The 57,671-nt window shown below is 43.3% G+C and carries 50 protein-coding genes, 1 tRNA gene and 1 pseudogene (2 of these 52 only partly in view); 22 read left to right on the forward strand and 30 right to left on the reverse strand.

The annotated features are described in order from the left end of the window. On the reverse strand, nucleotides 1-207 hold the beginning of the coding sequence (locus A587_RS0103800) for a mechanosensitive ion channel family protein (RefSeq protein WP_017216484.1). It extends 903 nt beyond the left edge of the window; the window shows 207 of its 1,110 coding nt (coding positions 1-207); it begins with the start codon at nucleotides 205-207; the stop codon falls past the left edge of the window. Between the two features lie 134 nt (nucleotides 208-341). On the opposite strand from A587_RS0103800, the gene A587_RS0103805 reads away from it, so the two are divergent. Beyond that, nucleotides 342-1,307 (forward strand): YihY/virulence factor BrkB family protein, encoded by a 966-nt coding sequence (locus tag A587_RS0103805; protein ID WP_017216485.1) that lies wholly within the window; start codon nucleotides 342-344, stop codon nucleotides 1,305-1,307. 68 nt (nucleotides 1,308-1,375) lie between these two features. On the opposite strand, the gene A587_RS0103810 is transcribed toward A587_RS0103805, so the two are convergent. The 3 genes from A587_RS0103810 to dinB all read right to left on the reverse strand — a co-directional run bounded on the left by A587_RS0103810 (nucleotide 1,376) and on the right by dinB (nucleotide 5,844). Further along, nucleotides 1,376-2,908 carry a M17 family metallopeptidase gene (locus A587_RS0103810; protein WP_017216486.1) on the reverse strand — a complete coding sequence of 511 codons (1,533 nt, stop codon included), beginning with the start codon at nucleotides 2,906-2,908 and terminating at the stop codon, nucleotides 1,376-1,378. Between the two features lie 69 nt (nucleotides 2,909-2,977). Next, a complete protein-coding gene (locus A587_RS0103815; RefSeq protein ID WP_010374688.1) occupies nucleotides 2,978-4,663 on the reverse strand; it encodes a carbon starvation CstA family protein in 1,686 nt (561 codons plus the stop codon). Between the two features lie 125 nt (nucleotides 4,664-4,788). After that, nucleotides 4,789-5,844 (reverse strand): DNA polymerase IV, encoded by a 1,056-nt coding sequence (dinB, locus tag A587_RS0103820; RefSeq protein ID WP_442852596.1) that lies wholly within the window; start codon nucleotides 5,842-5,844, stop codon nucleotides 4,789-4,791. Between the two features lie 221 nt (nucleotides 5,845-6,065). Between dinB and A587_RS0103825 the strand changes: the two genes are divergently transcribed. From A587_RS0103825 to A587_RS0103840, 4 genes are all read left to right on the forward strand, one after another. After that, nucleotides 6,066-7,118, forward strand: a complete 1,053-nt coding sequence (locus tag A587_RS0103825; RefSeq protein ID WP_017216489.1) for an aldo/keto reductase — start codon at nucleotides 6,066-6,068, stop codon at nucleotides 7,116-7,118. A gap of 86 nt (nucleotides 7,119-7,204) precedes the next feature. Further along, the gene (locus A587_RS0103830) at nucleotides 7,205-7,717 is read left to right on the forward strand and encodes an NUDIX hydrolase (RefSeq protein WP_017216490.1); all 513 of its coding nucleotides are present in this window, start codon (nucleotides 7,205-7,207) and stop codon (nucleotides 7,715-7,717) included. A 73-nt stretch (nucleotides 7,718-7,790) separates the two neighbouring features. Then, nucleotides 7,791-8,480, forward strand: coding sequence for a hypothetical protein (locus A587_RS0103835; protein WP_017216491.1), 690 nt, complete (start codon nucleotides 7,791-7,793; stop codon nucleotides 8,478-8,480). A 40-nt stretch (nucleotides 8,481-8,520) separates the two neighbouring features. Continuing rightward, on the forward strand, nucleotides 8,521-9,003 hold the full coding sequence (locus A587_RS0103840; RefSeq protein WP_010374680.1) for a LabA-like NYN domain-containing protein: 483 nt from the start codon (nucleotides 8,521-8,523) through the stop codon (nucleotides 9,001-9,003). An 84-nt stretch (nucleotides 9,004-9,087) separates the two neighbouring features. Here A587_RS0103840 and A587_RS0103845 read toward each other — a convergent pair whose 3' ends face one another. Continuing rightward, nucleotides 9,088-9,798, reverse strand: a complete 711-nt coding sequence (locus A587_RS0103845) for an SIMPL domain-containing protein (RefSeq protein WP_010374677.1) — start codon at nucleotides 9,796-9,798, stop codon at nucleotides 9,088-9,090. A 145-nt stretch (nucleotides 9,799-9,943) separates the two neighbouring features. Here A587_RS0103845 and A587_RS0103850 point away from each other — a divergent pair, with 145 nt between their 5' ends. Beyond that, on the forward strand, nucleotides 9,944-12,613 hold the full coding sequence (locus A587_RS0103850; protein WP_017216492.1) for a bifunctional acetate--CoA ligase family protein/GNAT family N-acetyltransferase: 2,670 nt from the start codon (nucleotides 9,944-9,946) through the stop codon (nucleotides 12,611-12,613). Nucleotides 12,614-12,645: 32 nt separating this feature from the next. Then, nucleotides 12,646-13,593, forward strand: coding sequence for an ion transporter (locus tag A587_RS0103855; protein WP_017216493.1), 948 nt, complete (start codon nucleotides 12,646-12,648; stop codon nucleotides 13,591-13,593). Between the two features lie 9 nt (nucleotides 13,594-13,602). On the opposite strand, the gene A587_RS0103860 is transcribed toward A587_RS0103855, so the two are convergent. From A587_RS0103860 to A587_RS0103870, 3 genes are read right to left on the reverse strand one after another with little or no spacing between them, the layout of a single operon-like run. Continuing rightward, on the reverse strand, nucleotides 13,603-18,069 hold the full coding sequence (locus A587_RS0103860; RefSeq protein ID WP_026000872.1) for an EAL domain-containing protein: 4,467 nt from the start codon (nucleotides 18,067-18,069) through the stop codon (nucleotides 13,603-13,605). Between the two features lie 19 nt (nucleotides 18,070-18,088). Next, nucleotides 18,089-18,514, reverse strand: coding sequence for a GNAT family N-acetyltransferase (locus tag A587_RS0103865; protein WP_017216495.1), 426 nt, complete (start codon nucleotides 18,512-18,514; stop codon nucleotides 18,089-18,091). Then, nucleotides 18,514-18,717: a DUF3283 family protein gene (locus A587_RS0103870; protein ID WP_010374667.1), complete on the reverse strand. Its 204-nt coding sequence runs from the start codon at nucleotides 18,715-18,717 to the stop codon at nucleotides 18,514-18,516. The genes A587_RS0103865 and A587_RS0103870 overlap by 1 nt, the downstream gene beginning before the upstream one ends. A gap of 170 nt (nucleotides 18,718-18,887) precedes the next feature. Here A587_RS0103870 and A587_RS0103875 point away from each other — a divergent pair, with 170 nt between their 5' ends. Beyond that, nucleotides 18,888-19,577 carry a hypothetical protein gene (locus A587_RS0103875; RefSeq protein WP_232288010.1) on the forward strand — a complete coding sequence of 230 codons (690 nt, stop codon included), beginning with the start codon at nucleotides 18,888-18,890 and terminating at the stop codon, nucleotides 19,575-19,577. Here the strand turns inward: A587_RS0103875 and A587_RS0103880 are convergent. After that, nucleotides 19,561-19,812: a DUF1289 domain-containing protein gene (locus A587_RS0103880; protein WP_017216497.1), complete on the reverse strand. Its 252-nt coding sequence runs from the start codon at nucleotides 19,810-19,812 to the stop codon at nucleotides 19,561-19,563. The two genes, A587_RS0103875 and A587_RS0103880, sit on opposite strands and share 17 nt — an antisense overlap. Before the next feature lie 307 nt (nucleotides 19,813-20,119). After that, nucleotides 20,120-21,319: a tyrosine--tRNA ligase gene (gene tyrS, locus A587_RS0103885; RefSeq protein WP_017216498.1), complete on the reverse strand. Its 1,200-nt coding sequence runs from the start codon at nucleotides 21,317-21,319 to the stop codon at nucleotides 20,120-20,122. 151 nt (nucleotides 21,320-21,470) lie between these two features. Here tyrS and A587_RS0103890 point away from each other — a divergent pair, with 151 nt between their 5' ends. Continuing rightward, nucleotides 21,471-22,811 (forward strand): peptidoglycan DD-metalloendopeptidase family protein, encoded by a 1,341-nt coding sequence (locus A587_RS0103890; RefSeq protein ID WP_017216499.1) that lies wholly within the window; start codon nucleotides 21,471-21,473, stop codon nucleotides 22,809-22,811. Nucleotides 22,812-22,872: 61 nt separating this feature from the next. Here A587_RS0103890 and A587_RS0103895 read toward each other — a convergent pair whose 3' ends face one another. After that, nucleotides 22,873-24,186: a M20 metallopeptidase family protein gene (locus A587_RS0103895; RefSeq protein WP_017216500.1), complete on the reverse strand. Its 1,314-nt coding sequence runs from the start codon at nucleotides 24,184-24,186 to the stop codon at nucleotides 22,873-22,875. A 128-nt stretch (nucleotides 24,187-24,314) separates the two neighbouring features. Here A587_RS0103895 and A587_RS0103900 point away from each other — a divergent pair, with 128 nt between their 5' ends. Then, on the forward strand, nucleotides 24,315-25,526 hold the full coding sequence (locus A587_RS0103900) for an HD-GYP domain-containing protein (protein ID WP_017216501.1): 1,212 nt from the start codon (nucleotides 24,315-24,317) through the stop codon (nucleotides 25,524-25,526). Here the strand turns inward: A587_RS0103900 and A587_RS0103905 are convergent. Further along, nucleotides 25,523-26,506 (reverse strand): general secretion pathway protein GspB, encoded by a 984-nt coding sequence (locus A587_RS0103905; protein WP_017216502.1) that lies wholly within the window; start codon nucleotides 26,504-26,506, stop codon nucleotides 25,523-25,525. The genes A587_RS0103900 and A587_RS0103905 overlap by 4 nt on opposite strands. Nucleotides 26,507-26,514: 8 nt before the next feature. Then, on the reverse strand, nucleotides 26,515-27,429 hold the full coding sequence (locus A587_RS0103910; RefSeq protein WP_017216503.1) for an ExeA family protein: 915 nt from the start codon (nucleotides 27,427-27,429) through the stop codon (nucleotides 26,515-26,517). 90 nt (nucleotides 27,430-27,519) lie between these two features. Here A587_RS0103910 and A587_RS0103915 point away from each other — a divergent pair, with 90 nt between their 5' ends. From A587_RS0103915 to A587_RS0103925, 3 genes are all read left to right on the forward strand, one after another. Continuing rightward, on the forward strand, nucleotides 27,520-28,620 hold the full coding sequence (locus A587_RS0103915) for a CCA tRNA nucleotidyltransferase (protein WP_017216504.1): 1,101 nt from the start codon (nucleotides 27,520-27,522) through the stop codon (nucleotides 28,618-28,620). A gap of 464 nt (nucleotides 28,621-29,084) precedes the next feature. Continuing rightward, nucleotides 29,085-32,009 (forward strand): TonB-dependent receptor domain-containing protein, encoded by a 2,925-nt coding sequence (locus A587_RS0103920; RefSeq protein ID WP_017216505.1) that lies wholly within the window; start codon nucleotides 29,085-29,087, stop codon nucleotides 32,007-32,009. A 185-nt stretch (nucleotides 32,010-32,194) separates the two neighbouring features. Further along, nucleotides 32,195-34,876: an ATP-binding protein gene (locus A587_RS0103925; RefSeq protein ID WP_017216506.1), complete on the forward strand. Its 2,682-nt coding sequence runs from the start codon at nucleotides 32,195-32,197 to the stop codon at nucleotides 34,874-34,876. On the opposite strand, the gene rimI is transcribed toward A587_RS0103925, so the two are convergent. From rimI to A587_RS0103945, 4 genes and pseudogenes are all read right to left on the reverse strand, one after another. Further along, nucleotides 34,868-35,314, reverse strand: coding sequence for a ribosomal protein S18-alanine N-acetyltransferase (gene rimI / locus A587_RS0103930; RefSeq protein WP_017216507.1), 447 nt, complete (start codon nucleotides 35,312-35,314; stop codon nucleotides 34,868-34,870). The two genes, A587_RS0103925 and rimI, sit on opposite strands and share 9 nt — an antisense overlap. Then, complete coding sequence (locus A587_RS0103935; RefSeq protein ID WP_017216508.1) at nucleotides 35,304-35,600, reverse strand: hypothetical protein; 297 nt, start codon at nucleotides 35,598-35,600, stop codon at nucleotides 35,304-35,306. The genes rimI and A587_RS0103935 overlap by 11 nt, the downstream gene beginning before the upstream one ends. Before the next feature lie 64 nt (nucleotides 35,601-35,664). Continuing rightward, a tRNA-Trp gene (locus A587_RS0103940) sits at nucleotides 35,665-35,741 on the reverse strand. 157 nt (nucleotides 35,742-35,898) lie between these two features. Beyond that, nucleotides 35,899-36,229 (reverse strand): annotated as a pseudogene (locus A587_RS0103945) (transposase); the annotation flags it as partial. 198 nt (nucleotides 36,230-36,427) lie between these two features. Between A587_RS0103945 and A587_RS0103950 the strand changes: the two are divergent. Beyond that, entirely contained in the window at nucleotides 36,428-37,294 is an 867-nt protein-coding gene (locus A587_RS0103950) for a hypothetical protein (RefSeq protein WP_026000873.1), read from the forward strand. Between the two features lie 349 nt (nucleotides 37,295-37,643). Here A587_RS0103950 and guaA read toward each other — a convergent pair whose 3' ends face one another. Both guaA and guaB read right to left on the reverse strand, forming a co-directional pair. Next, nucleotides 37,644-39,218 carry a glutamine-hydrolyzing GMP synthase gene (gene guaA, locus A587_RS0103955; RefSeq protein WP_017216511.1) on the reverse strand — a complete coding sequence of 525 codons (1,575 nt, stop codon included), beginning with the start codon at nucleotides 39,216-39,218 and terminating at the stop codon, nucleotides 37,644-37,646. Nucleotides 39,219-39,323: 105 nt separating this feature from the next. Then, nucleotides 39,324-40,793 (reverse strand): IMP dehydrogenase, encoded by a 1,470-nt coding sequence (guaB, locus tag A587_RS0103960; protein WP_017216512.1) that lies wholly within the window; start codon nucleotides 40,791-40,793, stop codon nucleotides 39,324-39,326. A gap of 131 nt (nucleotides 40,794-40,924) precedes the next feature. Between guaB and xseA the strand changes: the two genes are divergently transcribed. Continuing rightward, complete coding sequence (gene xseA / locus A587_RS0103965) at nucleotides 40,925-42,262, forward strand: exodeoxyribonuclease VII large subunit (protein ID WP_017216513.1); 1,338 nt, start codon at nucleotides 40,925-40,927, stop codon at nucleotides 42,260-42,262. A 49-nt stretch (nucleotides 42,263-42,311) separates the two neighbouring features. Here xseA and cysE read toward each other — a convergent pair whose 3' ends face one another. Next, on the reverse strand, nucleotides 42,312-43,133 hold the full coding sequence (gene cysE, locus A587_RS0103970; RefSeq protein WP_010607638.1) for a serine O-acetyltransferase: 822 nt from the start codon (nucleotides 43,131-43,133) through the stop codon (nucleotides 42,312-42,314). Between the two features lie 243 nt (nucleotides 43,134-43,376). Between cysE and A587_RS0103975 the strand changes: the two genes are divergently transcribed. Beyond that, nucleotides 43,377-43,784, forward strand: coding sequence for a diacylglycerol kinase (locus A587_RS0103975; RefSeq protein WP_010374636.1), 408 nt, complete (start codon nucleotides 43,377-43,379; stop codon nucleotides 43,782-43,784). A 73-nt stretch (nucleotides 43,785-43,857) separates the two neighbouring features. Here A587_RS0103975 and A587_RS0103980 read toward each other — a convergent pair whose 3' ends face one another. Continuing rightward, complete coding sequence (locus A587_RS0103980; protein WP_017216514.1) at nucleotides 43,858-46,734, reverse strand: M16 family metallopeptidase; 2,877 nt, start codon at nucleotides 46,732-46,734, stop codon at nucleotides 43,858-43,860. 270 nt (nucleotides 46,735-47,004) lie between these two features. On the opposite strand from A587_RS0103980, the gene A587_RS0103985 reads away from it, so the two are divergent. Then, nucleotides 47,005-47,961 (forward strand): methylenetetrahydrofolate reductase, encoded by a 957-nt coding sequence (locus A587_RS0103985; RefSeq protein ID WP_017216515.1) that lies wholly within the window; start codon nucleotides 47,005-47,007, stop codon nucleotides 47,959-47,961. A 79-nt stretch (nucleotides 47,962-48,040) separates the two neighbouring features. On the opposite strand, the gene A587_RS0103990 is transcribed toward A587_RS0103985, so the two are convergent. From A587_RS0103990 to folB, 3 genes are read right to left on the reverse strand one after another with little or no spacing between them, the layout of a single operon-like run. Then, complete coding sequence (locus A587_RS0103990) at nucleotides 48,041-48,841, reverse strand: undecaprenyl-diphosphate phosphatase (RefSeq protein WP_017216516.1); 801 nt, start codon at nucleotides 48,839-48,841, stop codon at nucleotides 48,041-48,043. Continuing rightward, nucleotides 48,838-49,326, reverse strand: a complete 489-nt coding sequence (gene folK / locus A587_RS0103995) for a 2-amino-4-hydroxy-6-hydroxymethyldihydropteridine diphosphokinase (protein ID WP_017216517.1) — start codon at nucleotides 49,324-49,326, stop codon at nucleotides 48,838-48,840. The genes A587_RS0103990 and folK overlap by 4 nt, the downstream gene beginning before the upstream one ends. 7 nt (nucleotides 49,327-49,333) lie before the next feature. After that, a complete protein-coding gene (gene folB / locus A587_RS0104000) occupies nucleotides 49,334-49,684 on the reverse strand; it encodes a dihydroneopterin aldolase (RefSeq protein WP_017216518.1) in 351 nt (116 codons plus the stop codon). 124 nt (nucleotides 49,685-49,808) lie between these two features. On the opposite strand from folB, the gene plsY reads away from it, so the two are divergent. Continuing rightward, nucleotides 49,809-50,399, forward strand: coding sequence for a glycerol-3-phosphate 1-O-acyltransferase PlsY (gene plsY / locus A587_RS0104005; RefSeq protein ID WP_026000874.1), 591 nt, complete (start codon nucleotides 49,809-49,811; stop codon nucleotides 50,397-50,399). Here plsY and tsaD read toward each other — a convergent pair. Genes tsaD through A587_RS0104020 form a run of 3 tightly spaced genes read right to left on the reverse strand, consistent with a single transcriptional unit; the run spans nucleotide 50,396 to nucleotide 52,383 of the window. Then, nucleotides 50,396-51,409, reverse strand: a complete 1,014-nt coding sequence (tsaD, locus tag A587_RS0104010; RefSeq protein ID WP_017216520.1) for a tRNA (adenosine(37)-N6)-threonylcarbamoyltransferase complex transferase subunit TsaD — start codon at nucleotides 51,407-51,409, stop codon at nucleotides 50,396-50,398. The two genes, plsY and tsaD, sit on opposite strands and share 4 nt — an antisense overlap. A gap of 49 nt (nucleotides 51,410-51,458) precedes the next feature. Further along, nucleotides 51,459-52,052 carry a YjaG family protein gene (locus A587_RS0104015; protein WP_010374628.1) on the reverse strand — a complete coding sequence of 198 codons (594 nt, stop codon included), beginning with the start codon at nucleotides 52,050-52,052 and terminating at the stop codon, nucleotides 51,459-51,461. After that, complete coding sequence (locus A587_RS0104020) at nucleotides 52,036-52,383, reverse strand: putative signal transducing protein (protein ID WP_017216521.1); 348 nt, start codon at nucleotides 52,381-52,383, stop codon at nucleotides 52,036-52,038. Before A587_RS0104020 ends, A587_RS0104015 begins: the two co-directional genes overlap by 17 nt. Nucleotides 52,384-52,492: 109 nt before the next feature. Here A587_RS0104020 and A587_RS0104025 point away from each other — a divergent pair, with 109 nt between their 5' ends. The 3 genes from A587_RS0104025 to A587_RS0104035 all read left to right on the forward strand — a co-directional run bounded on the left by A587_RS0104025 (nucleotide 52,493) and on the right by A587_RS0104035 (nucleotide 55,484). Further along, complete coding sequence (locus A587_RS0104025; RefSeq protein ID WP_010374626.1) at nucleotides 52,493-52,891, forward strand: DUF2721 domain-containing protein; 399 nt, start codon at nucleotides 52,493-52,495, stop codon at nucleotides 52,889-52,891. Nucleotides 52,892-52,949: 58 nt separating this feature from the next. Continuing rightward, the gene (locus A587_RS0104030; RefSeq protein ID WP_017216522.1) at nucleotides 52,950-54,473 is read left to right on the forward strand and encodes a DUF3369 domain-containing protein; all 1,524 of its coding nucleotides are present in this window, start codon (nucleotides 52,950-52,952) and stop codon (nucleotides 54,471-54,473) included. A gap of 108 nt (nucleotides 54,474-54,581) precedes the next feature. Continuing rightward, the gene (locus A587_RS0104035) at nucleotides 54,582-55,484 is read left to right on the forward strand and encodes a LysR family transcriptional regulator (RefSeq protein ID WP_017216523.1); all 903 of its coding nucleotides are present in this window, start codon (nucleotides 54,582-54,584) and stop codon (nucleotides 55,482-55,484) included. Between the two features lie 56 nt (nucleotides 55,485-55,540). Here the strand turns inward: A587_RS0104035 and ubiA are convergent, their stop codons facing one another. Next, the gene (ubiA, locus tag A587_RS0104040) at nucleotides 55,541-56,404 is read right to left on the reverse strand and encodes a 4-hydroxybenzoate octaprenyltransferase (protein WP_017216524.1); all 864 of its coding nucleotides are present in this window, start codon (nucleotides 56,402-56,404) and stop codon (nucleotides 55,541-55,543) included. Beyond that, the gene (locus tag A587_RS0104045; protein ID WP_232288011.1) at nucleotides 56,397-56,924 is read right to left on the reverse strand and encodes a chorismate--pyruvate lyase family protein; all 528 of its coding nucleotides are present in this window, start codon (nucleotides 56,922-56,924) and stop codon (nucleotides 56,397-56,399) included. Before A587_RS0104045 ends, ubiA begins: the two co-directional genes overlap by 8 nt. A gap of 157 nt (nucleotides 56,925-57,081) precedes the next feature. Here A587_RS0104045 and A587_RS0104050 point away from each other — a divergent pair, with 157 nt between their 5' ends. Next, nucleotides 57,082-57,477, forward strand: coding sequence for a flagellar basal body-associated protein FliL (locus A587_RS0104050; RefSeq protein WP_010374621.1), 396 nt, complete (start codon nucleotides 57,082-57,084; stop codon nucleotides 57,475-57,477). A gap of 53 nt (nucleotides 57,478-57,530) precedes the next feature. On the opposite strand, the gene glpG is transcribed toward A587_RS0104050, so the two are convergent. After that, on the reverse strand, nucleotides 57,531-57,671 hold the final stretch of the coding sequence (glpG, locus tag A587_RS0104055; protein ID WP_017216526.1) for a rhomboid family intramembrane serine protease GlpG. The gene runs 687 nt beyond the window's last position; only the last 141 of its 828 coding nucleotides appear in the window; its start codon lies beyond the right edge, outside the window — the gene reads right to left on this strand; the stop codon is at nucleotides 57,531-57,533.

Here is a 57,671-nt window from a genome sequence, read left to right on the forward strand (position 1 = left end):
TGGCCGTGCTAAATAATAACAAAGCACAATAACCACAACTCCTAACGCCAGAGCAGGTAATAATTGCCATGCGGTTTGTAAAAAGTGCACAACCTGTGCGCTTAAGGTTAGCGTATCTGATGTGCTAACGGCTTCAGTCGCTTCGCGAGAAGCTGCCGCCTGAATCATATTAGTCATTTGATTTTTAATAAGATTATTGATTTCCATATTGCACTCTTCAGTTTTTTATTGACAAGATCACGAGTTGATTAGTTGCAAATATAACGCCAAGCGAGATTGGCAGACCTTTTGCTGTATATCACTTTAGATCAACAGGCTCAGAATTGATTTAGGAAAAACCAATGGCAGCTCATAAACATGGCTTTAATGCAGACAGACCAAGTGATATTCCAGCACTCGGTTGGTGGGATGTCAGTAAACGGCTATACCATAGCTTATCCCAAGATAATTTATCGCTAGTGGCCGCTGGAGTGGCATTTTATGCCCTGTTGGCAATATTTCCCGCATTAGCGGCCGTTGTTGCTATCTATGCCTATTTTTCTTCTCCTGCAGAAATGGTTGATCAGCTACTGCCGCTTATTGAACTCTTACCACCATCCAGTCAAGAAATTATGTTGCAACAACTCAAAGCGCTCACTCAAAAATCGCAGGCAAGCCTAAGTCTAGGTGCTATTTTTACCCTCTTTTTAACAATCTGGAGCAGCAGTAAAGGCTGCCAAGCACTTATTACAGCCTGCAACATTACGTATCATGAGCACAATAAAAGGCAGTTTTTGCAAGCGCTAGTGGTACGCTTTTTGTTTTCTATGGGGGCGATTTTCGTCGCGATTGTGGCGTTGTCTATTATCGGAATTTTACCGATTGTACTTAACCTCGTAGGATTTACCACAGCACTCGATTCGATAATCCAGCTAATCACTTGGTCTATTTTAGCAGCGCTATTTCACTTTTCTTTGGCGTTTGTTTATCGTTATGCGCCTCACCGCAGAGCCGCAAAATGGCGCTGGATAACACTCGGTTCGTTTACCGCAACCAGCTTATGGATCTTGGCGTCATTGGGATTTTCATATTATGTCGCGCAATTCGCTTCTTACAATGAAACTTATGGCTCATTAGGTGGCGTTGTCATTATGATGATGTGGTTATACTTAAGCGCATACATCATTATTTTTGGTGCCGCATTAAACGCCAGTACTGAGCTACAAACTTTAAAAGATAGTACCGTTGGCCCTGAGAAAGAGAGAGGACAACGAGGCGCATTTGTGGCTGATAATTTAACGACAAGACAACGTCAAGAAAAGCAATAACGATACGTGGAATGGATTATAGGCATAAAAAAGGAAGCAAATTCGCTCCCTTTTAAACGATTATCTGCTTAGATGCAGTACCGAGCAAATAAGCTTGCAACGGTTGCAGCGGTTGGTTTGCCATGCTGCCAGTCGCCACCTTCAACGCCGCTACCTGCAATATCCATGTGTACATACGGAATTGGCAATTCAGCATTACAACCATGCTTGTCTAAGCCACCAACAATTGCCAAAAATGCCATTGGGAATTGGTGACCACGAGCGGTAACCGCCGATGGAGCGTTGTTACTCGATAGCACATCATCCGCAAGGGTGCGTGGTTTTACAAAGTCATAGTCTTCGCGTCGGCTACGCGATACTTCCGCGCAGTCAGCCCATAAGTCGCCCATATCTGCAATCTTGCGAGATACTTGTGCAGCTCGTGCAGGACCATTCTCAACATAGGCACTGTAAGGGCCCATGGCGCGCGCTGCGTGACCTGTTAGTGTTGCAACCGTAAAGATTTCAGGGTTTTTCTCACCAAGGGCTAAGTCTTTCGCTTCACTGAGTAAGTCACCCATCGCCAAGCGACCTTCCGCATCAGTGTTACCAATACGAACGCAAACGCCTTCTCTGCTCTCAATGATTTCATCCGGCACGAAACAGTCAGAACCAATCGAATTACGAACCACGGCAAGGTAAGCAATTACCTTAATACCTTTTGGTTGGTACTTAGCAACTGCTTCCATAAAACCAACCACTGACGCCGCACCGCCTTTATCACGGCTCATGCCCGCCATAAAACCGCCCACTTTCAAGTCTGCACCGCCAGTATCGTACACAAGACCTTTGCCAACAAAGATAAGAGTACGTTCGACGTCACCTTCAGGCTCGTATGCCATTTTTACAACACGAGGATGGTGACGCTCAACGGCGTAAGAGGCACGCGCTACCGTGCTTAGGAGTGGATATTGCTCATCCATAATTTTACGATCAGCGATAACTTCAACGTTTACCGCTGAACCTTGAAATAGCTCGACACAGTAGTCAGCAAAACGAGGTGGTGCCATGCGCTCAGGTTCTGTACCACACAGATCGCGCGCAGCATATTGGCCTGCAGCGATTGCACTCAGTTGATCACAGCATTGTGCTGACGCTTCAAAAACATAAATCGCTTCGATTGGTTCAATCACTTCGCCACGGTACTCACGTGCTTCTAATGGCTGCCATAAGCCTTGGCAAGCACCTAAAAAGCTTACAGCACGCGCATTTTCGTAACGATCATCAGCAGGCACATTTACAACAGCAAGCACAGGTTTTACCGCACCAGCCGCTTTCGCTTCTAAAATACCAGCCTTTGCCGCTTCAAAATAACGACGAACGTCATCGTAATCTCTGTCGAGTGGTCCGGTTGGCGCAATCACCAAACGCTTGCCAGGTACTTTGTCTGAAACAAGCAGGCTTGCCTTTTGCGCAATGCGCGCATCCACAGCTAAAAATGGTGCAGCAACTTCGTCAAGCTCTGCACAGCCAAGGTTTTGAATATCATGAGTAACAACAACGATAGCATCTGCATCGCTTTCAAATAGGGTGTTACAAGGTAATGCGATTGGAAAAGACATAAAAACGGCCCTTTTCTATATTAGAATTAGGGCCGACTATAGGTGATTTGTGGTCAAGTTCCAAGGGAACTACGACATATCACGGGCTTCATCAGGTTTCGCTTTGGTTTTGCTGATCACAGACCAAGCTTCTAACATGACTAAAATACTGACCACCAGCACGATGACATCAAGCACAACCAACAGCCAATTGCCTTTTTGGTAGTATTCACCTAGCTTGATCACTCCGGCAAAAAATGCCATCACCAGCACAAATACCATTGGGATCAAGGTGTACTTAGCGGGACGCCCTAGTTTAATAAGATATACTGAGATAACCAATAAGGTTAAGCTTGCCAAGATTTGGTTGGTTGAACCAAACAGCGGCCAAATCACCATACCACCACTACCCGATGCGCCACCAGCGCCAAAGGCGAGTAGCAAACAACATGCAACGGCCAACAAAGTCGCGATGATACCGTTGTTCAGGAACTTGATGTTATAGATCTCGCCCCACTCTTGAATAATATAACGCTGAAGTCTAACGCCAGAATCCATGGTAGTGCCTGCAAAAAGTACAACCATAACGGCAAGTAGGGTTGATGCGATCTCGACTGGTAGTCCCCAACCTGTACTGATAAGATTTGAACCACCGTTAATAAAGGCTGATACACTGCCGGCACCAAGATGACTATAAATTTCGTGCCACTCTTCTGGCGATACTGCGAGCATCACACCACTCACGGCGACCAAAGTGATCAGTGCTAATGAGCCTTCACCAACTGCACCTAAGTAACCAACAAAACGGCCGTCTTTTTCTTTGTCTAGTTGTTTAGAACTCGTTCCCGACGAAACAATACCGTGGAAACCAGATACCGCACCACAGGCAATCGTTACGAATAATAGCGGGATAATACTTGGCGTATTCTCCACTGTTTGGGTATTAAACGCAGGCGCGGTGATATCTGGCATCACCACAAATACTGCACCATAAAGCAGGATCAATCCCACTAACAGCTGCATGCCATTAATAAAGTCACGAGGTTGTAATAGCATCCAAACCGGTAACAATGACGCTACGGCAGCATAGATAAACAAAATGATGATCCAATTGGCTTTGTCGCTTAGACCAAACATTTCGGTTGGTAAGGTGATCGGCATACTACTGCCCATATAAATGGTCGCGTAGAGCACAATAACCCCGATAATACAGAGTGGTACTAGCGGCACTTTTCGTTTCAGCAATTGCCCGATAATAAGCGCCACGACGATAGCAGACCAAGCGGGGAATACCGCATTTGGGTTACCCACGAAGGAGTTTGCGATCACCACGCCGAACACGGCATTTACCATGAGCAGTACAAGGAAGACCACTATCATAAACAATGAACGCGTGCGCTTGCCAATCACGCTTTCAGACAACGCGCCCATCGACTTGCCTTTATGGCGAGCACTTGCCCACAACGCGCCCATATCATGGACACCCGCAAAGAATATGGTACCGAATACAACCCAAAGTACTGCTGGCACCCAGCCCCAATACACAGCGATAGCTGGACCTACAATTGGTGCAGCGCCCGCGACTGAAGTAAAGTGATGCCCCCACAATACCACTTTGTTGGTAGGAACATAATCTACGCCGTCCTCAAGCTCATGCGCCGGCGTGACAAAGTTGTCATCCATTTTAAATATTTTTTCAGCAATAAATTTGGAATAGACAAACCATCCAAATAACATCCCTATGATGCCGAAGAGTACGATCATTATGGATTGCATAATGCTTACCTCTTGTTGTTGTTTTAATTACACGCAGTTGGCGTGATTAGTTTGTTGCACGACAACTTCGAAGCTAGCACAAATTAAACTAATTGCAGTTATCTTTTAGTCTAGGTAGGTCAGAATTAGCCATCAAAAAGTCCCAATTGAGCTTGCGTGTTAGACTTTTCATTTAGTCCTAAGTGCAAGCCCACGAGGCGCACAGGTTTAAACTTTTGCCGTGACATCGCCTCAATCAATAATTCCTCGAAAACGGGCAAATCAATATGCTGGTATTGGCATTCTTTGGTGGTTTGGGTGAAATCGTAAAACTTCACTTTAACGCCAAGCTTATTAAAGCCGCGCTGTAAATAAGGCTGTGCTCGGCGAGTCAGTTCAGGTAACAGTTTTTCTTTTATGACTTGCTTTAAAGTATCAAGGTCAAGCGTGTCTTCTGCAAATGTGGTTTCAACGCCTATCGATTTGCGCACTCTATCGGTCTCAACTCGGCGCTCATCAATACCTTGACAACGCCGCCATAATACAGCGCCAAACTTGCCAAATGATTGGCGTAACTGAATTTCAGACAGTGCCTTAATATCTCGGCCATACTCAAGTCCCATGGCTAGCAAACGTTGTTGAGTCACTTTACCTACACCTGGAATTTTTTTAAGGGGTAACGCATCAATAAAAGCGCTCACTTGGTGAGGCGGGATAACACACTGACCATTAGGCTTGTTTTCATCGCTGGCAATTTTGGCTAAAAACTTGATTGGCGCAATTCCCGCTGAAGCTGTAAGGCCCGTTTCTGCAAATATATCCGCTCGTATCTGCTCGGCAATAAGCGTTGCACTGCCATTACATTGCTGACACTCAGTGACATCTAGATAGGCTTCATCTAAAGACAGTGGCTCAATGAGCTCAGTATAACGGGCAAAAATAGCGCGAATTTGTTGCGATATTGCCTTATAGACCTCCATTCTCCCCGGTACAATCACCAGCTGAGGGCAGAGTTTTTTCGCTTGATAATTCGACATGGCTGAGCGCACGCCATATTGCCGAGCAATATAGTTAGCCGTGGATAGCACCCCACGATGACTCCGCCCACCAATCGCCATCGGCACTGTTGCAAGCTCGGGGTTATCGCGCATTTCTACCGATGCATAGAACGCGTCCATATCAATATGAATAAATTTACGCACGTTAAAACACTGTCTAAATAAACAGTGTTTATTATGTGCTAATTTTCCAACTGTTGCAATCTTGAACATAAGCCTTAGTGTTCTGGGCTATACTTGTGTGGATGTCTGTTGCAAGTTGCACTGCAAAACAGAGATAATGCTAACAATATCAATACAGTTCAAAGTACTAAATCCGTTACTTTGGCTATATTTAATCATTCAGCAATCAATCAGGAGCCTGCATGAAGTACTCACGACTTGGTAGTAGCCCATTAGAAGTTTCGCGCATTTGTTTAGGAAGCATGACTTGGGGCGTACAAAACAACCAGCATGATGCCGACGAGCAAATCAATTATGCACTAAGCCGTGGTATTAACTTCATTGATACCGCTGAAATGTACGCGGTCCCTCCCTCACCTGAAACCTATGGTAAAACCGAAGCCATCATTGGCAATTGGCTAAAGCGCCACCAAGAAAAGCGCGAAAAGCTCGTGCTTGCAACCAAGATTGCGGGAAGCGGTTTGCCTTGGATCCGTGAAGGCGGCCCTATTACGGGACAAGCAGTGATCCAAGCGGTGGACGATTCTTTAGCGCGCCTGAATACCGACTATATCGACCTCTACCAACTACATTGGCCAAACCGTACTTCACCGCACTTTGGTAAACAATGGCCAGGTATGGTGCCTTTGAGTGCACTTGACCACGACGAAGAACGCGCTGGCATGCTAGATATTTTAGAGGGCCTAGCGAGCTGTATTAAAGCAGGTAAAATTCGCCATTGGGGTCTTTCTGATGATACGCCTTGGGGTATTCACACTTACCTTAATTTGGCGATGCAGCACAATCTACCTAAGCCGGTTTCAATTCAAAATGAGTTTAGCTTGCTACATGCCAAAGATTGGCCTTACTTAATTGAGAGCTGTGTAAACGAAGATATTGCCTATTTACCTTGGTCGCCGCTGGCTGGTGGGATGCTGAGCGGTAAATATTTAGGGGGCGCAAGACCTGAAGGCAGCCGCTTTACCTTAGTGCAAAGACAAGGCCTATTTAGGGATACACAACTAGCGCAAGAAGCCGTTGCAAAGTATCTAGAAATCGCCAAAGAATTTAATATGACTGCAGCGCAACTGGCGCTAGCTTGGTGCAATCAAGTCGATGGCGTGACTTCAACTATTATTGGCGCGACAACCATGGCACAGCTTAAAGAAAATATTCAAGCGTTTGAACAGCCGCTATGTGCAGAATCTTTAGCCGAGATTGATACGGTATTTAAAGCGTACCCTGCTCCGTTTTAATATCTTCATTCGCGATACGCCGCTTTTACGCTGGCGTATCGCTTTGTAAACCCATTTTTGTTACCTAAATTGAAGTTAACCCCCCCATGCAAAGCTTAAACAACAATCCAGTCACTCCACTTCAAGGTAGCTGCTTTACCAGAAAAACTACTCGCGCCATTGTCCTTAGAGGCAACGACATCCTTATGCTTTACACCAAACGTTATGACGATTACACCTTGCCAGGTGGCGGCGTCGACGAGGGTGAAAGCTTAGAAGCAGCATTGGAGCGCGAGCTAAAAGAAGAAACGGGTGCCGTATCCATCACAGGTTTGACTCCTTTTGGTCGCTACGAAGAGTACCGCCCTTGGTATAAACCCGATCATGACAATGTGCATATTATTTCTTATTGCTACGTTTGTGAGATTTGTGGCGAATTTGATGCGCCAGCGATGGAGGATTATGAACACGCCAATGGTATGAAGCCGGTGTGGATCAACATAAACCAAGCCATCGCGCATAACGAAGCAAAACTCAATGATGCTAATAACAAAGGGATGTCCGTTTTACGTGAACTCACTTTGCTAAAACACATTTCCGCGCAATTAGTCACAGATTAATTTGCCTATTGAGGGAACAATTAAGTCTTTATTAAGCTCTAACTCCGCATGACTCAAGGATTTAATAAGAATAATGCGGCTGCTCCAACACAACCTGATTAGTTTCACCATTATCGCCTCTATTGTGCTGCATCTACTGCTCGGCTGGTATCTGCAGCAAAGTATTTATATCCCCTCAAAGCCTGTAGAAATTAAGGCAATGAAAACCTATTTGGTTATTGAGCCTGCCAAGCCCAAGATGGAGCGCATTGAGACACCGACGATAACTGAAAATAAGCCAGTAGAGGAGTTAAAACCGACGCTGCCGGACGATACAGTTGAAGTACTAAAAACTGCGCAAGCAGAACCAAAAAAGCCTGCGGTTGAAAATACAACCCAGCACATAACCAAAGCAGCGGTCGTCACGCAACCTAAAAAATTAGACCATCGCAAAGCAATCTCTCAATTTCGTCAGCAACTTTTAGAGCGCGCTCCGAGTGACGTTGTACTCAGCCAAAGCCAAGAAAAGCCGCAGCGGATCACCGTGCCTAAAACGCATCAAACCACTGCTGCGAGCATGCAAAGAGAGCAACTCGAGTCTACGTCTCAATACACAGTCTACCGGGAAAATGGCCTGTGTTACGCTGAAGTTAGGCCCGACCCAAGCATTCCTACACCGGAAGGATTAAATAAGAATTGGCGTACTGCGCCTCGCCCTTGCGATGGCGGTGCCATTAAAAAAGCCTATGACGCCGCAATGAGTAAATGGCTAAACAAACGCTAATCTTGCTATCATAAAGCAAATCTATTGCGAAGAGTCCATTATGGAAAAAGTCACCATTTTAGTTGACGCCCAAAATGTTTATTACACCACCAAGCAAGCCTACCAAACAGGCTTCGACTATAATGCGTTTTGGCGCAAAGCGACGGCTAATCGCGAGGTATATCAAGCCATTGCCTATTCCAGCGAACGGGGTGACGACAAGCAAAGACAGTTCCAAAATATCTTGCGAGCGATTGGCTTTGAGGTGAAGTTAAAGCCTTATATTCAACGTGCCGATGGCTCCGCAAAATGTGATTGGGATGTTGGCATTACCATTGATGCCATGGAATGCGCGTCAGGATCCGATGTGATAATTCTAGTTACTGGCGATGGTGATTTTGATTTACTCGCGAATAAGCTCAGAGATAAATACCATACCCGAGTCGAAGTTTACGGCGTGCCGCAGCTTACTGCCGCTTCACTGATCCGTGCCGCCAGTGAGTTTATACCAATCGAAAACGAATTGTTGATTGGCAAGAAATAAAAAAGCAAAGCTCCTTGATAGCAGCGGCTTTGCTTGTTGACGAATTCGTCACTTTTGATTGCTTGGTTGTGCAATACACGCGTTTTAATCCGATAAGTAATATTCCACGCTCGTCACAACACGCACGATTTTTATCTGTGGCGTATTACTGTCTCTGTCGCGAATACTAAATTGTCCTTGCCTTGCCGATTTTATTTTGCCAAGCACAGAATCGGAATCTTTAGCAAATTTGACCGCCACTTCTCGAGCTTTTTGTGTGGCTTCTTGCACCATTTCAGGTTTAATATCATTAAGACCAGTAAACAAATATTCAACCCGATTTTGATAGTCGTCTTTGGTGATAGCAATACCTTGTTTGGCCAGCTCACTTAACTGCCCTAGTGCTTGCGAGACTTTATCTGGATTATTGGAGTACACAGTCACACCGGCTTTTGCCACATAGCGAAATCCTTGATTGTTTTGACCGTACTCTTGGGCGTATTTATCCGTAATGGAAGGCGCTGATATCGAAAGCTCTGAAGCATCAAAGCCATGCAAGGTTAAGAACGCGCGGATCGCCGCATTTTTCTTTTCCGTGCGCTCCACCAAGGCTTCCAGATCGTTATCTGCATCACGATAAAATACGGGCCAAATCACCGTGTCTGCTGTTACTTCCTTTTCCGATAAGCCTTTTACACTTACCGTTCGCTCCATTCCTTTTACTTCTAGAATGGTCGATTTTACCATCCAACCGCTCACTACCACCGCTAGTGATAGCAAAGCTGCAGGAGCCAAATATTTACTCATAGTAGACATATCTCTGTCCTCAACGTTACGCCTCAGTCATAGTTTTCAAACAATTATTATGGGGATAGATCAAAGTCTACCTTAATTGCACTCGAAAACCGCGAGCAAAATGGTAGAGTGGTGCTTATGAGCTGCGGCTGAACTAGGAAACAGTATGAGCGTAAAGCGTATTAGCCAATTTTTTAACCCCCAATCCATCGCGGTGATTGGCGCCTCTAACAATCCTGATCGCGCCGGCTTTATCGTAATGCGTAACTTGCTACAAGGCGGCTTTAAAGGGCCCATTATGCCCGTCAGTCCAAAGCATACCGCCGTGCATGGGGTGCTCGCCTACAGCGCCATCAAGCAGCTCCCCAAAGTCCCTGATCTCGCTGTTATTTGTACCAACAAACAAACCTTAGTGCAAATCATCAATGAACTTGGTGATATTGGCTGTCAACATGCAATCATCATCGCGGCGGGGCTTGATAATCAGCACAAACAACAATTAAAAGAAGCTGCCAAAATAGCGAAAGTCACTTTACTTGGTCCTAATTGTCTCGGTTTACTCATTCCTCACTTGGGTATTAATGCCAGCTTTTCTCATACCGTTGCAGCGCCCGGTAAGCTTGCTTTTATTTCACAATCGGCGGCGGTATGTTCAACCATACTGGACTGGGCACAACATAAAAAAATCGGCTTTTCTTACTTTGTTTCCGTTGGGGACTGCCTTGATATCGATTTCGACGAACTACTTGATTTCCTTGGACGGGATCCAAAAACCCAAGCTATTTTGCTTTACATTGATAATATCGACGATGTTAGGCGCTTTATTTCTGCAGCTCGAGCCGCTGCATTTAGTAAGCCTGTCATCGCCATAAAAACCGGAAAAACCAAGGCTGGCGCAATCGCTGCGCTGAATCACACCGGCGGCAATACCTCCGATGACGCGGTTTATGATGCCATGTTCCAGCGTGCTGGTATGCTGAGGGTAAACGATCTTAGGGAACTATTTGCTGCCACTCAAACCCTTGCTTTACACCCCAAATTGCTGCAAGTAGAACAGCTGACCATTTTAACCAATGGCGGCGGCCCAGGCATTATGGCCGTCGATACCTTACTACAGAACTCAGGCAAACTGGCGGTGCTAAGCGAGCAGACCAAGCAAGCGCTCAGCGCCCTGATCCCACAAACGGATCATGCTTGTAACCCTATAGATATTTTTGGTGATTCCTCGCCAAAACGTTACCAACAAGCACTAGAAATTTTATTAAAGGCTGACGAAGTCAAAAACTTATTGATAATTCATACTCCTTCAGCGCTTGCGCCAAGTACCGCTTATGCCGAGATCATTGCACAGACGCTAGCCAAAATTCCAAAAATGGCACGCCCTTATGTGATGACAAACTTTATGGGTGAAGAAGCGGCCTACGCCGCAAGGCTTGTATGCGCAAATGCTAAGATCCCAACTTATCGCACCCCAGAAGGTGCCGTTGGCGCCTTTATGCACTTGGTGAGCTACCGTCGAAACCAAAAACATCTCACGCAAACACCTGAGTCCTACAGTGATGAAGGCCAGCTGCAACACCTGCAAAGCAAACGTTTAATCGATGACTTTTTAAATTCAGGTGCCAATAAACTCGCGACCCATTTGGCTTCTCAGGTGCTGGCTAATTACGATATAGAATGTATAGAGACACAAATCGCACTCACCCCCTCAGAAGCAAAAGAGCAAGCTCAGCAGCTTGGTTTCCCCGTTGCACTCAAACTGATAAGCCATGATATTCCTTCTAAATCGGAAGTGGGTGGGGTTGTACTCAACCTCAACGATGCCGAAGAAGTAGAACAAACCGCATTTTCGATGTTACTACGGATCCGTGAGGCTGCCCCCGAAGCTGAAATAGAAGGTTTCTCTTTGCAACGCATGGCAAAACGCGCTGGTGGACAAGAATTACGGATAGCGGTAAAAACCGAACCCGGTGTCGGCCCTGTTATTTTACTGGGTGAGGCGGGCACTGGGCTTAATTTCTCGCAAGCTGCGGTGGCATTACCGCCACTGAATATGAACCTTGCAAAGTACCTAATTGCAGCCGCCCATGATAAAGGCTTTATCAAAGAGCGGGCACTACCTGAAAAGGTCGATAAATACCGTTTATGCGCCCTACTCACTCGAGTGTCTCAAATGGTAGTCGACCAACCCGATATCATTGATATGGAGCTCAATCCTATTTTGGCCTGCTCGGGTCAGTTCCAGGTGCTCGACGCCAGTATTACGCTAAGACGATACGAGCCAGTATCTGGCCGTAAGCGCTTGGCCATCCGACCTTACCCTCGAGAACTGGTAAAAACCGTGACGTTAAAAGATGGCCGCCCCGCAACCTTGAGACCTATTCGTCCTGAGGATGAAAGAGCGCACCAAGAGTTTGACCAGTCTTTAAGTAAAGAAGATAGATATCGCCGCTTTTTTGGTGAGTTGCCACAATTTAATCATGAACAGCTCGCCAAAATGACGCAAATTGACTACGACCGGGAAATGGCGTTTATCGTCACTGTACCTAATAAGTCGAGCTATCAAACGCTTGGAGTATCACGCGTGCTGATGGACCCAGATAACCAAGTGGCTGAATTTGCCGTAGTGGTACGTTCAGATTGCCAAGGACTTGGGCTTGGACGCATACTCATGGAAGCCGCAATAAAGCACTGCCGAAAACAAGGCGTACAATGCATAGAGGGGATCACCCTGCCAGAAAACAGCGGTATGATAGGACTTGCCAAAAAGCTTGGATTTACCGTATCTCGAGATTTTGAGGAAGGCACCATTCAGATGGTGTTACACTTAAACTAAACACAAAAAAGATAAGGGATGCTGGCAACTTGATGCAACTTCACATCAGAGAAAAAACGGCTGCGGTGCTCGAGGCTACAGGGCAATATCGAAAACTTGGGCGCGCAGTTGATATCTTCCTCATCACCCTGATTTTAACCAATGTCGTCGCTATCGTGTTGGAATCTGAGCGCGACTTAGCAAGTGTGTACCATCACTACTTTCTAACCCTAGAGTTAGTCAGTGTGACCATCTTCGCCATCGAATACTTACTGAGGTTTTGGTGCTGTGTCGATAAGCTTGATTACCGCCAATTGGATATACCCAATTGGAAAAAACGCCTAAAGTATCTGATATCACCGCTGGCAGTGATTGATCTCATCGCTATTTTACCAACCATATTAATGGCCTTTATCACCTTTGATCTGCGCTTTTTACGTGTTATTCGATTACTCAGGATCTTTAAGCTGACGCGCTACTCTCGAGCCATGCAGTTGCTGCTCGCAGCATTTAAAGAAGAGTCAAGCTCATTACTTGCTGCCTTTTTCATTATGAGTGTGGTGCTTATCATGGCCTCTTGCGGAATTTATCTTATTGAACACGATGTGCAACCGGATAAGTTTGGCTCCATTCCCAAAGCCATGTGGTGGGCGATGGCTACTCTAACCACCGTGGGTTACGGCGATGTAGTGCCTATCACCCCGCTCGGGCAATTTTTTGGTGGCCTTATCACTTTACTCAGTATGGGCATGGTCGCGATCCCCACAGGCCTCTTGGCTTCAAGCTTTGCGGACCAAATGCGCAAACGTCGAGATGCGTTCAATGAGGCTGTGCTGCATGCATTAGTCGATGGCGATGTCGACAAAAGTGAAAGAGCCCATTTAGAAGCGCTTCGTATTGAGCTTGGCTTAAGCCAATTGGAAGCGAACCAAGCAATTAAACTAATGAGCAGTCAACGCGTCCATCATATGTACTGTCGCCACTGCGGTAAAAAGCTGTAGCCAAAGAGGCTACAGCGATGTTTCAAAGAGTAATTGCGCTACCTGTTCACCACTAATCGCCGAGCTGAAGCGATAGCCTTGATAATAATCAACTTGCTCAGCCTTAATTCGCTGATACTGTAGGTCGTTTTCCACCCCTTCAGCGACACATTTTAATCCCAGTCCATGCGCTAAATTTACACATGAGCGAATGATTAAATAGCTTTCAGGATCCTCAGCAATTTGTTGTACAAAGCTTTTATCTATCTTGATGACATCAATAGGCAATTGTTGCAGATAGGTCAAAGAGGCGTACCCCGTCCCAAAGTCATCCATATAGATACGACAGCCTAGTGCTTTTATTTCTTTCATCACTTTCACCGCGCTATCAACGTTAGAAAGCAATGCGGTTTCCGTTATCTCAAAAGCTACTGAGTGACCAGACACTTTACTGCGACTTAGCGCCTGTTGAATATTATCGACCAAGCTCGAGGATTCAAAATCAATGGCGGATAGATTAATAGATATATACAAATCGCGCTCAATGGTTTGCCAGTGTCTCAATTCAACCAATGCCCGAGAAAGGGTTTGTAAGGTAAGCTCGGTAACTACGCCTGCATGTTCAGCTGCTAGCGCATACTCCTGAGCGCAAAATTCACTATTTTCAGGCCAACGTAATAGCGCTTCAAAGCCAAGCAAGGTATCACTTTGTACATCGACAATTGGCTGATAATGATTACTAAATTCACCATTTTTGAGTGCTCGCATAAGCGCTTGTTCGACTTCACGAGAACGTCTAACCTTGCCATTCATCTCTTCGCGGAAAAACTGATAACTAGAAATTTGTTGTACATTGACATGCTCAAGGGCCGCCTTAGCCGCTTGATTGAGCTCAAAAGCGTCGGACGCATCATCCGGGTACATTGCAATTCCTATCGTTGGTTGCATCTGCACAGTATGTCCAGCGGCCTCCAAAGGTGTGCTAAATGAGTGAACTAAACACTCTACATATTGATGCACCTTTTCAGGGTTATCGAGATGCTCCATCAGCACATAAAACGACTTATCATGCCCCGTTGCTAAACTGTCTAATTCTCGGAAGCAACAGCGTAGCTTTGTTGCAAGCAGTGGAAGCAGCTCGGCCACAAAGTCTGCACCATAAATATCGTATAGATTCTGTAAGCGATTGAATTTGATTACCAGTAATGCAAAATGTGTCTCTTGAGCCTGCGACTGCTTGATAGCATGCTGCACTCTATCCATCAATAACGCTTTATTCGGCAACTTTGTCTGTAAATCGTAGTTAGCGAGCTGATATAGCTCTTTTTCAGTACGCTTTTGTTGGCTAATATCGGTTAGCACCACGACATAACTGTATAGTTCGCCATCACCATTTGCCACGGCACTAATCTTAATCAATACGTCTCTTTCATCACCATTAGGCAGACTAACGACTTCTTCTGAACTCAAGTGTTGATGTACTGCCAACGCCAACGTTTGGCGTAGATACATCATCCGCTTTTGTCTCGACATCCCAAGTTTTACCGCAGTGCTTGATGACGGGATAGAGTCAAGATTAAAGGCATTTTGCATCGCACGATTACAAGCCTGGATACGTAGTCTTTTGTCTAAGATCATAACCCAGTCACGGGTCTGCTCAAACGCAGCCCCAAATAATGCGGCACGCTCTTCAAATAAACGTTCACGCGTTAAGTTGGTATAGGTGCCAGCCACTTGTGTGGGATTACCTTCATCCCACTCGAGTACCTTGCCAAAATCCTTATACCAACGCCACTGGCCTTTGCTGTCTTTTAATCGATAAGTACAGTCGATAAACCCTTTGTTCGTTGTGACGAACTCAAGCCACTGTAAACGGAACATGGCTCTATCCGAGGGATGTATCTTTTGCAGGTAATCGTCCAAGCCGACACTCTCAAGCTCGTAGTCGAGCTCCGTAACTAATCGAGGCTGATAGATTAACGTACTACCCGCATGCCACTCCCATACGCCGGAGTTACTTCCCTCTAGCGCCATTTTCAACCTAGCTTCGCGGTCTTGTGTTTCCTTATGAGCGGCAAGAATAAGTTGCTCAACACGATACTTTCGATAGCTCCAAAGAGACAGTAGTAAGAGCGTGAGAAACACATATCCAGCAATCGCAACGGGTGAACGCCACGCGGGATAGTTTACATTAATGGTTAATTTTGCAGGCGGCGTATAATCGCCCGTTAATGGGTCTTTGGCCCACACTTTTAACGCATATTCACCGGGATTAAGTTTAGGAAATACCACACGATTTTGATTGCGGCTCAAGATCTTCTGACCACCGGATATTTGATACTCATAAATGATCCGATCCTGATAGCTAAATGCCATCGCAGAGAATGACACTTCGAGTCCAATATCGTCATGTTCAAGTTCAATGTGATCAAATTGCTTTAATCCAGCTTTTTGATTTGGCCGAGAAATTAAATCCACGCTGGTGATATTAACATGATCAAGTAATGGCTTTTTAGGCCGATTGTCATCAGGAGAAAACACCACAAACCCTTTTAACATACCATACGCAATGCGACCATCTTCCAACATCACGGAAGCACCACCATTAAATTCATTAGAAAGTATGCCATCCTCGGTGGTGAATTGTTGTAAGTGCAAATTATCCGGATCTAGACGCCAAATTCCCTTGTGAGATGACATCCAAATCATTCCTTCTTTGTCTTGGCGCATTTCATACATCAAAGTATCTATTTTATGGGCTTTTAAATCGATGTTATAAATCGGCTCATAACCGTCCAGCGTCAGACCAATCAAACCAAAGGATGATAACGACAACCACAAGATATTATTTTTATCTATGGTATAGGTGGTGATATCAACCGCTAAATGCTTATTTGCCTTTGGCGCTTTATAGATCTCAGTTAGCGTTTCCAACTGCGGATCATATTGCAGCAATACGCCAGCATAGTAGTAAAGGGGTTTAAGCGGTTCGTTTGGAAGTGGTGGGTAGAAGCCATAAGTAAGAAACGGATCGACATTTTCAAATGACTTCGTCAGGTGTGTCAGCTCTGCTGTATTAATATCATAAACGAACATCCCAATGTCACTATTTACGAAATAAAACTTACCATCAGCTAACAACTCCCCTCCTTTCACAAAGGAGGTCAGTATCTCTTTATCTTCTGGGTTATTAGCCTTGGGTCTTGTCACTTCATGAGTAATAGGGTCAAAGACAAACAATCCTTTCACAGTTGTTAGCCAAAGCTTATTGTTATACTCCGCAATCTTCCAGATAATAAACTCTGAGAGAATTTCGTCACCCAAGTAACCCTTTAGAAACTGTTTAGTCTCTCTGGTTTTTGGGTTGTATCGTGTTAGGCCGTCATTTGTTGCCAGCCACAAGAACTGATTAGATTCATGCATTGCCCAGACATTACTGTGAGAAAAACCTTCACCTTCAACGGTAAGATCGCTAACGTTATCAAACGCCAGCGTGCTGTCTGGTAAGTAAAATGCACCATCTTCTTTAGTCGCAACCCAAAGCCCACCATAGTTGTCTTTAACAATATCGATAACACTGGTATTTGATGGCAAAAATACGCTTGTAGACAAACGCTTATCACGAACCGCATTGCCATCTTGAATCGTGTAATAAACAAGACCTTTGTCGGTACCAAGTAGCAAGGTGTGTTCATCATGTCTGAGCATTTTCCATATGTTTAGCTCAGGAAGTAGCGTTTTAAACGGTACCTCTGCGTCAAAATCTTTTAGTAATTGAGAAATATCTAGCTCGTACATCCCCTGAACCGCTCCCACGAGCAAGGTATCTTGGTCTAAAATAAATAGTGATTTAGTATTTGTTTGATAGGGATGTGCAATGGGAGCAAGGTGGTCAAGGGGTCTTAGTTTTTTCGTTGTTAAATGATATGCAAACAAGCGCTCTGAAGTGGCGATAAACAAGATGTCTTGATGTTGATAAACGGCACGTATAAAACCGCTTTCTTCATCTAGCGGTAAAGTCACTTCACTCTCAAGTTTGCCTGTATGGATATTGAGGATAGCAACATCATTGGTGCGTACAACCCACATATGGTCATCATCTTTGGTCAAAACGATATTAACCAAATTGGAATAAAACTCGTCCTCTGTGGAGGGGGGCTCTATGTACTTTCTATACTCGTCTTTCATCGGGTCGTATCGCAATAAACCCGCGATCCCCGTGGTGATCCAAATGCCACCAAGGTTGTCCTGGTAAATATAATTCACTTGCACTTTATCAAGCACACCATCTGGCCCATTCACATCCAGCACTTGATAACCGTCGTAACGGTTAAGTCCTCCTTCGGTAGAAAGCCACAAATAGCCCTGCTCATCTATGAGCAACGTATTTACGTAACTTTGTGATAATCCTTCCGCGGGTGAAAGTCGAGAAATTTGTGCAGCATTTACCAATGCAGTATATAGGCAAATACAAAATATAAAACACAGGCGAAACATAAAAAGCCGAGGTTGTTAACTAGACGTAATACATTGCCACGAGTTGACGATTTTGTCCAAGATAACTAGATAAGCGAGAGGCAAGTTCGGGTGGTAGCTCTAGTGAATTGCTTTGAAACCCAAGGGAGAGATAAAAGTCACTTAGATGGCAATACGCAAAAGTATAAATTATCTGTTGTGGTTGCTGAGCGCGAAACTGATTAATGGCTGTTTTAATGAGTGTTTTCGCAATGCCTTGGTTTCTATATTGGGATGCGACATAAACACCGACAAGCAACCAGTTGCCGTCTACAGGCTGAAAACGACAAGCCGCGATAATGTCACTGCGTTCTTTTACTACCCATACTTTGTCGTGTTTTGCAGCTCGACCTCGTGCCTTGTGTGCAGCATAAAACTTATTTACGAGCGGCGTCATGATGGCCGGTAGCAATTCAATTGTCAGCATCAAGCAAGCATTAGACTCAGGTAATACTCAAACTTTTGCTTTAGCGTATCCTGTTCAGACAACGGCCTTTGATTGATGGTGTCATAAATCGCTTCTCTACTTTTTTTGCCTCGTTTTATTTGGTAGGCCCAAAACGACGCCTCATACTCTAGTTGAATTTGGTATTTTTCTTGTCTAGGTAGCAAACACAGGTTATAGCTCATTACGCATCATTCAATTTTAAGCAAAGGAAAGCTCAAGTGTATCACAAGGCAGTGTGTCTATTGCAGCAAAATCTAGTTTTGATTAAAGCGCGATAGCGTGCCCTTTATTGTAAAAATTATGTATACTTAAATGCATAAAAATCGCTGAGTGACCCACCGAAGGAGTTGGATTGAAAGCCGTATTACTGTGTTTACTAATGATTATTTCAACTGTTGCACACGCTACTAATGAACTGCCAAAAGTTATGCGCTTCAATAATCCACCGCAAACTCCACAAGCGCTCTATGTGATAGAGCTGATGGAAATGGTTTATCAATCTCTCGGGATAGAGTTACGCCTTGAGGAGTTTAATCATAAAGGCTCTTTAATTGCAGCCAACGCAGGAAACTTAGACGGACAGCTAGCTAGAGTTGCCAGTGTGGAGAATGAGTATCCAAACCTGCGCCGTATTGACTATCCTTTATTTCAGTTTAATTTACAGTTATTCACCCTATGTGCTCACTGCAAGCTTAACGAAATCAAATCTTTAACGGTCCGCAGCGGCTACCCTGTCGCAACTACTTATTTGGCTGAACACCATACCACAGCCTATGTTATTGGCGTTAAAAGCGCGGTGGCGCAGCTTAACTTAGTCATGCAGAAACAGGTTGAAGGTGCATTGATACTCGACTTTCACTTAAAGCCACATCTAAAGAACATAAATGAAGAAACATTACAGATAAAAAATTTAGCCGTCGTTGAAAGTTTCCACTTTGTACATAAGCGTAACGAACAACTAGTTCCACTTATCAAAGCAAAGTTAGAGGAGTTTGAGCGACAAGGAATAATAAAAATGCTTAAAGCTAAATATCAAATTTAAAGTTTTCCCCTTTTTGATCATCATCCATATGCTCTGATTTTGACTTTCGTTGCAGATACCTTTTATAACGTTGCTGACACAACGAGATAACTTTACGCTTTTGCTCGTTATTCAAATTATTCCACTCAAAGCGCTCCTCGCGACTGCGATAGCAACCTTTACAATAACCGCGATTATTTACCTGACAGATCCCCTTACACGGACTTGGGATCTCGAATATCTCAATTTGTTCCATGTATGCGCTACACCATTAACCCTAACCTAAGCATACTGGCTAGGGTAAACTCTGCCAAGGTGTAATTCTGATAAGCTTGCTTGCATTCAACAACACTCAAATAATGTTCATGATCAAAATCAATCAAGGTTTGAAGGCGATTTTTGCAGCTTAATTAAGAATAAAGTTTGCGTGGGAATAGGCGAAATTGAAGCGGGAATTGACTTGTCTTGAAAAAGAGCGATAACCGCTCTTTTTATATCTCAAATTACAAAGGCTAGTCACTCGCTAGCCTAGCCTTTTTAAGATGAAGTGTAGGCAAACTAATTTAGTTTACCGTTACTTTCGCAAACTTACGCTTACCCACTTGGTAGATTTCACAAGAACCTTTAGTAACTTCTAATTTAGTATCTGTTACTTTGTCTTCGCCGTTAAGTTTTACTGCGCCTTGCTTGATCATGCGCATCGCCTCTGAAGTACTTGCCACTAAACCAGCTTCTTTTAGCAAGTTAGTGATAAACGTGCTTTCACCTTCGATAGTTACCGTGACTTCAGGGATCTCATCAGGTAAGGCATTTTTTTGGAAACGCTTGATAAAGTCTTGATGTGCCGCTTCAGCGTCAGCTTCACTGTGGAATCGAGCAATCATTTCTTTTGCAAATTCAATCTTAATGTCACGAGGGTTACGGCCGCCCGCAACTTCTTCTTTAAGTGCAGCGATATCATCCAGTGTTTTCGCACTTAGTAATTCGTAGTAACGCCACATTAAATCATCAGAAATCGACATCACTTTACCGAACATGTCGTTTGGCGCGTCTGTAATACCGATGTAGTTACCTAGTGACTTAGACATTTTCTGTACGCCGTCGGTACCTTCAAGTAGCGGCATCATCAGTACAGTTTGCGGCTTTTGCCCTTCGTCTTTTTGTAGCTCACGACCCATTAATAGGTTAAAGCGCTGATCGGTACCACCGAGCTCAACATCTGCCTCTAGTGCAACCGAGTCCCAACCTTGAACCAGTGGATATAAGAATTCGTGGATTGCGATTGCTTGGCCATTTGCATAACGCTTTTTAAAGTCGTCGCGCTCAAGCATACGTGCCACAGTTTGACGTGCAGCAAGCTTGATCATACCGGCAGTGCCTAGCTTTTCCATCCACTCAGAATTGAATGCAACAGTGGTTTTGGCAGGGTCAAGGATTTTGAAAACCTGTTCTTTGTATGTTTCTGCATTTGCCAGTACATCTTCACGAGTGAGTGGCTTACGAGTTACATTTTTGCCCGTTGGGTCGCCAATCATACCGGTGAAATCACCAATCAAGAAAATCACCTCATGGCCTAAGTCTTGAAAGGTTTTCATTTTATTGATTAGCACTGTGTGTCCTAAATGCAAATCAGGCGCTGTTGGATCGAAACCCGCTTTAATACGTAGTTTTTTACCTGACTTCAGCTTTTCTTTTAATTCATCCTGCAACAGAATTTCTTCTGCACCACGGCTAATCTCTGCAAATGCAGTTTCTAAATCCACTATTCTCACTCCAACAGCTATAACTTGTAATCGCTCGATTCTAGCCTATATTTATCCGAGTTTAAATGCACAAAACGCTGGTATTACGGGTTTATTACGTATATCCTGCAATATTATCTACAATAATTCTTGACAGCAGAAAAGGCGCATTATGGTTCATGTGGTTCATAAGCTCCCCAAAAAGCACAAAGTGCTCATCATCGGCTTCCTATCTGCGATGGTCGGAATTGCCCTGATCCCCTCTGAAAAAGCAACGGCTTCAAAAGATAATGACGGAAAAGCTTTAGAAGTTGGGAAACGTTACGAGTTGCCAGTAAAAATATCAGAAAAAACAGAGCAACTTACTGAATTAGATGCAGCGCCAGTCATCACGCCTGAGTCTGCCCCTAAGCAACCTGTATTTGAATTTAAAGACCACGAAGTGAAGTCTGGCGACAGCCTAGCCGTGATTTTTAAACGCGCAGGTTATTCTGCCAAAACGTTACACAATCTGGTCAATACCAACGCAGAAACCCGTAAGCTGACTAAAATCCACCCGGGAGAGGTGCTTAGCTTTGCTAGCAATGATGGTGGTGAATTAGCTCAATTAAAATACATCTTGTCAAAAACGGATACCTTATTGGTCACCCTAAACGACGAGGGCAGTTACGAAACCAAAATCGAAAGCAAAGAAATCGAAAGTCGCGAAAAATCAGCAGGTGGCAAGATCAATTCCAGCTTCTGGAGCGCCGGTATTTCAGCGGGTCTTAGCGAACGTCAAATAATGAACTTCGCCGATATTTTTGGTTGGGATGTCGACTTTGCAAATGATATTCGTAAGGGCGACTCTTTCGCATTAGTATTTGAAAAGCACTATGTAGACGGTGAAGAAATCGGTAATGGTAAAATTATTGCTGCCGAATTTATCAACCAGGGCGAGCGTTACAGCGCGGTTCGTCATACTGATGACGAATTCTATACCCCTGAAGGCCGTAGCATGAAAAAAGCTTTCTTAAGAGCACCGGTTAACTTCAAATATATCAGCTCCAGCTTCAATCCGCGTCGCCTTCACCCGGTGACTGGCCGAGTATCGTCTCACAATGGTATAGACTATGCGGCACGCGTAGGCACACCGGTGGTTTCCTCTGGTAACGGTAAAGTACTCAAGTCAGGTTACAATAAACTCAATGGTAACTATGTGTTTATTCAGCACGGCAGCAAGTATGTGACTAAGTACTTGCACTTGAATAAACGTGCAGTGAAGACAGGTCAAAAAGTGAAGCAAGGACAGAAAATTGGTACTGTCGGCTCAACTGGCCGCGTTACGGGTCCTCACCTTCATTATGAGTTTTTGGTGAACGGCGTACACCGAAATCCTAAAACGGTAAAACTGCCGAAGTCTGAGCCATTACCTCAGTCTGAGCTCGCTAAGTTCAAACCCATTGCTGATGCGATGCTGGTAAAACTAGAGCGCAATAGAGAGTTAATGCTTGCAGCAGCAAACAAAGACTAAAAACTAAAAAGGTAGCCAAGGCTACCTTTTTACTATGCGAGATAAAAATGCTAGATAAAGCTTATTTTTGATTAAACAAAGCAAGTGCACTATTGCTCATCGCTCTTACCCCTGTTGCGATGGCGATAGGATAATCTGGCGCAAATTTACTAGAATGCAATGAAGGTAAAGGCTCACCGCTTTTTTGTGCCGCATCGAATACCGCTTGATTAACACCGCCTAGCCAAAAAATGGTAATTGGTACATTGTCATCAGTACGGCCATATAAACCGAAATCTTCACCAGCCATCACAGGCTGAGATTGTTCAACATTTTCTGCACCAATTTCCTGCTTAATGGCGCTAGTTACAAACTCAGCCAACTCGGGGTTATTATACGTAGATGGAATGCTTTCGCTTTCATGAACGATAACCTCAGGCACAAGACTGTCCTCCAATCCTGCACTTTGTGCTATGCCTGCAGTCAGGCGTTTGATTGCCGCAATTTGTTGCTCACGCACATCCGGGTTATAAGAGCGTAGCGTCAGTTGTAGCTTCACTTCGTTTGAAATGATGTTGTGCTTAGAACCACCGTGAATAGAGCCTACTGTGATCACCGACGGTTCTAACGGAGAGATCTCTCGTGATGTAATGGTCTGTAGTCCCAAAACAATTCGCGATGCCAGTACCACAGGGTCGATGGTAGTATGTGGATAGGCCCCATGGCCCCCTTTCCCCTTAACTATGATGTCAACTGAATCAACATTAGCCAGAGCATAACCCGGTGCGATCGCCACTTTACCGGCAGGAACCGCAGCACTTACATGTAAACCAATAACATGATCGGGTTTAGCAAACTGAGTATACAACCCTTCCTTTAACATGGCTTTTGCGCCGCCACCCACTTCTTCAGCGGGTTGAGCTACTAACATCAATGTACCTTGCCATTTTTCCTTGTTAGCCATTAGCTGTTTTGCTGTGCCGATTAAACTGGTCATATGGATGTCGTGACCACAACCGTGCATCACACCAACCAAATTCCCCGCATCATCTTTCACCTTTACTTTTGACGCGTATGGCTTCCCTGTTTCTTCAATAATTGGCAAACCATCGGTATCGGCTCGGATCATCACCGTTGGACCATCACCATTTTTCAACATGCCAACAACACCAAAGCCACCCACATTTTCAGTCACGTCATAACCAAGTCTGCGCATTTCATCCGCCAAACGCCCTGCTGTTTTTTCTTCTTTATAAGAGAGCTCAGGGTTTTGATGTAAATGTAGGTACAAAGATTCAAGTTCAGGCATAGACTCTGCAACTTGTTGTTTTAAATTGGCATTCGCATGCCAAGACAAAGTGGCAATGAGGCCTAATGCCAAGGGAGATAAGCGCATAAGATAGACTCCTTTTTGTTTTTTTCAGGATGCGGGTTTATTGGGGGAAAATCAATCATATTTATATTTTAATCCTTTCTATTTTACTAAGTTTTGCTACGCTTAAAGACACAACTAAAGGAATCCTCATGCCAGAGATTAATATTAATATCAGTGATTTAGAGCCAGGTATGTTTGTTGTCGGTGTGACAAAGCAGACAGGCTCAGTTGCGATTAAAACCAAGGGCTGGGTGAGAACGAAAACAAGCATTACAAAGCTACAAAAGAGTGGTGTTTTAGAGGTAACGGTCGACCCCAGTAAGCGCCTTTCAGAACACGACCCTCACGATGAACCACCTCACGATCAAAATATAGAAGAGCCGCATAAACCAGAGCATGATCCATGGCAAACCAAGTGTAGTGTTGATGCAGAAATGCAACACGCAGTGACACTTTACGACGAAGCAAAAGCAATTCAAAGCAAAGCGTTTGCGGATATTAAAGCGGGTAAAGCGATAGAAATAGAGGCTTTTAAAGCAACAGCAAGCGGCTTTATTGACTCCGTATTTCGCAATCAAGATGCGCTTTCCTGCATTGCTCGGATCAGAGAAAAAGATGCCTATTTATTGGAGCACTCTATTAATGTTTCTATCTTAATGGCTATTTTCTGTAAGCACCTTGGCTATTCGAGAGAGGTAACCGAGGAAATGACCACAGGGGCGCTACTCCACGACATTGGTAAGATAGAAATTCCTGATGATATTTTACATAAACCAGGAAAATTAAGCCTTGATGAGTACCACGTCATGAAGTCTCATGCTAAATACAGCTTTGATATTTTGCTCAATGCAGGTCTTGGAAGAGTTGCTTGCGAAATAGCGGGTTATCACCATGAGCGCCTCGATGGCACAGGGTACCCTTATGGCAAAACCGCAGACGAACTACCACAGCATGTGAGAATGGCCGCTATTGTAGATGTTTATGACGCATTGACGGCCGAGCGCGTCTACAAAGAGGGCATGACACCAATTAAAGCCTTTAAGTTAATGCGTGAAGGCTGCCCTCACCATTTTGACGAACAACTATTAAGCCGGTTTATTGCTTGCATTGGCGTATACCCTGTGGGCACCTTAGTAAAACTCACTAGTGGTAAGGTCGGTGTTATTGCTCAAAGTAACCCCAAAACGCCCTTAAAACCCGTCGTGAAGGTGTTTTATCACGCTAAGCACATGCATTACATTGAAGTTCAGGATATAGATTTAAGCACTAAAAAAGCAAATGATGAGCTAGAGTCAGCTGTCAAGCCTGAGGAATTCAAGCTTGACCTTATTCGGTTTTTTAAACACTCAATGCTGCCTTAATACGAAGGCAGCCAATCCTCCATTGCCTCAAGGCTGAATTCAATCCCGTCGAAATCAAAACGTGTTTGCTCTGGTGTGATTTCTACAACGGTCAAAGCCCCTAAACTATCACCCTCGTATAAAGGTCTATTGTTTATTTTTATCCACCGCTCATGCGAGTCGGTAGCATAAATATGCGCTTGATAACGTAAGCTTGGAATACTATTTTGCAATTGGGCAGGCAGCAGCGCGATGGGCGTAGCTGAAGCAGAGTCCTTAGTCGTAGAAAGCACCTCCGGCTCTTCATGCGGTGCCGTTTCTTTTACCGCCTCGGCAAAGGCTTTTTTAAGTTCTTCTGATACCCCGGCAAGTTCATCATTTTGTGGTTTTGGCTTAGCGCCAAATACGCGATAACCCGCATATTCACCAGCCATTTGGATCTCTCCAGGAGATGAATCTTGAGTAACCTGATTAGGTTGAATGGCATCAGATGTAGGGGCAGGAACAACAGTTACAGCTTTAACAGAATCTACCGGGACCAATTGTTGTTGATATAAAGGCTTGCCTTGGTTATCAACGCCAATTTGCACAGATACCCACTGGAAGTGCTGCTCAGGCTCAGCAGTTTGCGTCGCTAGATTAGGATTAACAGTGTTGTTTGTCGCTGAAGTAGTCGCTGGTGTACTCACTTCTTGACTAGCAACATTGGCTTTTTGCGCCTGCTGATTATTCTCCAGCGCAAGATCTGTAGCAAGCTCAGCTTGCTCTTCTTTTTTCGGCTCCACTTTAGACGTTACTGCTGGTTGCACTTCTGCTGGGGTCGTTATCTTACCAATATAATACCCCGCCCCAAGTGAAGACAAAGACAAAAGACCCGCACCGGCATAGGTAACGAGCTTTTTATAGAAAATGAGTTGGGCGTCTTGGCGTTGACTCAAATAATCCTGTTCGGCATCTGCGCCTTGTTGCGACTGTTTCATTGCATTTGTTAAATACGACATGTTTCCCTCTACACCAATTTTGCCAAACCAAAGCCTGCAACAAATAACACCCCAAGCCAAACCGCAAACAATAATGGCACGCGATTTTTTTCTTGGCTTGCAACTGGCACTAAATTCGTGGGTAGCGCCTCCTTTGCAGCTTGAACAGCGATTGCTTTCGTTACCTGAGTTTGCGATGCCGAGTACGCACCTAATAAACATCTGTCGGCCAACAAGTTTATTAATCTTGGGATCCCAGCTGTCACTTGATGTACATAGGCTACCGCATCGTGGTGGAACAACGCTTGCTGACAACCTGCTTTTTGAAGTCGGTGCTGTATATAAGCAAACACTTGCGACTCGCTAAGTGGTAGCAAGTGATAACGCGCCGTGATCCTTTGTGCCAATTGACGTAGCTCGTTTCGCTGTAACAAATGCTGCAGCTCTGGCTGACCTACCAATACAATTTGTAGCAATTTTTTATGATCTGTTTCTAGATTAGTCAGCAGCCTAAGCTGTTCAAGTACCTCTGGTGCTAAATGCTGAGCTTCATCAATGATCAACATAGTATGACCACCACTATGATGGTTCTCTAACAATCTATGCTTAATCACATCGGTAAGCGATTTTAACGTGGCGTTGTTGCTGTCATAAGCAATCCCCAACTCGTCACAAATCGTCGCAAGTAGTTCAAGCTCTGATAGTGATGGATTAAGTATAAAAGCAACTTTCGTTGATTCAGGTAATTGAGCCAACATGCTGCGTGTTACTGTGGTTTTTCCCGTTCCCACTTCACCTGTCAGTAGCACAAAGCCACCCGCGTCACCCAACCCATAGGTTAAGTGTGCAAGTGCTTCCTTGTGACGTTCGCTAAGGAATAAAAATTCAGGATTTGGAGCAATCGAGAAGGGTTTTTCAGTTAACCCAAAATAGCGTAAATACACGACTTGTCTCTTTATTGTTATGATGCGCTCTATAATGGCAAAATCCGGTTCAAGATAAAACCTCGAATCGCAGAAAATGGAACATAGAAAATGAAAATCTACCTCGTCGGCGGTGCAGTTAGAGACGAACTGCTAGGACGCCCAGTAAAAGAAAGAGACTATGTCGTCGTTGGCAGCACACTCGAGCAAATGAGCAAACTTGGTTATCAGCAGGTTGGTAATGATTTTCCCGTGTTTTTACATCCAACGACCAAAGATGAGCACGCACTTGCGCGCACTGAGCGTAAGAGTGGTCAAGGATATACCGGATTTATTTGCGACTTCGGCCCTGAAATCACACTGGAAGAAGATTTACTTCGCCGAGATCTTACCGTTAATGCAATTGCTAAAGATGATGATGGTTCACTTATCGACCCTTATGGCGGTCAAAAAGATTTAGAAAGCAGAATTTTACGCCATGTCAGCAGTGCTTTTAGTGAAGATCCACTTAGAGTGTTACGAGTGGCCCGATTTGCAGCTCGTTATACAGAATACAACTTCACCATTGCCGCTGAAACTTGGCAGCTTATGCAAACCATGGTTGCTCACGGTGAATTAAAAACCTTAACCAAAGAGCGTATTTGGCTAGAAATAGAAAAGACAATCCAAGATAAAGGTTTGGGGCATTTTCTACATACCGTTTGGAGGCTCAGTGCGCTTGATGCTGTCACTCCATATATCCCAACATGGGATAAAGTAACCTATGACAAATTCCAACATGCACTCTCTAGACTTGAAAAAAATGATGAGTTAGATGAGTTAGCACAATTCAGCCTTGCCTGTTACTTTTCGGGTACTAGCTTGATTCAGTTAGCGCAAGCAAAACAATTCAAAGTACCTAATAGTTACATAGAAAGCAGCAAAGAGCTCATCACAAATCTCGATTTATTGAGCAGGGAAAATAAAATACCGGAGGATTGGCTCAATATTTTACAAAATATTGATGCATGGCGAAGACCTGAGAAATTAGCGCGTTTTTGTTATATTTGTAGCAAGGTAAGTGATAATTTACGCGTGCTTTGTGACAAACTTACACAGAACTTTTTAGCAACTCGCAACATAGACGTACAAGAGATCATTGCAAAAGGCTATCAGGGAAAGGCTATTCAAGAACAGCTCAAACTCATACGCCTAAAAGCTATACAAAACTAGCCATCTACCGTGAAAAGATAGGTTGATTTTCAGCCTATCTTTAAAAGTTCCCACAAAAATGATCTCCAAAATATCAAACGCTCATTTTTAACACAGTAAATACTACATAAAAATTACAAACACTGCTACAAATACGCTCAAAATTACCGCTAAAACTTATACCACTCCTATCAAATATAAATTTATTGTTTTCAAAACAATAACAGCATTTGTAAACACTCACTAACCGTAAATAAAAGATGACACAAAGACCAATTACAACCACTTGATTAATAAGAATAAAATCAAAACAGGAACAGTAAAATCACACATTACACCTTTTATAAACATCATACACATTTAGACAAAAGCCATATTTAACAATTGTTTATGGTAAAAACGCTGCACCTATATTGCGATATCTCCTCTTTCAAATGTATGGAAAGGGTTGACCGTCGTTATAAACAAAGTAAATAAGGGTCAAAATGTTGAAGAAGTTAAATCTAGTTACCGCAGGTATCCAAGTTGCTTTAGTGGCTGGTGCCGTAAGTAGTTCAGTAGCTGTTGCAAACGAACAGACAGAAGCAAAATCAGTAGAGCGTATTCAAGTTACAGGTTCTCGAATTAAACGTGTAAACCTAACTTCGCCGACTCCAGTTACCGTTATCGGTGGTGTGGAGCTTGAAAACCAAGGCATCACAAACGTAAATGACCTTTTAGCTGAAATGCCTCAAGCAACAGTTGGCCTATCTCCAGAGAATACTACTAGCTATATCTATGCATCAGGCTTAAATACAACTGACCTACGTGGTTTAGGTTCAGAGCGTACATTGGTACTAGTTAATGGTCGTCGTTTTGTACCAGGCTCTGTTGGTGATACTGCTGTAGATTTAAACAACATCCCTACCTCTATTATTGAGCGCGTAGAAATCGCAACAGGTGGTGCAGCAGCAGTATACGGTGCTGACGCTGTGGCTGGTGTTGTAAACATCATCACTAAAAAGTCATTCGATGGTGTAGAAGTTGATGTGTCTACAGTAAAGCCTGAGCAAAGCGGTGGTGAGGAATATTTCTTCTCTATTACAGGTGGTCAAGAACTAGAAAAGCTATCTTTCATTACCTCTTTAAACTACACCAAAAATGAAAGCTACGCGAAACTAGACCGTGACTTCTTCAAGCGCGGCATGAGATCTATCTCTAACCCTGCAAATACAGGTGGTAGTGACGGTATTCCTGCTGATATCGAGTTTAATCACCCAACAGCACTTGGCTATTACTCAGAGCGTGGTGACTTCTTTGCCTGGACTGGTACAAAGACACGTGAAGCGTTTGAGAACCACCACTTCACTTTCGATGAAGACGGTACAATGCGTCCATTCGATTACGGTCTTGGTCTAATTGATGATCCTAACCCAGCTATTTCAAAGCGTGCTGCTGGCCGTTACACGTACGACGAAGCAAACCCTGGTGATGCTATCTTCAGACACGGTTATAAAGATTATTTCCGCACACCACTTGAGCGAATGATCGGTACTCTTTACGGTACTTATGAGCTGAATGATGAGCATGCACTAACATTTGATGCGACTTATTCTAAGACAGAAGCAACGACTGAAAGTAGCCCTGCATTCTTCTCACACACAATCCGTCGCGATAGCGCATTTGTAAACGATGCCATGGGTAAAGTGATGGATGACGCAGGCCTAGGCTCTGTAACACTTTATCAAGCAAACGAAAACTTATGGGGTGACCGTAAGTACAACCAAGAGCGTGAAGTATTCCGTTCATCAATTGGTGCGGAAGGCATCATTAACGATGACTGGAGCTACAGCACATACTTCCAATTCGGTCGTATCGAACAAGACACGCTGTGGACTGGTGAAGTTTATAAAAACAACCTAGCTAATGCGATTGACTCTGTATTAATCGATGGTCAAGTTGTGTGTGCTACCCGTGATGCTGACGGTAACGTGACTGGTGCACGTGAAGGTTGTGTACCATTCAACCCAATGGGTGCAACAAGCGCAACTCAGGAACAACTAGGTTACATTTCAACGACTGCAACTCGTTTTGCAAGACACGACCAAGCAGTATTTGGTGCAACAGTTGATGGTGTATTATTTGAATTACCTGCAGGTTACGTAAGTGCAGCGTTTACAGCTGAGCACCGCCGTGAAGTTGCTAAGATCCGTCCATCTGAAAACATGGAGCAGGGCCTTATTAAAGGTAACTCAAGCCTACCTATGGATGGCGAAATCGAAGTTAAAGAATTCTCAGCAGAGGTTTCTGTACCGCTACTGATGGATGAATTCCTAGCTACTGACCTTACTTTTGAAGGTGCATACCGCTACATGGATTACTCTGTAACAGGTGGTGACGATGCTTGGAAACTGGCACTAAACTGGGGCGTGACTGACGAACTACGTGTACGTGTAAACCGTTCTAAATCGGTACGTGCGCCAAACCTGGGTGACCTGTTTACTCCAAATTCTAAAACTTATAGCTCAGGCCGTGCAGACATTTGTCGCGCAGATTCAATTGCAGAATTAAGCAGTGACTACAAGTACAGAGATAACATCATCAACAACTGTCAAGCTGCTGGTCTAGCTGCTGGTTGGATGCCTTCTGATGAATGGTTATCTGGTGGTAGCTTACCTGGTTACATTCAAGGTAATACTGAGCTGAAAAACGAAGTATCTAATGACTACACTATCGGTGTAATTTACACGCCAGAGTTTGTTGAAGGCTTGGATCTTACTGTTGATTACTGGTCATTTGAAATTGATGGTGCAATTGAATACTTTGGTCGTGACAGTATTAAGCTTTGTTACGAAGCGTCTTCTTTAGACAACCCTTTCTGTAGTAACTTTGTTCGTAACAAAGATACTGGTGAAATTGAGAACTACTATGCGCGTCCAATTAACGCTGCACAAATCACCAAAAAAGGCATGGACTTTGAATCTGCATACAAATTTGACGCATTAAACGGTGAGTTTGCACTTAAACTAACTGCGACTTATTTGATTGAAGATAACCAAAACTCAACTGGTCGTGCGGAAGACTTCCGTAACTACATGGGTGAAACGGATGACGCACCACGCTGGAAAGGCCGTTTCAGCGCGCTATACACGCATGATGATTCTGCATACGTAGTAACAGTAAACTATCGCCACAGCACTGTTGAAGATAACGAGTGGACACCTGAAGATAACAACTTCAATGAGGTTTCTTCTTACACTACTGTAGATTTCATGTATAAAACTTACTTGGTTGAAGATCTACAACTACGTGTTGGTGTAAATAACGTGTTTGATAGAGAGCCGCCTCGTACACCGTATACATACGATGATGGTGAATTCTTCGATGTTAAAGGTCGTCGTCTATCACTAGGTATGAAGTATAACTTCTAATCTGCTGTAAAATTTCGATCCGAAAGCCTCCTTTTTGGAGGCTTTTTTATTTAGCCCCCCACCTTTTATCGTATTTTCGACGCAATTGGACAAACTTGAGTATTCACCTCTCCCCGCTTATGATTTAATACTCATGTTGATTTTTTTGTCATTAAGATTTCGTGTAGCAAGGCAGCTAGTTATCCATGAAAACAAGCAAGTTAAGTATTCGACTCCTTTGGTATATCACCCCGCTTGTGATATTACCCTTGCTGTTTCTTGGCGGATTTACGCTCACGAATGTAACTAGCTCAACGCAAAAACAAGCCAAGCTCATTGTTAGTCGTTTCGTTGAACAACAACAGCAGAAGATGTTCAATTATATTGAGATCTACCAGTCAACAACAAAACTGCTCTCAACCTCTCCAGTACTTAGTGACTTTCTTAATTCGGCCAACCTTGAAAGGATGGAAAAAACCAAACGTTTAGGTGCACTGATGGATGTATTTGCCAGTTATAGTGAAGCCTACCCAGATATTATCAGCATCAATCTTTTATCTCCCAATGGCAGAAGCTCCGCATTTTATTCCAGTAACTTAGGCGAAGCGCCAAACCTCTACCCTTTCGCCAAACAAATCATGCAAAGTAACTTGCGCCAACATCAATTTATGGTTGCCTCAAGTGCAGGTACACAGCTGTATTTTGTCCAGCAAATCTACAGCGTAGATTACGAACTCAAGCAACCTAGACAACAAGGTTATATCGTCGTACAAGTCTCTCCTTCTCTTTTAAGTACCAGTATTCTCGAAGCACCGTACGACAATACGCTAAACCTATTAGTAAGCATTGATGGTGAAGTGTTATTCAGCTCAGATACGAACCTCATTGGCCACTACTTAAGCGCCAGTGAAATAGAAGAAATTGGCTATATTGCTGACCTTGGCCAATTAGACTCTACCGTTATTCATAGTATTGATAATGTGGAAAGGATGACCTACAGCGCGCAACTAAGCGGAGGATACTTTTATATTTCAACGATCCCTAAATCGCTACTTTACCGCTCTGGTAAGACTATTAGTCTGATCACAGCATTGATCGTTATTTTATCTGTCGTTACATTGCCAATTTTGATTTTTATCGTGGTCCGCAACCTGTTGCTCAACCCCATAGAATTACTGGGGGAAGCGAGCCATAGAGTCGGAGATGGTGACCTAATGGTGGCGCTACCGGAGCATAACAGTGACGAAGTTGGCATCCTTTTCCGAGATTTCAACCATATGATCGGCCAAATTCGTACCTTTCAGCGAGAGCTTGAGGATTATAAAGAGCACTTGGAAGAAAAAGTTGAAGACAGAACCAAAGAATTAGAAGAGACCAATAGCAAGCTAGAAGTTGCTATTGTAGAAGCCGAGCAAGCAAACCAGCTTAAAAGTCGCTTTTTAGCTAACATGAGTCATGAGATACGTACCCCGCTGACCGCTATTATGGGGTTTACCGAGCAGCTTATACAGCATCCTAATTCTCCAACCTCAAAACAGCACCTAGACACAATTTTAAGAAACTCTAAACACCTTTTAGAACTTATCAATAATATCTTAGACCTTTCGAAAATTGAGGCTGAAAAACTGGATGTGGAAGAATCAGAGGTCTTGGTAATGCCACTCATCAATGACATTGAATCCATCATTGAGCCGATGACGAATGAAAAACTACTGAACTTTTCCACAGAGTTTATTCTACCCTTGCCTGACAAGCTTTACACCGACATTACTCGCTTAAAACAAATCTTACTTAACATCGCAACAAATGCGGTGAAATTTACTGAGTACGGTGGCGTTCATTTAAAGGTGGAGTTTAGACCAGAATCTGAAAAGTTTATCTTTAGCATCAAAGACACCGGAATTGGCATGTCTCAAACCGAACTAGAGCGCGCATTTAAGCCTTTTGAGCAAGCCGACACAACAACAACTCGACGCTTCGGTGGCACAGGACTAGGCCTTTGTATTTCAAAAAATTTAGCACAGCTGCTTGGCGGTGACGTACATGCTCAGAGCCAACAAGGCACAGGAAGCTTATTTTCTGTTGAGGTCTCTGGTAATTTCAAAGAGCGCTCTTACTCTTGGCTAAACGCACTTGAGCGACCAAAACAACCAGATAACAGTAAAACCCATATTGCGGCGGTAAAAGAGCTTGATGCCAAAGTACTTGTTGCGGAAGACAACCCCGATAACCAAGAGCTTATTACACTGCTACTGTCTAACTGGGGCATAGTTCCTGATATTGCTAATAACGGTGCTGAAGCGGTTGAGATGGCGCTGGTTGAAGACTATCAACTGATATTAATGGATATGCAAATGCCAGTCATGGGTGGTGAAGAAGCAACGCAAATGCTCAGACATGCCGCCTATGATGGACCAATCATCGCGCTTACCGCCAACGTAATGAAACACGACATAGACAACCATATTAAAGCAGGGTGTGATGCCACTCTAGGCAAGCCGATAGATAAGGAATTGCTAGGTAAATTGCTACTAGAGTACCTTGAACTTCAAAATGACAAGTCCTCTTCATGGGATGCCTTATTAAAAACCGAAAAGTTCTTACAAATAAGTCGTAATTATGTCGAAAAGCTACCGTCACAGCTAGTTGAGCTGCAAAAGCTTTATGATACACAAGAATGGGAGTCTTTAAGGGCACTGGCACATAGTATCAAAGGCAGCGCGGGTTGCTTTGGCTTTATGAATATTCATGAAGCCGCAGGGGAATTAGAAACAAGTTTGCAAAAAACGCAAAATAGTAACCGCCATTACTATTTGCTTAAGCTCACTGAAGCCATGCGCTATACTCTATCAATAGACCATCAAGCGGATAACAGTCACTTAGGCTAATGGTAAAGCCATGAGCATTGCATCTTCACGACCATGAGTGCTCGGGTAGTAGTTTTTTCTCAAGCCCATTTCGACAAAGCCATAGCGATGATATAACGCGATTGCTGCAGTGTTTGACGCTCTAACTTCAAGGAAGATATTTTCTGCTTGCAAACTCTCCGCTTGCGCTAACAAATCTTCCATTAATGGCTTCGCGCAGCCCTTACCTTGATAATTAGGACGAATACAAATATCCATCAAAGTTAGGTCTGGGCCCGCACGCTCAGCAACGTAAAAGCCTACCAGCGTATTACCATCGACAATAGTCGTATTAAAGTAACGACCGTGAAGGCAAGACTGCATGGTTTTCTCACTCCAAGGAAAAGCATGACAAGCTTGTTCTACTTGCATAATCTCATTAAGTGGAAATTGCAGTAAACCACCTTGCTTAACTTGCATCTTGTTTACTCCAGATTATTTGCCACAACTCACGCTTTTGAGCCGTACTTAGTTGTGCACTCGGTAAACTTAATTGGTTATTCTCAAGTGAAATCGTGTTGCCCATGACAACCTCAATTTTTCTACCCATTGCCAATTCAAAGTCCTGCAACAAAACAGCTGGTAAAACGACTTGCTGAAGCTCATTCACATCAGTAGCAACAACAGCGTTAGGGTCAAGATGTGCAAATGTAGAATTTAGCTTTAGCGGTACAATATCGAGAATATTTGCGTAAATCGGATTCATAGCTAAGCAGCTTAATTTTTTAAGGGAGTTTACTTTGAAAATATGCGAAGTGCAAAATAAGAAGTGGCAGGGGCGGCAGGACTCGAACCCGCAACCATCGGTTTTGGAGACCGCTGTTCTACCAATTGGAACTACGCCCCTGCAATGTCGACGCATTATAAAGCGCTTTTTTGAAAGGTAAAGTGAAAAATCACTTTTTTGATTCAACTGCTTCTAAAATAAGCAAAACGGCGGATATTTATCATATTCGCCCTTTTCTTAAGCAGGGTGCTAACTCATTTTAGAGTCATTGTTCCCACTCACCTTCGGTAAGCTTACGTGTTATCCAATTACCTTTAAATAGCTTGTGCCATCGAATAACTATCGCTTTATCCGACAGGCGCTTAGCCTTTCTATCATCAAACAATGTGAGTGTGATTACTCATCACGGCATAAGCACAGATATCAATACAAAACACAGACCCCAACATCATCAGGAGCTTTTCTTCAACCCAATCACGGCGGTGTTCGTATGATTTTCCGGTAAATTTATCTTCACCGCAGAGAAAAGCACGCCTTACGCAACGGGAGATACAGTGGTAGTATTTGGTGTCGGTTAAACTGATTTGCTTTTTACGGGCAGTAGCCATAGTTTGTTTTCCTCAATCCTTTGAGTGCAGAATTAAAGCGTAGGCGGTATCTTAGGAAGGTGCAAATAAGTAGAATTAGTGGTGGGTGTCATCGATTTGTTTATCAGCGATTTGCAGCGGTCAAGAAAGGACGAGAAAAGCTTGGCTTGCTCTCTTACGGCGGCATTATAAAACTAACTTAAATCGGAGTTATGGTATATGTCTGGAAGAAAACCAATACCTAGTTCGGTAAAAAAGATACTTCGAACTGAAGTTGGATTTGGTTGCCCAGTGAAGGGTTGTGGTAATCCATATTTGGAATATCACCATTTTGACCCTCCGGTAAGTGTCATGCCCCACAATAATCCAGAAGGTATGATCGCCCTTTGTGCACAACATCATAAAAAAGCAGATGGTGGTGCCTATACAGTAGAACAACTACATGGACTTAAAAGAGATAAGGCCAATGCAAAGCTAGTGAAAGGTAACTTAGACTGGTTACGAAAAGACTTGCTAGCTGTTGTAGGTGGTAATTTTTACTATGAAACACCCAAAATAATTACAATTGATAATATTGATTTAGTGTCATTGGTTCGTGATGACGATGGATATTTAAGATTGAATGTCAATATGCTCAGTTTAGAACCAGAAGAACGTATCATTATTGAGAATAACTCTTGGGAGAATGTTGGTTCACCAACTGACTTGAGAAGCCCACCTCAAGGGAAAGAGTTAGAAATTTGTTACTCAAATGGTGATTATCTATACTTGCGTTTTATCGAATTTAAGAGCGAAGCTGAAGCAATCAAAAGGTATGGTCACGACATTTTTGGCGACTTAAAATTTCCTCTTACGACTGTTGAAGTTAATTTAAAAATCTCAGGTACTAAAATTGAATTAACCCCTGAGAGTTCTCAAATTGGGGGGATGCAAATGAAAGGTTGTATGGCTAAATACTGTGGTGGTGGAGTTTTAATTCATAATTCAGGTTTGTTCTGGAGACAAAATCCGCTCTGGAAGCGGCAGACTTTGGTCCTGGAAACTGAGCATCCCAATGTTGTGAAAGTTAATTTTGGTCGTTGTTAATGTTTTATAACAAGGCGCTCAAGAACGATAGAAAGCACTTGGCGTTTTTTGCATCTTAGCTTTGCGTTAGCCCATAGAAATTTTTATACGAAATTCATCTAATACAGCTGATGACCTAAACAAGTTACAACTTCACCATAATCGGTTTGATATATGTGAAATGCGGTGCTGTGTAGCCAATACCCCAAAAATAGCAAGCCAGCACCACAATAAACATCACTGCGAAGAAACCAAATACCTCCGCAAGGTTTTTTTAGGAAAGTAAAAATTCATAAAAAAGGCCAGTCAGAAATACTGGCTGGCCTTTTATTAATCTAACGCAAGCTAGGTTAGGTTTTTACAACCAAGCTTATTCCCACTCGATTGTCGCTGGCGGCTTACCTGATACATCGTAAACCACGCGAGAAATACCATCAATTTCGTTGATGATACGGTTTGAAACGTGGCCTAGTAGCTCGTATGGTAAATGCGACCAACGTGCTGTCATAAAGTCGATAGTTTCAACACAACGTAGTGAGATCACCCAGTCGTATTTACGTGCATCGCCCATCACGCCAACAGAGCGTACTGGTAGGAACACAGCGAATGCCTGAGATACTTTGTGGTATAGGTCCGCTTTATGTAGCTCTTCAATGAAGATAGCGTCAGCACGGCGCAGTAAGTCACAGTATTCTTTCTTGATTTCGCCAAGTACACGAACACCAAGACCTGGACCTGGGAACGGGTGACGATAAAGCATGTCATACGGTAGGCCAAGCTCTAGACCAATCTTGCGAACTTCATCTTTAAATAGTTCACGTAGTGGCTCAACCAGACCAAGCTCCATATCTTCAGGTAATCCACCCACATTGTGGTGAGATTTGATCACATGCGCTTTACCTGTTTTAGATGCTGCCGATTCGATAACATCAGGGTAAATTGTACCCTGCGCTAGCCATTTCGCGTTTACGCGCTGGCTGGCTTGCTCATCGAATACTTCAATAAAGGTGTGACCAATTGCTTTACGTTTGTCTTCAGGGTCATTTAAACCGTTAAGCGCGTTAAGGAAACGCTCTTCAGCTTCTACCTTGATGATGTTCAGACCAAACTTATCACCGAACATATCCATTACTTGCTGGCCTTCATTCAAGCGTAGTAGGCCATTATCAACAAATACACAGGTTAGCTTGTCGCCAATCGCACGGTGAATAAGCATTGCAACCACTGATGAATCAACACCACCAGATAACCCAAGGATAACTTCATCATCCCCTACTTTCTCTTTGATACGCTCAATTGCATCTTCAATGATTTGCTCAGGCGTCCATAGTTTTTCACAACCACAGATATCAATTGCAAAGCGCTCTAGTAAACGCAAACCTTGCTGAGTGTGCGTTACTTCTGGGTGGAACTGTACACCGTAAAAACGCTTTTCTTCCCAAGACATTGCCGCATGAGGGCAAGTATCCGTTTTCGCTGAAGTTTTGAATGTATCTGGAATTTTAGCTACTTTATCGCCATGGCTCATCCACACGTCTAGGTAACCTGCACCATCTTCGATGTGATCTTCAATCGCTTCAAATAGCTTACAGTCACCTACTTTCTCTACTTTTGCGTAGCCGAATTCTTTTTTATCTGAGCTATGTACCTGACCACCAAGCTGCATTGCCATCGTCTGCATACCATAACAGATACCCAGTACAGGCACACCGGCTTCGAATACGTAATCTGGTGCTTTTGGGCTACCTTCAAGCGTTGTTGACTCTGGGCCACCTGATAGAATGATACCTTGAGGATTGAACTGACGGATTTGCTCTTCTGTCACATCCCAAGCCCAAAGTTCACAGTAAACACCAATTTCACGTACACGACGTGCAATTAGCTGAGTGTATTGCGAACCAAAGTCTAAGATCAAAATTCGGGAATCGTGGATATCTTTGCTCATTGATAATCTCGTTAGTTAGGAACTAAACAGGATAAAGCCGCATTGCGTCTCTATCAAAAGTAATAAGGGCTAGCAACTTGCTAGCCCAGAAACACGCCTTGAGGCTTAACCCATACGGTAGTTAGGCGCCTCTTTGGTGATCTGCACGTCATGTACGTGAGACTCACCCATACCCGCAGAAGTCACACGAACAAACTGCGGCTTAGTATTTAATTCAGTGATAGTTGCACAACCTGTTAGACCCATTGCACTGCGAATACCACCGATTTGCTGATGGATAATCGTTGCGATTGGTCCTTTGTATGCTACGCGACCTTCAATACCTTCAGGTACTAGTTTGTCAGCAGCATCGCTCTTCTGGAAGTAACGGTCAGACGAACCTTCTTTTTGGTTCATCGCACCAAGAGAACCCATACCACGGTAAGACTTGTAGTAACGGCCTTGGTATAGTTCAACTTCACCAGGAGACTCTTCAGTACCCGCCAGCATTGAACCCACCATTACACATGAAGCACCAGCAACTAGCGCTTTTACGATATCGCCAGAGAAACGGATACCACCGTCAGCAATCACTGGAATATCACGGCCTTTTAGGCCTTCTACTGCATCAGAGATAGCTGTAATTTGTGGTACACCACAACCTGTCACGATACGAGTAGTACAGATAGAGCCTGGGCCGATCCCCACTTTAACAGCATCTGCACCAGCATCAGCCAATGCAATTGCACCTTCAGCTGTTGCTACGTTACCTGCAACGATTTGTAGTTCTGGATATACTTCACGTGTCGCTTTAACACGGTCAATAACACCTTGAGAATGGCCGTGAGAAGTATCGATTAGAAGTACATCAACACCCGCATCAACTAAAGCAGCAATACGCTCATCAGTACCAGCACCAACACCAACAGCAGCACCAACACGAAGACGGCCTTGCTCATCTTTACATGCGTTTGGTTTATCTTGCGCTTTTTGGTAATCCTTAACAGTGATCATGCCTTTTAGTGCAAATGCATCATCAACCACTAAGATTTTTTCGATACGGTGTTCGTGCATTAGGCCAAGGATCTCTTCACGAGATGCGCCTTCTTTTACTGTCACTAAGTCATCTTTCTTAGTCATGACCGTTGAAACTGCTTTTTCTAGCTTAGTTTCGAAACGCATATCACGGCTAGTTACAATGCCTTCAAGTTGGTTGTTTGCACCAACAACCGGGAAACCTGAGAACCCTTTGTCCTGTGCAAGCTCCATTGCTTCTGCAATCGTAAGATCAGAAGTAACCGTCACAGGGAAAGAGATAATACCCGCTTCATACGTTTTAACTTTACGTACGTTGCGAGCTTGTTCTTCGATAGTCATGTTTTTGTGGATAAAACCAATACCACCTTCTTGTGCCAGAGCAATCGCTAAGCGCGCTTCTGTCACTGTATCCATTGAAGCGGAAACAAGCGGTAAGTTTAATTCAATCCCACGAGTCAAACGCGTTTTCAGGTTTGCTGTGTGAGGAAGAACAGTTGAATGAGCTGGTACTAAAAGTACGTCGTCAAAGGTAAGGGCTTCTTTTGCAATTCTTAGCATGTTCGCGGCTTCTCTCAAGTGAACTGAGTATAAGGAATTGCGTGCGAATTTTATCAGCGTTCCTTATGGGAGTAAATAAAATTTAGCAAAAAATGTGATAAAGTGACTGTGAATTTTTTATGGAGGCCAACATGGGATACCCCAATAATAATAAAACCTATTCTGTATCAAGACTTAACAGAGAAATACGCTCGCTCTTAGAACAAGGTTTTGCCTCTGTACAACTTACTGGAGAAATTTCAAACTTTGTTGCTCCGGCCTCAGGGCATTGGTATTTTTCTCTAAAAGATGACAAAGCACAGATAAAAGCGGCCATGTGGCGAGGTAATAATCGTTACTGTAACCACCGCCCTGCCAATGGTCAGCAAGTAATGGTACAAGCTAGAGTGTCAGTGTATGAGCCACGAGGCGACTATCAACTGATAGTCGAGCAAATGGCCCCTGCCGGTGAAGGTTTGCTCAAGCAGCAATTTGATGCCCTCAAAATGCAGCTAGCCGCAGAAGGCCTGTTTTCAGCTAGTCACAAAAAGCCTTTGCCAAGTGTCATTAATCGCGTGGGGGTCGTCACCTCAGCGACAGGCGCTGCCATCAAGGATATTTTGACCGTACTCAAACGCCGTGCCCCGCAGTTACAGGTCGTTATTTATCCGGCCCTAGTGCAAGGCGATGACGCCAAACAGCAGATTTGCAAACAAATCGCTCAAGCGAATGCTAGACGCGAGGTAGACGTATTGATCGTTGGCAGAGGTGGCGGCTCATTAGAAGACTTATGGAGCTTTAACGAAGAATCAGTCGCAAGGGCTATTTTTGCCAGCTCAATTCCGGTGATAAGCGCAGTGGGCCATGAAATAGATACTACCATTTCCGACTATGTTGCAGATGTCAGAGCGCCAACTCCATCGGCGGCCGCCGAATTAGTGAGCCCAGACTCAGAAGCGTTAAAACAACGTACTTCGCAGTTACTACAATATCTCAATCAAGCTTTTAAACGTCGCCTTGAAGGTGCATCACAGCGTTTGGCAAACTTTGAAGCCCGACTGCAGTTGCAACACCCTAAGAATCAACTTATGCAGCAAACACAGCGAGTTGATGAATTAGAACAGCGATTAATTCGTGCTCAAGCCCATCATTTACGTCAAAAGCAATCGCAATTCCATCTGCTGCAACATCGATTTGATCGATTACATCCAGAGCAAAGAATTGCTCAGTTCAAACAACTGGTCGCACAACTCGGTGATAAGTTGCAGTATGCAATGGAGCAAAAGCTTAACACACATAGACATCAACTCGCGGTATCAAGCGCTAAACTAGATAGCGTCAGTCCACTGGCAGTATTAGCTCGGGGCTATAGTATTGCCAAGCAAGAAGATAAAGTGATTAAGTCAGTAGCGGATGTCGACCCAGAAAAGCCGATAGTTACACAACTGGCTGATGGTGAGGTGGTGTCTATGGTAAAAGCAACCCAGTAAGCGGATATAAAAATGGGGAAGCGATTTCCCCATTTTTAATCTAATAACTTTACAACATCGCTGAAGTGATAGACTCATTTTCGAGCCTATCATCGTCTTCTAGGAAGTTTTGGTTCATACTCTCTGCAGGACATGGGCATGATGGCTTACCAACCACCTTAGCTGGGATCCCCACTACAGTAGTGTGCGGTGCTACAGGGCTGAGTACAACAGAACCTGCCCCAATTCGAGCGCCCTCTCCTACTTCAATGTTGCCAAGTACTTTGGCACCAGCACCAATCAATACACCGGCGCGGATTTTCGGGTGACGGTCACCCTGCTCGTTACCCGTACCACCAAGTGTGACTGATTGCAGGATAGAAACATTATCTTCAATAACCGCGGTTTCACCAATGACTATACCAGTCGCATGGTCAAACATAATACCATGACCGACTTTACAAGCAGGATGGATGTCAACACCGAATACTTCAGAGGTTCTGCTCTGTATAAAGCGAGCCAGCTCTTTTCTGTCTTGACGCCATAAGCAGTATGCCAATCGATGTGCTTGGATTGCATGAAAACCTTTCAGATTTAAAATTACGTTGAGATAACTATCGGCAGCTGGGTCGCGATCTTTAACGGCTTTTATATCATGTGCAACATGAGTCAGCATGGTGTCGCAGTGCACAAAGGCTTGATCGAACAGCTCGCGAATTGTAAATGCTGACACCACCGCATCCGCTAGCTTATTCGCAACGATAAAGCTTAATGCAGAACCAAGACACTCGTGATTTAAAATACTCGAGTAAACGTGACTAGCAAGCAATGGTTCGCGAGCAACCAACTCATTGGCTTCTTCGCGTAACTTATTCCAAATCTCATGTCTCATGTGACGAACTTCCGATAATACTGATACTTCTCATAGTGTAACGCTTAGAGTCATTAAGTGTCATGTATTATAAAAAATCAGGCTTCAAACACTTGGTTATATCTAATAACCAACCAACATATTTTAGTACGGTTTTAAATCCCTTCTGCTGGACCAAAGATTCTTACAATTTAGCACTGTCGAACTGAACAGATCTTCGTATAATAACGCCCCATTAAATACTACCAACGCGGGATCGCTAATATGTCGATAAAGATCAAGACAACGGATACCAACAAACCAAATGGCACAGGGCTTGCGCGGATAATCAAAGCAACGCATTGCTCGGCGAAAGGAATGAAAGCGGCTTATAAAGAAGAATCGGCATTTAGACAAGAAACGTGGTTACTGGTGGCAAGTCTTCCTTTATCAATCATATTGGCGCAAAGTATTGCTCAGTGGGCCTTGTTGGTCGGTAGTGTACTGTTGATATTGGTCATAGAACTTATCAACTCGGCAATCGAAGCGCTGACAGATCGAGTGAGTACCGAACACCATTTACTATCTGGTCGTGCAAAAGATATGGCGTCAGCAGCCGTTACGCTGACATTATTAATTAGCTCGTTAATTTGGATAGCTGCCGCAGTGGAGTGGTTCAACACCATAACCTAAAATTACGCGTGGTTTTGACACAAAAAATGGCGGCTAAATTTTTAGCCGCCATTTTTATTAGGCTGAATAATCGTTATTCAAACACTTTTTCTACATCTAACGTTTTAATATTCTTACTTGGAATATTTAGCGGGTATGTAGCAATTTCAGCATCTTCAGCCAGTAATACATCAGGCTTTTTCGTGTTATAAGTCATAGGAGATGACTGCTCAGCACTTAAACGCTGCGCCATATCTTTTGCATCACCAGTGATAAACACATAGTGAATATCTTCGGTCTGCAAGTTCTCTTTGATAACACGATTGATGTCTTCAACAGACAGCGACGCTAGCTGCTTTGTCACATAGGCAACAAATTCATCGGTGTTGTAGAACTGGCTATCAAGTGCATAACCTAGCTGTCTATCTTGGCTCGCCACCATTTGCGGCACAAAGTTGATTAAGAAGTTACGTGTTGCTTCAAAGTCTGCTTTGCTCATCCCTTCTTTGATCAGCTTATCGAGTTCAAACAATGCGGTACGCGTTGCAAAATGGGCATCGTTATTAGAACGAAGTGGGCGTAACCAAACTTGGAAAATTTGCTCACTACGACCTAAGTTTGCATCCGGCTTAGTTTGGAACATACCACGAGGGAAGTATTCGATATATGCATAATCACCATAGTTCATACCACGCACCTGACGGATACGCTGGTACAAGTGGCTGTTTGAACTGCGGTGCTCACCAAAGTATGAACGCACTAACCAAAGCGCAGCCCAGTCTTTGCTGCTACGAACCGTGTCGATTGGGAAACCAAAAGACACCGCTGTTGATTTTGCATTCTTTTCTACGATGGTTGCGTGATGGCCAGACAGTTTAGGGGCATCAGGCACTTGTAAACGCGCTTCTTCACCTTTAGGTAAAGCCGCAAGGTCGTTAAACATCGCTTCTTTTAGCTGTTCATCGAGTGCACCAGTAATACCTACGTTGAGTTTAGCTTGAGTAAATTGCTGAGCGTAAAAAGCCTTAACGTCATCTAAAGTGATTGCTTCTAAGTCTGATAAATCACCAAAGTTATAGCTTTCGTATGGGTGGCCTTTGTACAACTCATGATAAAGCACTTCTTTACCTAGCTCTTCATCATTTGACGCTTTCAAACCAGCCTTAATGCCGTCGATTAGCTCTTTTTTCAGACGTTTAAAATCATCTTCTCTGAACCCCGGGGTCAAAAGCTGCTGACTCACAATGCCATACCATTGATCAGCATTGTCTTTATGAATACGACCACGTAAAGAAATCATTTCTTTATCGATTTGATAGCCAAAGCTACCAGCAATCGGGTACAGCGCCTTTTGAATTTCTTTGTATGATTGTGACTCACTTCCACCATTGGCAATCATAGCTGCAGTAAGCGCAGCAAGACCTTTTTTACCTGCAGGATCGGCAGCAGCACCTGTGTAAAAAAGAAAGTTCACATCTACCAGCGGTGAGTTATTGGTCTTGTCTAATACGTTGAAATGACGCGTTACTGGCTTGTCCATTTTTGCCACTAACTTATCTAAGTTAACTTCCTTATCAAAACCAGAGACTGACTCAAGTGCAGACATCGTCACCGTGGTGCGGCTGCTGTCCACAAAGTATTTATTGGCAATATCACGAATATCTTTTGCAGTGACTTTATCAGCACTTGCATACAGTTCATTCACTACTTCAGGATCACGCTCAAAATGCATGTAGCTTGCAAGTGTCGAAGCAATAGATTGTGATGAATCAAGGCCGTTAATAAAGCTGTACTTTAGGTTTGATTTAAGTGCAGCAAGCTTATTTTCATCTACCAGCTCTGTGCGTGCTTTTGCGTAAGTGTTATTGATTGCATCACGCACTGTTGCCAAATCTTTTTCATCTTCTACTTTAATGAAAACATGCAGAAGACCTGGGTCTTTGGTTTCAGGGTTATAGGTAAACATTTGGCTTGCAAGCTGTTTATCTACCACCAGCTCTTGATACAGCGCTGAATTTTCAGAGAAATAAAGCTGCGAGATCAGATCAAGTGCCGCTCGGTCTTTTTTCTTCGGCTCCCATGCAGTACCTTTATACGAAACTAGCAACCAGTGACCCGGTAAGCCATCATATTTTTCGTGAACGTAACGCGCTTTGTCTTGCTTTGGCTCAACAGGAATATCGGCTTGGTAGTCACCCTTTTTCCAATTACCCCAATGCTTTTTCACCATAGCCATAGTTGCTTTAGGGTCCACATCGCCTACGATCACAAGTGATACATATTCAGGCTTGTAAAAACGCTCAAAGAAGGTTTTACCATAGGCCATTTGATCTGGCATTGCTTCGATGTCTTCAAAAAAGCCCATCGTTGTGTGCTTATAGGTATGTTTATCAAATGCTTCTTTTCTTACCGCAGAAAGCAGTTTTCGAACTGGGCTGGCATTATTTTTAAGGTATTCACCTTTCACAGTTAGTGCTTCGGTGCGGAACTGTTCTTCACTGTATGTCAGGTTTTGAAAGATATCCGCTTCGATTTCTAATACTTTATCTAAATGCTGCTTTGAGAAATTTAAGTGGTAGTTCGTGTAGTCATTGGTAGTGTACGCACGATTATCAACACCTGAGTTTTTCAAAATGTCCGAATAAACGTCTTGTGGATACTTTTCTGAGCCTTTGAACATCATATGCTCAAAGAAGTGAGCAAAGCCGGTTTTACCCGCTTCTACTTCATTACGCGAACCAACAGAAACCGGAATTTGAAGCGATACTACATCAGGATAGTTAGTTTTAACTACCATGACGCGAAGGCCATTTTCTAGCTCTTCCAAAACATAATCTTGGGCGAATACTTTATTGGATTGGGCAGCTTGAGTACTTACAGCTGACTGTTGAGCTTGATCTGAATTCGTCGCTGCGCAGCCACTAAGCGCTAAGCTTACGGCAAAGCTGGTTGCTAGTAATTTGAATTTCATGAATTTGGTCCTAATCATATTTTTTATTCTAAGTAAGTCGTGTTCACTTACGTTAGCAAACCTCCTGATTATGCCCCAAAGTCATACTAATTCGCTAATTTCCAAGGTGATTTACCACCCTAATGTGTAAACAAATATGAAATTTTGATTTGAGCACTTGAGATTAATTCATAATTATTGAAATTCTTTCATTAAAAAAATCTATCTAGACGTCTAAATGGCTGCTATATTAGTAAAGAGATACAGAAATGCTTTTGTGGAATGAGGATTATGGCTTTAACGCTTCAAGAGAAAATCATTGACCCTAACCAAGGGGTATATTTAATTGGTACCACACCACCTAAGATTGGCACCGACCCAGAACAGCTAAAATCAATTGCCGCTAAACTTTTAGGCCGTTTACATGAGATTGAATACGACGGCGTGATCATCTATGACATTCAAGATGAAAGCAGCCGTACTCAAGTACCACGCCCATTTCCTTTTAAGCACACCGTTGATCCGTGTGAATATAGCCAGTTGATCCGCGAATTGTCACACCTTGATGTAATTACGTATAAAAGTGTGGCACAGCGCGATAGTGAAGCTTTTGGCAATTGGTTAAGCAGCACTAAACAGCAATATGGGTTGAACAATCTAGTATTAGTGGGCAGCCCGTCTTCACAAGGCGATATTAAGTTGCCGCTTTCTGAAGCCTATAAGGTATTGAAGCATCACCAAGATGACTTTTTCTTGGGTGGTGTAACCATCGCAGAGCGCCATGCCAGTAAGCGTAATGAACACGAAAGGCTGATAGATAAAACAGAGCAAGGCTGCCAATTCTTTGTTTCCCAAGCAGTGTATGACGCTCAAGCAACCATAGATCTGATCACGAGTTATGCTCGCACCTGTAAACAGCAAGGGCAAACACCAAAACGCATTATTCTTACCTTTACTCCATGTGGTGGAGAAAAGACCTTGCAGTTTATGGAATGGCTGGGGATCTCAGTACCAGAAGCAACCAAATGGCGCATGTTAGATGCAGAAAACACACTAAGTGAGTCAATTCGTATTTGTAGAGAGAATCTAGATCAAATCTTAAAAAGCTGCTCACATCTAGATATTTCTCTTGGCTTAAATATTGAGAGCTTAACAAACCGCAAAGAAGAAATAGATGCATCGATAAACCTTTACAGGCTATTGAAGGCGACCATGGAATTATGCCTTGCGGAAAAGCAAATTGCTTAATGCAGTCTAGTAAACTGAAAAAGCCAGCTTCATCAAGCTGGCTTTTCTGTTAACCTTGCTGGATTATTCAAAGCCCAGATTAACTTAGACTCAAGAAAGCGATTAACCCCACCCCAAGTAACAAGCGGTAAATGACAAATGGCATCATGCCCATGCGCTCTATGATTTTCAGAAAAAAGAAGATGCAGGCATAAGCCGAGATAAACGACAGTGCCGCACCACTTAATAGTGCATCCCAATCAACCACTTCATCGCCCGTTGCGAGCTCTAAACTGTAATACAGCCCCATCATAGAAATGACCGGAATAGACATTAAAAACGAAAAGCGCGCCGCACTTTTCTTATCAAGCCCGAGTAATAAACCTGCGGTGATGGTAATACCTGAACGCGATGTGCCGGGAATAACAGCGGTAATTTGCGCAAGCCCCAGTATCAATGCGCTTTTCCAGTTTAAGGCAAATTCGTCTTTGATTTGTTTCGCTTTCACGTCGGCATACCAAAGCAGTAAACCAAATACTATCGTCGATGTTGCAATCACCCAAGCGCTACGTAAATAAACTTCTACGATATCTTTAAGTAGTGGAGCTAAGATCACGAATGGTATGGTGGCAACCACAATACACCAAGTCAGCCGGCTTTCTTTTGAGTGCGTACCTGAGAATGACTTGAACCATCCTGCCAGTAGGCCGACAATGTCTTGTCGAAAATAAATAACGACAGCCAGTAAAGTACCGACATGAACAGCAACATCAAAGGCAAGACCCTGATCTTGCCAACCTAGTACTTGAGAAGGTAGCAGTAAGTGGGCAGAACTCGAAATAGGTAAAAATTCAGTGAGACCTTGAATAATTGCAAGGACGACAATCTCAATAAAGCTCATTGCTTGGGAAACTCCACTTTCCATAATTTTTGAGTTGGGTTGTGATACTCCTGCCATAACTGAGCAATGGTTTTACCCTCAACAGGATGGATAAAATCAGGAGCTAGTTCAGCTAATGGCTGAAGCACGAAGGCATTTTTGGTTATTTCATCCCGAGGCAACTGAGCGGGTGATGAACAAATAAGGTGGTCATAAAAGAGAATATCAAGATCTAATGTACGTGGACTAAACTTCTTTTCACTACAGCGACGGCCATGATCGTATTCTATCGATTTGAGCAGTTTATACACTGCGTCTAAAGACAGCTGTGTTTGTGCTGCAAAGACCGAGTTATAGAAGTTATTTCCTGCAAACCCGACGGCTTCACTCTCAAAAACACTCGAATGTTGAAAATCCGGAAAGTGTTCTATCAATACCCTCAAGCCACTCAGCAAATTTTTTTCTTTTTCTATGTTTGAGCCGAGACTGATAAAAATTTGTGCCATGATAATTCTACTTCTTACGCACAATTTCTACACCAACCGTTTGTGCTTGTGGCACGGCAGCAGGTTTACTCACTTTTATAAGCACTTGTTGTACATTAAATTCATTGAGGATCATTGCAGCAAGCTGTTCAACTAGCGTTTCTAATAGCTCAACTGGTTTTGCTTGGGTATGCGCAATAATACGCTCACTCACTTTGGCATAATCAACCGCCAAATTAATATCGTCATGGCGAGCGGCAGCGCTAATATCGGTCAACATCTCAACATCAAAGTAAAGGCTTTGTTTACTTTCTTTTTCAAAGTCGTACACTCCTATTATGGCTTCGACGTGTAGCTGTGAGATATAGACTTTATCCATGTAAACTCCAAACATGTTTATCGCTGTAATTCACCCGCATTTTCTAATCGCAATTCGCGATCTGTGCAGGACTTAAGACCGCCGATCATAGCCCAAAACAACGCAATAAAAAATAAGGAAGACAGTGTTAATCAGTTTAATGTGCGTATGTGCTTATTTATTGGGATCGATTTCCTCAGCGATTCTGGTGTGTCGGTTATTCAACCTGCCAGATCCACGCTTTAATGGTTCTAATAATCCAGGCGCAACCAATGTATTAAGATTGGGAGGAAAGATCCCAGCTGCGCTGGTGCTCGTCTTCGATATTTTAAAGGGAACCATCCCGGTGTGGGGAGCCTACTTTCTGAAAATAGAACCTGTATGGTTAGGTGCAATAGCCGTAAGCGCATGCCTTGGTCACATTTATCCTATTTTCTTCCACTTTAATGGTGGTAAAGCGGTAGCAACAGCATTTGGTGCACTATTACCTATCGGCTTGTCATTGGGTGGGCTATTGATTAGTACGTGGCTCGTGGTGCTAGCGATAACGCGCTACTCTTCACTCGCAGCGATTGTTGCAGTCGCTGCTGCTCCACTTTACACATGGTGGATAAAACCGCTTTATACGGTGCCGGTTAGCTTTTTAACTGTGGTGATTATTATTCGTCATAGGGCAAATATTAAAAGGCTCTTGAGTGGTAAAGAGCCCAAGGTGGGGAAAAAGTCTAAAGACTAGACTTTTTCTAGACTATCCAGCGGCCAACGCGGTTTAGTCTTCATATCAAGTGGCGCATGCTGACCTGCTTTTAGGCGCTGCATTCCTGCATAAGCTATCATCGCCCCATTGTCTGTACAAAACTCAGTGCGCGGGTAATAAACCCGCCCTTTCATGCCAAGCATCATGCGCTCAAGCTTTTGCCTAAGTTCAGTATTGGCGCTGACGCCACCTGCAATCACAAGGCTTTTAATGCCGGTTTCTTTCAGTGCTCGCTTACACTTGATCGCTAGCGTTTCTACGACTGCTGTTTGAAAAGCATGAGCAATATCTGCTTTCGTTTGCTCGTCATCGCCTTCATTACGGATCGTGTTTGCCGCTGCGGTTTTCAATCCACTGAAACTAAAATCCAGACCAGGTCTGTCTGTCATCGGTTTTGGAAAAGTAAATCGCCCTGTTTGACCCTGTGTCGCCATTTTCGCAAGCATTGGGCCGCCAGGATAATCAAGACCGAGTAGCTTGGCGGTTTTATCAAATGCTTCACCAGCGGCATCATCCACTGACTCACCAAGTACCTCATATTCACCGATACCCGAGACTTTGACCATCATAGTGTGGCCACCAGATACTAACAGCGCGACGAATGGGAAATCTGGTTTATCGTCTTCAAGCATAGGGGCAAGCAAATGGCCTTCCATATGATGTACGGCAACAGCTGGGATCCCCCAACCAAACGCTAACGAGCGACCTATTGAGGTGCCAACCAACAAAGCACCGACCAAACCCGGCCCTGCGGTATAAGCAATGCCATCAAGGTCTTCAGGACCGCAACCCGCTTGGGCGAAAGCAGCTTCTATAAGAGGAATTGTTTTGCGTACATGATCACGAGAAGCAAGTTCAGGCACTACCCCACCATAATCGGCGTGTACTTTTACCTGAGAATATAATTGATGTGCCAACAGCCCTTGCTCATCATCATAAATAGCAATACCCGTCTCATCACATGAGGATTCTATACCCAAAATACGCAAGTTACTTTCTCCAAACTCTTTACTGCAGCCGCTGATTATACGAAATCAGCTACTCAAGTTCCAAACCAATATTTGTTTGGCCGTCAGCTAGTGCCAGGGCCTTCAGCGACTTCACCGATTCGCTGCTAATACGCCCCATATTTTCCACATGTTCGATAAGCTCAGCGAGGATTTCAATTTCATACTGCATCTGCGGGTGCTCACGCACTAACTCATTCGTTGGAGATATATCTTCCGCCATCAACATAAACTCGATGTATTTAGCTACCGTTGCCTGAGAAATTTTGGCAACGCTTACAAACTCATGTTCATCTTTTGTCATCAGACCTTGCAACATGCCTAACAGCGCTGTCGCTACGTCGATTGCGGGATAGGTACCAAACATATCAAACTCACTGAGCTCAGGTACATTTGGTTCTACCTTTTCAACCAGCTTTTCTAAGCTAATTTTGCTCTTTGGCAGTAATATTTTCTCCCAGATTAAATTCAGCGCATTTCTGAGCACTTGCTCGTCGCCAAAACCCGTTGCCTCACTAAATAGTGAATAATTTGGCAACATACGCTCAATAATAGCAGCGCCTAAGACTGCCTTTTGAAGATAATTTAACTCTCTAATTCTTTGAAAGTTATTTGCTTTGCTCATGCTTATTTCCACATTGCCAGCAATATTCAAACGCTGGTCCATTTAATTCTGCACAGTGGTTACATAGCCAATCCGACAGCTCGGCGGCACTGTGATGACGTGATTTGTTATAGTTTACCAATATTTCCTGAGCCTCGGGTAACTTTATTGCATAAACAAAGAGCTTGATGGCAGCTTGCTCTGCTGGAATTTCACCAATAGCCCCTGACAAATGTTCACCTTGTAAGCGAACCTGAATATTCGCTTGCTCTAGTTGACCTTTGAGTAAATGTGCTTCAACAAAGCCGCTGATAGCGCACAATTGCACCCAATGAAAAGGCTGTTCACTCATTGCATTATCTTCACTATTGAATTAGCACTCAATGTGCTCATTTGTTTCTTGATAAAATCATTCATTATCATCACACTTAAACATCTAGCTATTCCAAAAAAATACGACTATGACTCTAACAACACCGGGCCTATTATTCCCAGCAATTTCTTTATTGCTACTCGCTTACACCAATCGCTTTTTGGTACTCGCACAATTGATCCGTGAATTAAACGCTCGAGAAGGCGACACCATAAGATCTTTGGTTAAAGCACAAATCGAGAACTTAAGAAAACGAATTAGATTGATCAGACGAATGCAAGTATGGGGCGTCATCGCGTTTTTACTCTGCACATCTTCAATGTTTGCCTTGTTTCTTGAAATATCCTTACTTGGCGTCACATTGTTTGGTGCGAGTCTTTGTAGCCTAACCTTGTCATTGCTACTTTCTCTTTATGAAATCCACATTTCTTGCGATGCAATCGAACTAGAATTGCAAAATATCGAGAAAAAACCTCAACAAGATTAGCGGCCTTGTTACTGCCGACTATACTAATGTTGAGTCAGCATAAAAAGAGGAGCAATCTGTGAGCGGATTTTTGTTCTCAGATGAAGTGCTAGAAAGCCCTACAAATAAAATGGCCGAAACCTACTGGGATATTCTGGTTGTAGATGATGAAGAAGACATTCACCAAGTGACTAAACTGGTGTTATCTGGCTTTAAATTTGAGAATAAATCACTGAGATTTCATCACGCCTACTCTGCACAAGAAGCAAAAGCCATCTTGGACACGGAGCAGAATATCTCTGTAGGCCTCATTGATGTCGTAATGGAAAGTAATCATGCAGGGCTTGATTTAGTGCGATATATCCGCGATGACTTAGCAAACTTTGATATTCGCCTTGTCCTGCGCACTGGGCAGCCAGGAGAAGCCCCAGAAGAATCGGTCATTCGCGATTACGATATTAATGACTATAAGAACAAAACCGAGCTCACTGCCGTCAAGCTAAAAACACTACTCTATTCTGCTTTACGGGCTCACCGGGATATTCAAACCATCGAAAAGCACAAAATGGGACTTGAACGCATTATTGATGCATCCTCAAACTTTTTGAAGTGTAGCAATATTCAGGATTTCGCATCAACCATATTATCTCATGTATCCGCTGTAATGGGATTATCTGATTCGGAAATATATTGCGCAGCTGCGGTAAATCACCAAGCCAACGAACCGACAAAATTTAAACTACTTGCAGCCTCAGGGGCCGGCGTAGAACCTAGTATTGTTACCTTGCCCGAGAATGTACAAAATCTGTTTATAGAAACACATAATAAAAAAGCATCGATAAAGACCCGTAACGAATATATTGGCTACTTCCCTTCGCGAGAAGGGAGTGAAACGATGATTTATGTGAGTAAGGACAGCGAACTTCATAGCATGGACTTCCAGCTACTTGAATTTTTTGCAAACAATATTGCACTAGCCTACGACAACTTGAAGTTGCGTGAAACCGTCAAAGATTCTCAAAAAGAGCTTTCTTATATTTTGGGTGAAGCCGTCGAAAAACGCTCGAAAGAAACCGGCTCACACGTAAAACGCGTGGCACATTATAGTATGCTTTTAGCTCAGCTTTACGGACTCTCTCACTACCAAGCAGAAATCATCAAACTCGCCTCTCCGCTCCATGACATTGGCAAAATCAGTATTCCAGATCAAATCCTAAATAAACCCGGAAAACTCACTGATGAAGAATGGATAATTATGCAGACGCATGCGCAGCAAGGGTTTGAAATCTTAAAAAATTCAACAAATGAGATTTTGCAGTGTGGCGCATTAATCGCGCATCAACATCACGAAAAGTGGGATGGTTCAGGCTATCCTAGAGGTTTAAAGGGAGAGCAAATTAACATTGTCGGCAGGATCACTGCTCTGGCAGATGTCTTTGATGCACTAGGAAGTGAGCGGTGTTATAAGCCAGCTTGGCCACTAGATAAAGTAATAGATTTGCTAAATACTCAAAGTGGTAAACAATTTGAACCCAAATTGGTTGACCTTTTTCTAAAAAATCTGGAACAATTTATTGAGGTACGTGACAGGTATCCTGACTAACTTTGTAATCAGAATGTAAAAACTTCACTTTCTTTTTCCCGATTGGTGTATTATTATTGGGAAAAGACGTAATAAATGTGTTTTAGTTGAAATTAAAAGGAATTTCACATGAGATTTGAACAACTCGAGCAGTTCGTAGCATTAGGTAATCTAAGACATTTTAGACAAGCCGCAGAACAAACCCAGATCAGTACTTCAGCGCTTACTCGAAGCATCCAAACCCTTGAAGATGAAATAGGTTGTGAACTCGTTAAACGCTCAACACGTTCAGTAAAACTGACTGAACAAGGTGAGCTGTTCTTAAAGTATTGCAAAACAACCTTATCAGAACTCGATCTAACCAAGAAAACCATTAAGCAAAGTTTGTTTGGCCGTGATAACCAAAAGTTAATTATTGGTTATACGACTCAAGCTAGCAGCATCGTGCCAGTTTCTTGCGGTCAGTTTTTAGCTCAGTACCCTAATGTGAAGATCGAAATGCAGTTGCAAGATGAGTTGGAGCTTACTCGTAAGCTACAACTTGGTGAGATTGATATTAGCGTATATTTACAAAGTGCAAATAGCATAGTGAGTGATATTCACCTGCCTGATCAGTTAGTTTTATTTGTTTCGAGAAATCACCCTCTAGCAAATCAAGACAGCATCAGAAAAGCCGAATTAACGCAATACCCTATGTATGGCTGTTTCTCACAGTCGAAGCAAGTACAAAGTATGCTTAATGAAGCCGTTGACTCGTTAAACAAATCAACGAGTGTTAAAATTGGTAACATTGAACAAGTAATTGATGGTTTGAAGAATAGCAATAGCTTTGCAATTGCGAGTATCGAACATTCAAAAACTATCGCACAAGACCCTAACTTAGTTTTCTTAAAAACCAATAAGGCTTTGGATAGAGAACAATTGATTGTACAAACCAATCACCAAGTTGGCTCAAATGCGCATATAAATCACTTGCTTGAGCTAATTGAGGATGCTGCATCTTCATCTAGCAAGCAAACAGTAACTTATTAGTTGCTAAACAGACGGGCAAATAATCTCTATTACTTGCCCGTTTTTAATTACTCGCTTTAGAGCGGTAAAAAGCCCAGCACGACCCCGACAAAAATCGCCAAGCCCACATAGTTATTGTTTAAAAAAGCCCAAAAACATCTGTCTCTATCTCTGTAGCGTATGGCATATTGTTGCCTAATAAGCAGCACAGAGGCTGCTAGTAAGCCGCACCAAAAAGCGAGATTCAAGTCGAACGTTGCACCAACTGCCGCCATCATCGCGATAAATGTGATGTTGAGCAGTGCAATAATATGGAGGTCCCATTTGCCGAATAAAATCGCAGTAGACTTTACCCCTATCTTCAAATCATCATCCCTATCTACCATGGCGTACATAGTGTCATAAGCAACCGTCCATATTAAATTCGCAACAAACAATACCCAAGCAAGCACTGGCACATTTTGATTTACTGCCATAAAAGCCATCGGTATTGCCCAGCTAAAGGCAGCCCCAAGTACGAGTTGAGGTAAGTTTGTATAACGTTTCATGAAAGGATAAACAGAGGCTAACGCTAGAGCTCCAAAGGATAATACAATGGTTTGCCAGTTTAAAAAAAGCACCAAAATAAAAGCCACCGCGACCAAAATAGCAAATAGGCCTAGTGCCTCTTTACTCGTTACAGCGCCTCTTGCAAGCGGTCTTGTCGCGGTACGCTTTACAGCTCCATCAACCTTACGATCAGCAAAATCATTGATAACACAGCCTGCACTGCGCATTATAAATACACCCAGAGCAAAGATAACAATAAGCCAAATACTTGGAACACCTTCAGCTGCAAACCACAGTGACCAAAGCGTTGGCCACAATAATAGTAAAGTCCCGATTGGCTTATCTAATCGCATAAGTTGGCTGTAAGCCTGCCATTTCTGGTGGTCAATCATAAAAGCTTTCCGATATAAAGACTTCACAAACTAAAATCTTTGCTTTGCCGTTTTTAAACCAGCTTCTTCTAGCAAATAAACGCTCTGGGACGATGCCAGTTGTGGGTGCAATAAGTTCAATCAGCGCCGGATAGTCGGCAGTAGATAAACGAAGAAACTCAAGGGTTCCGCGCTGCCAATTTGAATCAGTAAACAGTAACTCACCCAAAGGTGTCTCACCAATTGCATCCATTCCGACAGTACATGCGTCCTCATTGAGCCAACTTTGTCCAAATACAGCTGCTTTACCGTTACAATTTAACGTTACTTCTCGGCACCAAACCTGTTCAGAAAGATCCGTACGTAACGCTTCAGGAGCGCTCCTGAACTCATTAGCAAGCACAGTCACAGAAAACCTTTCACAAGTTTCTTTCAATTTTGCGGTTAGAGATTGAGCCTCTAATAAATAAGGAGAAAGTGCTGGCTCAACATCCACCAACTGTGTGTTCTTCAGCCAAGGGAGCTCTAAGGGTAATTGCAAAGGCAACGTTCTATTTCCGTTTTAAAAATCCGCGGTCATAATAGCAGAGCAGCGGCTTTCTAAAAAGTTTATGTTTGTATTGAAGCTACCTGTAAAATCAACGCAATTATGTATAAACTAAGTAAAAAGTAATTTGTATTAGGATACCTAATTAAACATGAGACTGTTGGCTGTTGTACTCACATTATGCATTGCATTAACCACGGCTTTCCCTGTAAAAGCGGACTCAACTATTGGGTATTTCGGGTTTGAGCCAGATATCATCACAAACTACATAGGCCAGTCCAACAAAAAGCTCGGTTATGTCCGTGTTACCGTTGACCTAATGTTAAATGACGTTGCGAATATTGCCGTGGTTGAACACCATACTCCTTTACTAAGAGATGCTATCGTACAGATCCTGAGTAAAGAAAACGAAGAAACCATTAAATCATTAACTGGCAGAGAAGAAATCAGAAAACGCTGCGCTGAAAAGCTAAAGACACTGCTAAAAGAAGAAACTGGACAGGAAATTGTTCGAGACGTGCTTTTTACTAAATATTTATATCACTAAGCGAACCAATTCATACAAGAACTCGGAAGCGCAAGATCCCGAGTTCGAAGTAACTAGCTATTCTCTTTGAGTTGCCTGTTGATAGGCCAAAATACCGCAACCAACATACCTGATAGCAATCCGAACAAATGCGCCCAGTTAGCCATGTTAATAAAAAACATATCCGTAAACCCAAACAGCATCCAAAGCAGCAT

Source organism: Pseudoalteromonas sp. NJ631 (assembly GCF_000276645.1).
Classification (GTDB): Bacteria; Pseudomonadota; Gammaproteobacteria; order Enterobacterales; family Alteromonadaceae; genus Pseudoalteromonas; species Pseudoalteromonas piscicida.

Coding starts and splice junctions, on each gene's coding strand:
- A587_RS0103805 (WP_017216485.1), top strand. CDS start 342: ATGGCAGCTCATAAACATGGCTTTAATGCAGACAGACCAAGTGATATT.
- A587_RS0103810 (WP_017216486.1), bottom strand. CDS start 2,908: ATGTCTTTTCCAATCGCATTACCTTGTAACACCCTATTTGAAAGCGAT.
- A587_RS0103815 (WP_010374688.1), bottom strand. CDS start 4,663: ATGCAATCCATAATGATCGTACTCTTCGGCATCATAGGGATGTTATTT.
- A587_RS0103825 (WP_017216489.1), top strand. CDS start 6,066: ATGAAGTACTCACGACTTGGTAGTAGCCCATTAGAAGTTTCGCGCATT.
- A587_RS0103830 (WP_017216490.1), top strand. CDS start 7,205: ATGCAAAGCTTAAACAACAATCCAGTCACTCCACTTCAAGGTAGCTGC.
- A587_RS0103835 (WP_017216491.1), top strand. CDS start 7,791: ATGCGGCTGCTCCAACACAACCTGATTAGTTTCACCATTATCGCCTCT.
- A587_RS0103840 (WP_010374680.1), top strand. CDS start 8,521: ATGGAAAAAGTCACCATTTTAGTTGACGCCCAAAATGTTTATTACACC.
- A587_RS0103845 (WP_010374677.1), bottom strand. CDS start 9,798: ATGTCTACTATGAGTAAATATTTGGCTCCTGCAGCTTTGCTATCACTA.
- A587_RS0103850 (WP_017216492.1), top strand. CDS start 9,944: ATGAGCGTAAAGCGTATTAGCCAATTTTTTAACCCCCAATCCATCGCG.
- A587_RS0103855 (WP_017216493.1), top strand. CDS start 12,646: ATGCAACTTCACATCAGAGAAAAAACGGCTGCGGTGCTCGAGGCTACA.
- A587_RS0103860 (WP_026000872.1), bottom strand. CDS start 18,069: ATGTTTCGCCTGTGTTTTATATTTTGTATTTGCCTATATACTGCATTG.
- A587_RS0103865 (WP_017216495.1), bottom strand. CDS start 18,514: ATGCTGACAATTGAATTGCTACCGGCCATCATGACGCCGCTCGTAAAT.
- A587_RS0103870 (WP_010374667.1), bottom strand. CDS start 18,717: ATGAGCTATAACCTGTGTTTGCTACCTAGACAAGAAAAATACCAAATT.
- A587_RS0103880 (WP_017216497.1), bottom strand. CDS start 19,812: ATGGAACAAATTGAGATATTCGAGATCCCAAGTCCGTGTAAGGGGATC.
- A587_RS0103890 (WP_017216499.1), top strand. CDS start 21,471: ATGGTTCATGTGGTTCATAAGCTCCCCAAAAAGCACAAAGTGCTCATC.
- A587_RS0103895 (WP_017216500.1), bottom strand. CDS start 24,186: ATGCGCTTATCTCCCTTGGCATTAGGCCTCATTGCCACTTTGTCTTGG.
- A587_RS0103900 (WP_017216501.1), top strand. CDS start 24,315: ATGCCAGAGATTAATATTAATATCAGTGATTTAGAGCCAGGTATGTTT.
- A587_RS0103905 (WP_017216502.1), bottom strand. CDS start 26,506: ATGTCGTATTTAACAAATGCAATGAAACAGTCGCAACAAGGCGCAGAT.
- A587_RS0103915 (WP_017216504.1), top strand. CDS start 27,520: ATGAAAATCTACCTCGTCGGCGGTGCAGTTAGAGACGAACTGCTAGGA.
- A587_RS0103920 (WP_017216505.1), top strand. CDS start 29,085: ATGTTGAAGAAGTTAAATCTAGTTACCGCAGGTATCCAAGTTGCTTTA.
- A587_RS0103925 (WP_017216506.1), top strand. CDS start 32,195: ATGAAAACAAGCAAGTTAAGTATTCGACTCCTTTGGTATATCACCCCG.
- rimI (WP_017216507.1), bottom strand. CDS start 35,314: ATGCAAGTTAAGCAAGGTGGTTTACTGCAATTTCCACTTAATGAGATT.
- A587_RS0103935 (WP_017216508.1), bottom strand. CDS start 35,600: ATGAATCCGATTTACGCAAATATTCTCGATATTGTACCGCTAAAGCTA.
- A587_RS0103950 (WP_026000873.1), top strand. CDS start 36,428: ATGTCTGGAAGAAAACCAATACCTAGTTCGGTAAAAAAGATACTTCGA.
- guaA (WP_017216511.1), bottom strand. CDS start 39,218: ATGAGCAAAGATATCCACGATTCCCGAATTTTGATCTTAGACTTTGGT.
- guaB (WP_017216512.1), bottom strand. CDS start 40,793: ATGCTAAGAATTGCAAAAGAAGCCCTTACCTTTGACGACGTACTTTTA.
- xseA (WP_017216513.1), top strand. CDS start 40,925: ATGGGATACCCCAATAATAATAAAACCTATTCTGTATCAAGACTTAAC.
- cysE (WP_010607638.1), bottom strand. CDS start 43,133: ATGAGACATGAGATTTGGAATAAGTTACGCGAAGAAGCCAATGAGTTG.
- A587_RS0103975 (WP_010374636.1), top strand. CDS start 43,377: ATGTCGATAAAGATCAAGACAACGGATACCAACAAACCAAATGGCACA.
- A587_RS0103980 (WP_017216514.1), bottom strand. CDS start 46,734: ATGAAATTCAAATTACTAGCAACCAGCTTTGCCGTAAGCTTAGCGCTT.
- A587_RS0103985 (WP_017216515.1), top strand. CDS start 47,005: ATGGCTTTAACGCTTCAAGAGAAAATCATTGACCCTAACCAAGGGGTA.
- A587_RS0103990 (WP_017216516.1), bottom strand. CDS start 48,841: ATGAGCTTTATTGAGATTGTCGTCCTTGCAATTATTCAAGGTCTCACT.
- folK (WP_017216517.1), bottom strand. CDS start 49,326: ATGGCACAAATTTTTATCAGTCTCGGCTCAAACATAGAAAAAGAAAAA.
- folB (WP_017216518.1), bottom strand. CDS start 49,684: ATGGATAAAGTCTATATCTCACAGCTACACGTCGAAGCCATAATAGGA.
- A587_RS0104015 (WP_010374628.1), bottom strand. CDS start 52,052: ATGAGCAAAGCAAATAACTTTCAAAGAATTAGAGAGTTAAATTATCTT.
- A587_RS0104020 (WP_017216521.1), bottom strand. CDS start 52,383: ATGAGTGAACAGCCTTTTCATTGGGTGCAATTGTGCGCTATCAGCGGC.
- A587_RS0104025 (WP_010374626.1), top strand. CDS start 52,493: ATGACTCTAACAACACCGGGCCTATTATTCCCAGCAATTTCTTTATTG.
- A587_RS0104035 (WP_017216523.1), top strand. CDS start 54,582: ATGAGATTTGAACAACTCGAGCAGTTCGTAGCATTAGGTAATCTAAGA.
- ubiA (WP_017216524.1), bottom strand. CDS start 56,404: ATGATTGACCACCAGAAATGGCAGGCTTACAGCCAACTTATGCGATTA.
- A587_RS0104050 (WP_010374621.1), top strand. CDS start 57,082: ATGAGACTGTTGGCTGTTGTACTCACATTATGCATTGCATTAACCACG.